This is a genomic window from Vibrio sp. Y2-5, from assembly GCF_014596725.1.
In the GTDB taxonomy this organism is placed as follows: Bacteria; Pseudomonadota; Gammaproteobacteria; order Enterobacterales; family Vibrionaceae; genus Vibrio.
On record NZ_JACVEG010000002.1, the window covers coordinates 402,721 to 460,391 of the forward strand.

53 protein-coding genes and 1 pseudogene (2 of these 54 only partly in view) are annotated in these 57,671 nt (G+C 44.3%); 34 read left to right on the top strand and 20 right to left on the bottom strand.

Going from position 1 to position 57,671, the window contains the following annotated elements:
* Positions 1-573, top strand: the 3' end of a protein-coding gene (locus HUO09_RS06880) for a PhoX family phosphatase (RefSeq protein WP_188233449.1). 1,302 nt of this gene lie to the left of the window's left edge; the window shows 573 of its 1,875 coding nt (coding positions 1,303-1,875); its start codon lies off the left edge, out of view; the stop codon is at positions 571-573.
* 90 nt (positions 574-663) lie between these two features.
* Here HUO09_RS06880 and HUO09_RS06885 read toward each other — a convergent pair whose 3' ends face one another.
* The gene (locus HUO09_RS06885) at positions 664-1,368 is read right to left on the bottom strand and encodes a DUF445 domain-containing protein (protein WP_102953258.1); all 705 of its coding nucleotides are present in this window, start codon (positions 1,366-1,368) and stop codon (positions 664-666) included.
* Positions 1,369-1,533: 165 nt separating this feature from the next.
* Positions 1,534-3,387 carry an ABC transporter ATP-binding protein gene (locus HUO09_RS06890; RefSeq protein ID WP_188233450.1) on the bottom strand — a complete coding sequence of 618 codons (1,854 nt, stop codon included), beginning with the start codon at positions 3,385-3,387 and terminating at the stop codon, positions 1,534-1,536.
* 429 nt (positions 3,388-3,816) lie between these two features.
* Between HUO09_RS06890 and HUO09_RS06895 the strand changes: the two are divergent.
* A pseudogene (locus tag HUO09_RS06895) lies at positions 3,817-4,008 on the top strand (arginine deiminase-related protein); the annotation flags it as partial.
* Positions 4,009-4,021: 13 nt separating this feature from the next.
* Here HUO09_RS06895 and HUO09_RS06900 read toward each other — a convergent pair.
* Positions 4,022-5,140, bottom strand: a complete 1,119-nt coding sequence (locus tag HUO09_RS06900) for an HD-GYP domain-containing protein (RefSeq protein WP_167412120.1) — start codon at positions 5,138-5,140, stop codon at positions 4,022-4,024.
* A 193-nt stretch (positions 5,141-5,333) separates the two neighbouring features.
* On the opposite strand from HUO09_RS06900, the gene HUO09_RS06905 reads away from it, so the two are divergent.
* The 3 genes from HUO09_RS06905 (at position 5,334) to HUO09_RS06915 (ending at position 7,473) form a co-directional block, all read left to right on the top strand.
* Positions 5,334-5,915: a histidine phosphatase family protein gene (locus tag HUO09_RS06905; protein ID WP_188233451.1), complete on the top strand. Its 582-nt coding sequence runs from the start codon at positions 5,334-5,336 to the stop codon at positions 5,913-5,915.
* 32 nt (positions 5,916-5,947) lie between these two features.
* Positions 5,948-6,406 carry a GNAT family N-acetyltransferase gene (locus HUO09_RS06910; RefSeq protein ID WP_167412122.1) on the top strand — a complete coding sequence of 153 codons (459 nt, stop codon included), beginning with the start codon at positions 5,948-5,950 and terminating at the stop codon, positions 6,404-6,406.
* Positions 6,407-6,672: 266 nt separating this feature from the next.
* Positions 6,673-7,473 (top strand): hypothetical protein, encoded by an 801-nt coding sequence (locus HUO09_RS06915; RefSeq protein ID WP_188233452.1) that lies wholly within the window; start codon positions 6,673-6,675, stop codon positions 7,471-7,473.
* A 123-nt stretch (positions 7,474-7,596) separates the two neighbouring features.
* Here the strand turns inward: HUO09_RS06915 and glgX are convergent, their stop codons facing one another.
* Positions 7,597-9,573 (bottom strand): glycogen debranching protein GlgX, encoded by a 1,977-nt coding sequence (gene glgX / locus HUO09_RS06920; protein WP_188233453.1) that lies wholly within the window; start codon positions 9,571-9,573, stop codon positions 7,597-7,599.
* Positions 9,574-10,015: 442 nt separating this feature from the next.
* On the opposite strand from glgX, the gene HUO09_RS06925 reads away from it, so the two are divergent.
* On the top strand, positions 10,016-11,350 hold the full coding sequence (locus HUO09_RS06925) for a carbohydrate porin (protein ID WP_188233454.1): 1,335 nt from the start codon (positions 10,016-10,018) through the stop codon (positions 11,348-11,350).
* Positions 11,351-11,414: 64 nt separating this feature from the next.
* The gene (locus HUO09_RS06930) at positions 11,415-12,257 is read left to right on the top strand and encodes a MalM family protein (protein ID WP_188233455.1); all 843 of its coding nucleotides are present in this window, start codon (positions 11,415-11,417) and stop codon (positions 12,255-12,257) included.
* A 75-nt stretch (positions 12,258-12,332) separates the two neighbouring features.
* Here HUO09_RS06930 and HUO09_RS06935 read toward each other — a convergent pair whose 3' ends face one another.
* Positions 12,333-13,970, bottom strand: coding sequence for an alpha-glucosidase (locus HUO09_RS06935; RefSeq protein WP_188233456.1), 1,638 nt, complete (start codon positions 13,968-13,970; stop codon positions 12,333-12,335).
* Between the two features lie 198 nt (positions 13,971-14,168).
* Between HUO09_RS06935 and HUO09_RS06940 the strand changes: the two genes are divergently transcribed.
* Positions 14,169-15,071 carry a LysR family transcriptional regulator gene (locus HUO09_RS06940; RefSeq protein WP_188233457.1) on the top strand — a complete coding sequence of 301 codons (903 nt, stop codon included), beginning with the start codon at positions 14,169-14,171 and terminating at the stop codon, positions 15,069-15,071.
* A 67-nt stretch (positions 15,072-15,138) separates the two neighbouring features.
* Here the strand turns inward: HUO09_RS06940 and HUO09_RS06945 are convergent, their stop codons facing one another.
* Both HUO09_RS06945 and HUO09_RS06950 read right to left on the bottom strand, forming a co-directional pair.
* Positions 15,139-16,215, bottom strand: a complete 1,077-nt coding sequence (locus HUO09_RS06945; protein WP_188233458.1) for a hypothetical protein — start codon at positions 16,213-16,215, stop codon at positions 15,139-15,141.
* Positions 16,216-16,608: 393 nt separating this feature from the next.
* On the bottom strand, positions 16,609-17,031 hold the full coding sequence (locus tag HUO09_RS06950) for an Hsp20/alpha crystallin family protein (protein ID WP_042479459.1): 423 nt from the start codon (positions 17,029-17,031) through the stop codon (positions 16,609-16,611).
* Positions 17,032-17,306: 275 nt separating this feature from the next.
* Here HUO09_RS06950 and HUO09_RS06955 point away from each other — a divergent pair, with 275 nt between their 5' ends.
* Positions 17,307-17,567, top strand: coding sequence for a hypothetical protein (locus tag HUO09_RS06955; RefSeq protein WP_167412154.1), 261 nt, complete (start codon positions 17,307-17,309; stop codon positions 17,565-17,567).
* Between the two features lie 52 nt (positions 17,568-17,619).
* Here HUO09_RS06955 and HUO09_RS06960 read toward each other — a convergent pair whose 3' ends face one another.
* Complete coding sequence (locus tag HUO09_RS06960) at positions 17,620-19,686, bottom strand: alpha-amylase (RefSeq protein WP_188233459.1); 2,067 nt, start codon at positions 19,684-19,686, stop codon at positions 17,620-17,622.
* A gap of 205 nt (positions 19,687-19,891) precedes the next feature.
* On the opposite strand from HUO09_RS06960, the gene HUO09_RS06965 reads away from it, so the two are divergent.
* Entirely contained in the window at positions 19,892-20,425 is a 534-nt protein-coding gene (locus tag HUO09_RS06965; RefSeq protein WP_188233460.1) for a hypothetical protein, read from the top strand.
* Here HUO09_RS06965 and HUO09_RS06970 read toward each other — a convergent pair.
* Entirely contained in the window at positions 20,409-20,822 is a 414-nt protein-coding gene (locus HUO09_RS06970) for an XRE family transcriptional regulator (protein WP_188233461.1), read from the bottom strand. The genes HUO09_RS06965 and HUO09_RS06970 overlap by 17 nt on opposite strands.
* A gap of 94 nt (positions 20,823-20,916) precedes the next feature.
* Here HUO09_RS06970 and HUO09_RS06975 point away from each other — a divergent pair, with 94 nt between their 5' ends.
* The 11 genes from HUO09_RS06975 to HUO09_RS07025 all read left to right on the top strand — a co-directional run bounded on the left by HUO09_RS06975 (position 20,917) and on the right by HUO09_RS07025 (position 30,441).
* Positions 20,917-21,825 (top strand): aldo/keto reductase family oxidoreductase, encoded by a 909-nt coding sequence (locus HUO09_RS06975; protein ID WP_167412133.1) that lies wholly within the window; start codon positions 20,917-20,919, stop codon positions 21,823-21,825.
* A 428-nt stretch (positions 21,826-22,253) separates the two neighbouring features.
* Positions 22,254-23,189, top strand: coding sequence for a Fe-S cluster assembly protein NifU (nifU, locus tag HUO09_RS06980; protein ID WP_188233462.1), 936 nt, complete (start codon positions 22,254-22,256; stop codon positions 23,187-23,189).
* A complete protein-coding gene (gene nifS, locus HUO09_RS06985; RefSeq protein WP_188233463.1) occupies positions 23,182-24,399 on the top strand; it encodes a cysteine desulfurase NifS in 1,218 nt (405 codons plus the stop codon). The genes nifU and nifS overlap by 8 nt, the downstream gene beginning before the upstream one ends.
* 73 nt (positions 24,400-24,472) lie before the next feature.
* Complete coding sequence (nifV, locus tag HUO09_RS06990) at positions 24,473-25,624, top strand: homocitrate synthase (protein WP_167412136.1); 1,152 nt, start codon at positions 24,473-24,475, stop codon at positions 25,622-25,624.
* A gap of 10 nt (positions 25,625-25,634) precedes the next feature.
* Complete coding sequence (locus HUO09_RS06995; RefSeq protein ID WP_167412137.1) at positions 25,635-25,928, top strand: nitrogenase-stabilizing/protective protein NifW; 294 nt, start codon at positions 25,635-25,637, stop codon at positions 25,926-25,928.
* 10 nt (positions 25,929-25,938) lie between these two features.
* Entirely contained in the window at positions 25,939-26,400 is a 462-nt protein-coding gene (locus HUO09_RS07000) for a nitrogen fixation protein NifZ (RefSeq protein WP_223159338.1), read from the top strand.
* 14 nt (positions 26,401-26,414) lie between these two features.
* Positions 26,415-27,260, top strand: coding sequence for a peptidylprolyl isomerase (locus HUO09_RS07005; protein ID WP_188233464.1), 846 nt, complete (start codon positions 26,415-26,417; stop codon positions 27,258-27,260).
* Positions 27,261-27,294: 34 nt separating this feature from the next.
* Entirely contained in the window at positions 27,295-28,059 is a 765-nt protein-coding gene (gene modA, locus HUO09_RS07010) for a molybdate ABC transporter substrate-binding protein (RefSeq protein WP_188233465.1), read from the top strand.
* A gap of 37 nt (positions 28,060-28,096) precedes the next feature.
* Positions 28,097-28,774, top strand: coding sequence for a molybdate ABC transporter permease subunit (gene modB, locus HUO09_RS07015; protein ID WP_188233466.1), 678 nt, complete (start codon positions 28,097-28,099; stop codon positions 28,772-28,774).
* 6 nt (positions 28,775-28,780) lie between these two features.
* Positions 28,781-29,860: a molybdenum ABC transporter ATP-binding protein gene (gene modC / locus HUO09_RS07020; protein WP_188233467.1), complete on the top strand. Its 1,080-nt coding sequence runs from the start codon at positions 28,781-28,783 to the stop codon at positions 29,858-29,860.
* Between the two features lie 74 nt (positions 29,861-29,934).
* The gene (locus HUO09_RS07025; RefSeq protein ID WP_188233468.1) at positions 29,935-30,441 is read left to right on the top strand and encodes a GNAT family N-acetyltransferase; all 507 of its coding nucleotides are present in this window, start codon (positions 29,935-29,937) and stop codon (positions 30,439-30,441) included.
* Between the two features lie 21 nt (positions 30,442-30,462).
* Here HUO09_RS07025 and HUO09_RS07030 read toward each other — a convergent pair whose 3' ends face one another.
* Positions 30,463-31,371 (bottom strand): DMT family transporter, encoded by a 909-nt coding sequence (locus tag HUO09_RS07030; protein WP_188233469.1) that lies wholly within the window; start codon positions 31,369-31,371, stop codon positions 30,463-30,465.
* Between the two features lie 97 nt (positions 31,372-31,468).
* Between HUO09_RS07030 and HUO09_RS07035 the strand changes: the two genes are divergently transcribed.
* Positions 31,469-32,380, top strand: a complete 912-nt coding sequence (locus HUO09_RS07035; protein ID WP_188233470.1) for a LysR family transcriptional regulator — start codon at positions 31,469-31,471, stop codon at positions 32,378-32,380.
* 74 nt (positions 32,381-32,454) lie between these two features.
* The gene (gene cyaB, locus HUO09_RS07040; protein WP_188233471.1) at positions 32,455-33,018 is read left to right on the top strand and encodes a class IV adenylate cyclase; all 564 of its coding nucleotides are present in this window, start codon (positions 32,455-32,457) and stop codon (positions 33,016-33,018) included.
* A gap of 3 nt (positions 33,019-33,021) precedes the next feature.
* Here cyaB and HUO09_RS07045 read toward each other — a convergent pair whose 3' ends face one another.
* Complete coding sequence (locus HUO09_RS07045) at positions 33,022-33,870, bottom strand: MurR/RpiR family transcriptional regulator (protein ID WP_167412148.1); 849 nt, start codon at positions 33,868-33,870, stop codon at positions 33,022-33,024.
* A 238-nt stretch (positions 33,871-34,108) separates the two neighbouring features.
* On the opposite strand from HUO09_RS07045, the gene murQ reads away from it, so the two are divergent.
* Complete coding sequence (gene murQ, locus HUO09_RS07050; protein ID WP_188233472.1) at positions 34,109-35,011, top strand: N-acetylmuramic acid 6-phosphate etherase; 903 nt, start codon at positions 34,109-34,111, stop codon at positions 35,009-35,011.
* Between the two features lie 27 nt (positions 35,012-35,038).
* Positions 35,039-36,484: a PTS N-acetylmuramic acid transporter subunit IIBC gene (murP, locus tag HUO09_RS07055; protein WP_167412150.1), complete on the top strand. Its 1,446-nt coding sequence runs from the start codon at positions 35,039-35,041 to the stop codon at positions 36,482-36,484.
* 174 nt (positions 36,485-36,658) lie between these two features.
* Here the strand turns inward: murP and HUO09_RS07060 are convergent, their stop codons facing one another.
* The 6 genes from HUO09_RS07060 to deoD all read right to left on the bottom strand — a co-directional run bounded on the left by HUO09_RS07060 (position 36,659) and on the right by deoD (position 43,986).
* Positions 36,659-37,789: an HlyD family secretion protein gene (locus tag HUO09_RS07060; RefSeq protein WP_167412151.1), complete on the bottom strand. Its 1,131-nt coding sequence runs from the start codon at positions 37,787-37,789 to the stop codon at positions 36,659-36,661.
* Positions 37,789-38,169, bottom strand: coding sequence for a DUF3302 domain-containing protein (locus HUO09_RS07065; protein WP_167412152.1), 381 nt, complete (start codon positions 38,167-38,169; stop codon positions 37,789-37,791). The genes HUO09_RS07060 and HUO09_RS07065 overlap by 1 nt, the downstream gene beginning before the upstream one ends.
* Positions 38,170-38,516: 347 nt before the next feature.
* Entirely contained in the window at positions 38,517-40,094 is a 1,578-nt protein-coding gene (locus HUO09_RS07070; protein WP_188233473.1) for a GGDEF domain-containing protein, read from the bottom strand.
* Between the two features lie 3 nt (positions 40,095-40,097).
* Complete coding sequence (locus tag HUO09_RS07075; protein WP_188233783.1) at positions 40,098-41,561, bottom strand: hypothetical protein; 1,464 nt, start codon at positions 41,559-41,561, stop codon at positions 40,098-40,100.
* Between the two features lie 176 nt (positions 41,562-41,737).
* Entirely contained in the window at positions 41,738-43,207 is a 1,470-nt protein-coding gene (locus HUO09_RS07080; protein WP_188233474.1) for an IS1 family transposase, read from the bottom strand.
* Between the two features lie 68 nt (positions 43,208-43,275).
* Positions 43,276-43,986 carry a purine-nucleoside phosphorylase gene (gene deoD, locus HUO09_RS07085; RefSeq protein ID WP_042479622.1) on the bottom strand — a complete coding sequence of 237 codons (711 nt, stop codon included), beginning with the start codon at positions 43,984-43,986 and terminating at the stop codon, positions 43,276-43,278.
* A 329-nt stretch (positions 43,987-44,315) separates the two neighbouring features.
* Here deoD and HUO09_RS07090 point away from each other — a divergent pair, with 329 nt between their 5' ends.
* Genes HUO09_RS07090 through HUO09_RS07105 form a run of 4 tightly spaced genes read left to right on the top strand, consistent with a single transcriptional unit; the run spans position 44,316 to position 48,393 of the window.
* Complete coding sequence (locus HUO09_RS07090) at positions 44,316-45,269, top strand: DUF523 and DUF1722 domain-containing protein (RefSeq protein WP_167413717.1); 954 nt, start codon at positions 44,316-44,318, stop codon at positions 45,267-45,269.
* Complete coding sequence (locus tag HUO09_RS07095; protein WP_188233475.1) at positions 45,259-46,062, top strand: MerR family transcriptional regulator; 804 nt, start codon at positions 45,259-45,261, stop codon at positions 46,060-46,062. The genes HUO09_RS07090 and HUO09_RS07095 overlap by 11 nt, the downstream gene beginning before the upstream one ends.
* Entirely contained in the window at positions 46,062-47,489 is a 1,428-nt protein-coding gene (gene phrB, locus HUO09_RS07100) for a deoxyribodipyrimidine photo-lyase (protein ID WP_188233476.1), read from the top strand. The genes HUO09_RS07095 and phrB overlap by 1 nt, the downstream gene beginning before the upstream one ends.
* Entirely contained in the window at positions 47,479-48,393 is a 915-nt protein-coding gene (locus HUO09_RS07105) for a L,D-transpeptidase family protein (protein WP_188233477.1), read from the top strand. The genes phrB and HUO09_RS07105 overlap by 11 nt, the downstream gene beginning before the upstream one ends.
* Positions 48,394-48,488: 95 nt before the next feature.
* On the opposite strand, the gene pyrC is transcribed toward HUO09_RS07105, so the two are convergent.
* Positions 48,489-49,517, bottom strand: coding sequence for a dihydroorotase (gene pyrC, locus HUO09_RS07110; RefSeq protein WP_188233478.1), 1,029 nt, complete (start codon positions 49,515-49,517; stop codon positions 48,489-48,491).
* A 279-nt stretch (positions 49,518-49,796) separates the two neighbouring features.
* Here pyrC and HUO09_RS07115 point away from each other — a divergent pair, with 279 nt between their 5' ends.
* Positions 49,797-51,617: a hybrid-cluster NAD(P)-dependent oxidoreductase gene (locus tag HUO09_RS07115; RefSeq protein WP_188233479.1), complete on the top strand. Its 1,821-nt coding sequence runs from the start codon at positions 49,797-49,799 to the stop codon at positions 51,615-51,617.
* Positions 51,618-51,680: 63 nt separating this feature from the next.
* Here HUO09_RS07115 and HUO09_RS07120 read toward each other — a convergent pair whose 3' ends face one another.
* Positions 51,681-52,289 carry an AraC family transcriptional regulator gene (locus HUO09_RS07120; protein WP_188233480.1) on the bottom strand — a complete coding sequence of 203 codons (609 nt, stop codon included), beginning with the start codon at positions 52,287-52,289 and terminating at the stop codon, positions 51,681-51,683.
* A 245-nt stretch (positions 52,290-52,534) separates the two neighbouring features.
* Between HUO09_RS07120 and HUO09_RS07125 the strand changes: the two genes are divergently transcribed.
* Positions 52,535-53,638 carry a 1-acyl-sn-glycerol-3-phosphate acyltransferase gene (locus HUO09_RS07125; RefSeq protein ID WP_167410196.1) on the top strand — a complete coding sequence of 368 codons (1,104 nt, stop codon included), beginning with the start codon at positions 52,535-52,537 and terminating at the stop codon, positions 53,636-53,638.
* Between the two features lie 79 nt (positions 53,639-53,717).
* Here HUO09_RS07125 and HUO09_RS07130 read toward each other — a convergent pair whose 3' ends face one another.
* A complete protein-coding gene (locus HUO09_RS07130; RefSeq protein ID WP_188233481.1) occupies positions 53,718-54,875 on the bottom strand; it encodes an iron-containing alcohol dehydrogenase in 1,158 nt (385 codons plus the stop codon).
* A gap of 425 nt (positions 54,876-55,300) precedes the next feature.
* Between HUO09_RS07130 and HUO09_RS07135 the strand changes: the two genes are divergently transcribed.
* The 3 genes from HUO09_RS07135 to HUO09_RS07145 form a co-directional block, all read left to right on the top strand.
* Positions 55,301-55,513 (top strand): cold-shock protein, encoded by a 213-nt coding sequence (locus HUO09_RS07135; protein WP_042479407.1) that lies wholly within the window; start codon positions 55,301-55,303, stop codon positions 55,511-55,513.
* Positions 55,514-55,908: 395 nt separating this feature from the next.
* The gene (locus HUO09_RS07140) at positions 55,909-56,058 is read left to right on the top strand and encodes a hypothetical protein (RefSeq protein WP_167410199.1); all 150 of its coding nucleotides are present in this window, start codon (positions 55,909-55,911) and stop codon (positions 56,056-56,058) included.
* Positions 56,059-56,343: 285 nt separating this feature from the next.
* Positions 56,344-57,671: the 5' portion of an MATE family efflux transporter gene (locus HUO09_RS07145; protein ID WP_167410200.1), read on the top strand. 97 nt of this gene lie beyond the right edge of the window; 1,328 of the gene's 1,425 nt are visible here — the first part of the coding sequence; the start codon lies at positions 56,344-56,346; the stop codon falls past the right edge of the window.

Below are 57,671 nucleotides of genomic sequence, written 5' to 3' on the forward strand. Positions count from 1 at the left end.
TACGTATTCTGTACTCTGACCAACAACAAAAACCGTGGTAAAGAAGGTCAGCCAGTGGGTGGTCCTAACCCGCGTGAGAAAAACAACTACGGTCAGATTGTTCGTTGGATACCTGTAAAAGGCGATCACACTGCCGAGATGTTTGCATGGGACCTCTACCTGATTGCGGGTAACCCGACAGTAAATAAAGGCAACTTGTACGCTGGTAGCGAAAATATCAACGCAAACAATATGTTCAACAGCCCAGATGGTATTGGTTTTGATAAAGCAGGTCGTTTGTGGATTCAAACAGATGGCAACTACTCAAACAAAGGTGAGTTTGCAGGGCAGGGTAATAACCAGATGTTGTGTGGTGACCCAATTACAGGTGAAATTCACCGCTTCTTAACCGGACCTGTGGCTTGTGAAATCACCGGTTTAACGTTCTCTCCGGATCAAAAAACCATGTTTATTGGTATTCAGCATCCAGGTGAAGAGCTACAAGCGTCGAATTTCCCGGCAGGTGGCTCATCCAAGCCTCGTTCAACCATCATGATGATTACTCGTGAAGATGGCGGAATTGTCGGCGCTTAAAGCGTAGTGAATGTACGAAGTTATAAAAAATCCCAAGAAGCTGAGCTTGCTTGGGATTTTTCTTTTATAGGTTTCGGTTATTTAGCTAGGTTATGCAATAAAGGTAGAAACAAGGCCAATCACACCACCAAAGATACCGCCCCAAACAACCAGCCAACCTAGGTGTTCCTTAATCATTTTCTGCACCATTTCTTTGACTAGCTGTGGCGTTAATTCACTCAAGCGTTGATCAATAATGCCTTCAATGTTGGTTTTGATTTCATCTAACATTGCTGGTGATTCTAGCTGCTCTTTTAGGGCATTTTTTACCGATTCACTCTGGCTGATTTCAACCATAGATTCTTGCATCTTCTCAACAAATGGCTGCTTCATTGGCTGAAGCGCTTCGGTACCGCCAAACATTGCCAGCATGCCACCAAATTGAGAGTTCGCGATAACATCCACTAATTTGTCAAAACTTGGATTGAAGTCGACTTTGGCGATAATTGGCGTTAAGTCGAGGGGTTGTTTGCCACTGAGCTCTTGATTGAGGAAGCGGTCAATATTGGTGTCGGTAAAAAACTGTTCCATCATCAGGGTCTTAATCGCATTTTTAAATGCTTCAAATCGCGCTGGAATAACACCTGAGCCGTATAACCCCGGAACTTTCTCAAACAACATGTGGATAGCAAGCCAGTTGGTAATTGCGCCTGAAAAAGCGAACAGACCCGCGTAGAGAGCAAACTGATTCTGAGTGGTATAACCCACGGCCAACAGTACGAGAGAGATAAGGTTGGTGATAAGACTTTTATTCATGATTGATGAAATTCATTTGGTTGAAACACAAGTTGGCGGAATTTTATGAGAAATTCGCCACAGTGAAAAGAGAAGAGCCAACCTTTATAGGATGACTCCCGTATGGTTGGCTCTATATCTTTAGTTGTTTTTCGCTATTTTGGTTTGCTTATCCAAGCGGTTTATTCAGGCAACGTTCTCTTCTTCAAGTTCATCACAACCGATAAAACCGCCAGTCTGATGAGCCCAAAGATGGGCGTAGATGCCGTCTTGCTCGATAAGTTCATGGTGCGTACCTTGCTCAATGATCTTTCCGCCATCTAAAACGATGAGCCTGTCCATTGCGGCTATCGTCGATAGGCGGTGGGCAATCGCAATCACCGTTTTACCGTGCATCAGCTCAAGCAAACTCTCCTGAATGGCAGCTTCCACTTCCGAATCCAGTGCAGAGGTCGCTTCATCCAACACCAACAGTGGCGCATCTTTGAGTAATACTCGTGAAATAGCGATACGTTGACGTTGACCACCAGAGAGTTTTACACCGCGCTCGCCCACTTGAGCATCGTAACCGCTGTTGCCATGTGGGTCGGTCAGGTCAGTAATAAACTCATGAGCATGCGCTTGTTTGGTCGCTTTGAGCAGGTCATCTTCGGTTGCATCTGGTCTGCTGTACAAGATGTTGTCGCGAATTGAACGGTGAAGCAATGACGTATCTTGAGTCACCATACCAATGGCGCTACGCAGTGAATCCTGAGTGACTTTAGAAATATTCTGCCCATCAATTTTAATCTCGCCACTCTCCACATCATGGAAGCGCAGTAGCAGATTGACTAAAGTCGATTTACCCGCGCCAGAACGTCCTACTAAACCGACTTTTTCGCCTGCTTTGATGTGCAGGTTCAGATGGTCAATCACGCCTTTGTTTTCACCGTAGTGGAAGCTAACATCGTTAAATTCAATTGCACCTTGAGTGACCACCAGATCTTTGGCGTCTTTGTCATCTTGGATATCAATTGGCTTAGAGAGCATTTGCATGCCATCAACCACAGTACCCATGTTTTCAAACAGACCGCCAACTTCCCACATGATCCATTTCGACATACCGTTAATGCGCAGTGCCAGTGCAATCGCAATCGCAATTGAACCAACAGAAATCGCACTTTGCATCCACAAGTAGATAGACATAGCGGAAATCACGAACACCAGAATGTAGTTGGCAAGCTCAACACAAACGTTGAAGCCAGTGACTAAACGCATTTGTCGATACACGGTATCAAGGAAACTGCCCATGCCTTCTTCTGCGTATTCGGTCTCGCGTTTGCTGTGCGAAAACAGCTTCACTGTTGCAATGTTGGTATAGCTGTCGACAATGCGCCCCGTCATTTGTGAGCGAGCATCGGCTTGCTCTGAAGAGACGGTTTTAAGCTGTGGTACAAAATGAAGTTGAATAGAGATGTACGCAACCAGCCAAATCAGCATTGGCAACATTAAACGCCAATCGGCTTGAGCCAGCATGACAACCATCGCGGTAAAGTAAACGGCGACGTAGACAAACACATCCAGCGTTTTCATCACGGTTTCGCGGATCGCCAGTGAGGTTTGCATCACCTTGGTTGCTATACGGCCGGAAAACTCATCCTGATAAAAAGATAAGCTCTGCTTTAGCAGGTAGCGGTGCGCCAGCCAACGTATTGACATCGGGTAGTTGCCCAGCATGGTTTGGTGTATTACCAGCGAATAGAAGCCAATCAATATAGGCATCACAACCAAGACAAGCACGGACAACCCCATCAGCGTGTCTTTGTTGTCCGCCAAAAACGTTTCTGGGTTACTACTTGATAACCAATCGACTAACTGCCCCATAAAGCCAAACAGTGAGACTTCAATTATGGCGATGGTGGTACTCATTAACGCCAATAAAATCAGCGGTTTTTCAAAGCCTTTTGTGTAGTGCAGGCAGAATGCTAAGAGTGTATTAGGCGGCCTGTCTGGCTCCTTTTGAGGAAAAGCTTCCGTGAAGCTTTCAAATTTCTTATACATTGAAGATCCTTATTGTTATTCGTTCACCACATCACAGATAGGCAGAAGTCGCTGAGATGCGAAAGCGGGAAATTTTCTGGTTACAGACTGTATCGGTAACGGAAATATGCAATCGAATGCTTTGAGTTCGGCAGTATATCTCTAAATCGAGGTGATTCAGAGTACAAATATCCGTCAGTATAAAACGCTGCGGCTCAATCGGTAATCATTCTTTAAATGGAATACCTTCTACACTTGTTGCATAAAAAGTGCATACATTCCACTTAGTTAAAAAGTGGTCAGTAATATTTACTGTTGTTAATTGGAATGGCAGTAAATGAGAAGGTTTACTCGCATCTGTTAGCTAAAATTCAGTGAAAGTTATTATAACAAACTGTTTACAGTCCAAAACATTGCTGAACAAATGGATGTGCTTAAACCATGCTACAAGCGCAAAATGCGTATCTAGAAAGCACTGGCGTTATGGTTATCGATCCTATCAACCGTACCATTTATGCCGCATTATCCCAGCGTTGTGACCGTGAAGTTATGGAATATTATGCTCAACGTATTGGTTACGAACGTGCTCTTTCGTTGCATGTTAGGGGAAGTGTTTCTGCCAGACCGCAGTCATACCCTCTAGATTAGACATTCGCTAGTCGTCTCTATATTGGGTAACGATATCGGTAGCTTGGTCTATGTTTTCGATCAGAGCGTTAACGCATACAGGATCAAGCTTGCCAATTTCTACCATTGCTTGCAGTTCTTTGATCGAATCTTCAATCGACATAGGCTCTTTGTAAGGGCGTTTGCTGGTTAGTGCATCGAATATGTCTGCTACGGTGACAATTCGCGCTTCTATTGGAATTTCATCGCCCACCAAACCTTTCGGATAACCTGTGCCATTTAGGTACTCATGGTGACCTGCCACAATGTTGAGCATTAATTGTGAATCGCTGAGATGGGAGAGTTGATAGTCATCCAGAACCTTAGAGATGATTTTTATCCCTTTATCGACATGACCTTTCATAATCTCAAACTCTTCTGCAGTCAGTTTTCCTGGTTTGAGTAGTATTTTGTCGGGAATACCTATCTTGCCAATATCGTGTAATGGACTAAACAAATAGAGATGTTCGATAAACTCATCGGTGAACTGAAATTGATCGGCGATCGATTTGGCTATCATGCGTGACAGTAGCGCCATTCGATTAAGATGCATACCGGTTTCGAAATCCCGCAGGTGAGCGAAGTCTCTCGCTGCCTGAGCTGTGGCTAACAGTGCCTGAACCGTTGATATTTCACTGACGATAGTTAGAGTAATGAGTTTGGTTAGCAGTACCAGATCTCTTTGGACTTGCTCGTCAAAGTAACCTTCTACTTCGCTGTCGATGAAGATGAAACCAATGAAATGGTTGTCTGTCATCATTGGTATGGTGAAAGAGGAGCGATATTTCTGTTCAAGAAGCCAATCAGAATGGGCGGTTCCCGTCCCAATCTCATCTTCGATCTTGTCGATAACTCGGCACAAACCGCTCTCTCTAAGCTTCTGCAACTGATAGCTTTTGCTCAGCGGAAACTCATAACGACTAATGGCATGCCCGGAGTTAGTACTGTTAATAAAGGTTTTTAATAGATCGGTTTGCGGGTCATAAAGGGCGCAGGCAATGCGACACACGCCCGGTGAGTGCTCTAGTATCCGGTCATGTAGATCTTTAAGCCTGTCCGTCAACGAGTTTTCTATGTTGTTTAATGGGTTGTGTAATACGCTTGCCATTTCAAAGCCCAACCTTAATTGTTAGATAAAGTAATTATAAGTGGCATTACCTGAAGCGTTTTTAATTCTCAAATATTGGCTTTGTTTCGTGAGTCGGAGCACAAACTGTTGTCAGTTTCTAAAAAAGCTACATTGGTTTCATATCTGTTTATAATGGCGCATTGCTTTTTAAGATTGAAACAAAGGTCTCTCAATGACTAAAACTTTTTATATGATGCGTCACGGTGAGACGCTGTTTAACGTGAGAAGAAAAATCCAAGGCTGGTGTGACTCACCGCTGACCGAAAAGGGTATTCGTCAGGCTGAACTCGCCGCCAAATTTTTTGACAATATTCAACTCGACCGCCTTTATAGTTCATCTACCGAGCGTGCTAGCGATACCGCTGAAATTGTGACCCGCAACAGAATGCTGTTAACTCGCCTGAAAGGCTTGAAAGAGATGAACTTCGGCACTTACGAAGGTGAGAGTGAAGATCTGCATCCAAGTTACGAAGCCCGTGAAACACATTACTTGCAGTTTGGTGGTGAGTCTCGTCAGCAATTGAAAGATCGTGTGCTGAAAACCTGTATTGAAATCATGGAGCAAGACGGCAACAACACGGTTCTGGCGGTTTCACATTCAGGTGCATGTAAACACTTTCTGTCGCTTTGGCACGACTTAGACGAAGTGCTAAAAGGCCCGATCCCGAACTGCTGCGTGCTTAAATATGAGTATGAGAACAAAACCTTTAAGTTGGTTGAGATATTCGATATAACCCAAAACTTCAAGGAATAGTATTCAATCAAATATAAGACGGACAATAAGATATGGACATCATTATAGATAACTTGGAAGGCGGAGAAGTCATTGGACTGTTGGAAGAACATTTAGCGGATATGTACGCAACTTCTCCTCCTGAGAGCGTGCACGCCCTCGATGTTAATGCGCTGAAATCTCCTGAGGTCACTTTCTTTAGTGGCTGGCGAGATGGGCAGTTAATGGGCTGTGTGGCAATTAAACAATTGGATGAATCACACGCTGAACTTAAGTCGATGCGCACCTCTCGTCATGCAAGAAAATCAGGTGTAGCGACTATGCTGCTGCAACATGCTTTGAACGTTTCAACGGAACGTGGCTATCAACGCGTGAGTTTGGAAACCGGTTCGGAAGAGTACTTCCTTGCGGCACGAAACTTATATGAGAAGTTTGGTTTTAATTACTGCGATCCGTTTGCGGACTACAAACCAGATCCGAATAGTAAGTTCATGACAGTTGAGCTCAATTAGGCTTTAAAATCAAAAAGGTAAGATGACACGGTCGTTGTCATGGTTGATCCAATGCAGACTGAACGATTTCTCCAAGAGTAGACGTTATCGAACCAATAAAATAAATCTACACTGATCACGAAATCACCAAAAAGGTGCGGTTGGTCACATTTTTGTGCGTGTTTGTGTGGATAACATTAATGTAAATATATTGATATCAATAAGTTAACAGTTGGCACCGCTTATGCAATTCCTTTCTATAGATAGGTATGCAGGAGATCAGTGTCATGGAAATGATTGGTAATAACTTTATTCTTGGTTTAGTCGGTGAAGTTTCTTCATTAGTTTCAAAAGGTTCACGCCGTAGTTTGTTAAAGCGTCAGGCTTCAGTCTCCAAGTTACTGGATATGATTGATTTGGTCAGGCAGCATCGCTCGCTCACCCACCAGTTTCTTTTTAATCATCAACAAGAGGTTGTCGAGAAAATTGCGGCTCTAGATGAGGAGATGACTAAATCGATAACCAAGTTGGTCAACGATAGTTACGTAGGCAATTCTATCGAAAGAATCGCACTGAGAAACAAGCTATTCCAACTCATCAGTAGCTACAAAAATCGTTCTATTTCGAACAATCTAGTGGTACATGGCAAAGTGATACGCCAACTGATTTTTCAGGTCGATAGCCAAGTCCTTATCTCTCTGGATAAAGCGGATAAACTGGAACTTGCGGGTGACTATAACGATCAGTGGCAGGCGGTGATGTCTGGTATTGAAGCGTTAACTCAGTACCGTTTAAGTATCATGGCAATGAACATGAACTTAAAACCTGCTCTGCTGGTTAAACATGCAAATGTTCTGTATTCCAAACTGGTGAAAGTGAGTGACGTGTACTCGGATTACCATCCAGATTTGAATGAGTGTATGGAACAGTTGGAGAGATATTTAACTGAACATAAACATACAGAAGAGTATCAAGCAAAGTTGTTTGACCTGAGTTCAGAAATTTCAGCTACCTTAGTGGATGTTTATGAAGCAATTATTGAGAAAACCTTCGCCAAAGCTATAAGCGGTGGGTATTTCGCTGAATAATTAGCAAGATAAAAACGGGAGAGCTTTTGGCTCTCCCGTTCTGTTTTTTTGCGATAGTTAATATTTACGATCACATGCTGTGAAATTGCTATTGGATCATTAACATCGATGGATCTGAAGCATCTAGGATTTGCATTTCTTCTTCGGTTGGAAATGAAGAATCGCCATTGAATATGGCAGTTGCAGTATTTCTCCTTCGGCATGGCCTGGCTGAATATGGGACAAATTGGTGTCACAGATAATTTTCCAGTCTTGACCACGATCATTAGGCAGTTTAAACCTTGCCGGAGCATTCGTTTGGTTGATCAGATACAGCATCTCTTGCTCATCTTCGCCAATCCCCATGTGTAGAGCAACCGCACTGACTCTGTTCCAGTCGTCATGTTCCATCAGTTCACCGTCTACTCGTCGCCAGAAGATACGGTTAAAGTTACGTTCGTCTCCACTGAAGGCTCGAATAAATGGAACCATATAGGTTTTACGTGCAGCAACCATTTGAGCGAGCCACTCTTTGAAGATGCCTTTGCGTTCTGAATCTACCCAATTTATCCAACTGATTTCGTTATCCTGGCAATACGCATTGTTATTGCCCTTCTGAGTATGGGAGAGCACATCTGCGGTGAGAATATGGGGTATACCAAACGCAAACAACAGACTTGCCATGAAATTACGCTTTTGGCGCTCACGGGTTGCCTGAATCACAAGGTTATCCGTTTCGCCTTCTTCACCATAGTTATCAGAGCGGTTGTCACCGTGGCCATCGCGGTTCTGTTCACCGTTAGCTTCATTGTGTTTGTGCTTGTATGACACTAAATCCTGAAGCGTATAGCCATCGTGATAAGTAATGTAGTTGACGGTCAGCTTATACGGCCAGTTAGCGGCACTGTAGAGATCCCGTGAGCCCATTAGGCGAGTTGCAAACTCTTTCAGATATCCTTGGTCTCCACGCCAGAAGCTACGGGTAATGTCGCGCAGTTTGTCGTTGGTTTCGTTCCAGCCAAAAGGAAAATTGCCCACTTGGTAGCCGTTAGGACCAATATCCCAAGGTTCGGCAATCAACTTCACTTCTCGGAGAATAGGATCTTGAGCTACCGCTTTGAAGAACGCAGCATCTCTACTGAAATCATCGCCTCTACGACCTAGTGTAGCCGCTAAATCAAAACGAAAACCATCGACTTTGTACTCGCTTACCCAATAACGAAGAGTATCCATTACAAGGTTTAACGAAGGCTGATAAGAGAGGTCAACGGTGTTGCCACATCCAGTGAAATTGGCGTAGTGAGGTCCGTGTCTCAGGTAATAATTGGGGTCTAGCGCTTTGAGATTGAATATTGGACCATCTTGTCCACCTTCCGCAGTGTGGTTGTACACCACATCGAGAATGACTTGGATACCTTGCCTATGCAGTTCACGTACGACGGTTTTGAATTCGGTTACCGCGTCTTTAACGGCGTAACGAGGGTCAGGAGCCATAAACACATAAGGGTTGTAACCCCAATAGTTCACTTTCCCCATATGCAACAAATGAGGCTCGTGCATGCATGCTGCTATCGGAAGCAGTTGCAAGGTATTGATGTGTTGCTCACGATAAAACTTCAACATAGGCTCACTGATTAAGCCTAAATAGGTTCCACGAACTGTTCTATCCACATTCGGGTGAAGTTGTGTTAGTCCTTTAACATGCGTTTCAAACAGCACCATTTCATCGCGTGTAATCTTTGGTTGCTGCGAATCCTGCCAGTCGAACTCATCGCTAATGACGATACATTTCGCTAACTCAAAACTGTCTTCTTCAGAAAATGGAGGCGTATAAGTAAGCGGAGCATCTAACGCTTTGGCATAGGGATCGGATATGTACAATAAACTGTTGTCGTCTTCATGCGAGATAAATCCATACCGTTGTCCCGCTTTAATGCCCGCCATGTAGGTGTGTTTTATTCCAGCATATTCACCTTCTAAAGGGTGTGTTTCGTAACTGCCATCAGAATTGAACAAAGCAAGCACCAAATCATCGTTGGCAGGCGCATAGATCGAAAAGTTGCATCCATTTGGGTCAAGAGTTGCACCTAAAGGATACGGACGAGAAGCAGTAGTAGTCATCGAAGTTACGTTCTTATAGTTAGAGTTAAGTTACCCACTTAATTAAGTAAAAAGCTTTGTGACTATTAGGTCAAGCGCCGCTTAATAAAATATATTTTGTAATTTCATTACATTTTTATGAACAATTTATCGCCAAATAGTGATCTAATGCATTTTGTATTCCAAAAACCTGTAAGATTTCGATCACTGCTCCCCCTAAATTGCGTGATCAAAGTTTTAAAAACACCATACCTTAAAAAAACTCCACCCTAATCATCCCCCTCAAATTAATTGGGGGTGGAGGAAGTCATCCCTATACGACTTGATTAACCTGAATAGCGTTGAAACAACTGGGGACTTGTCCCGTCTTACCTCTTTTTATTTTGGCCGGATTTCTGCCTTTTCGGCTCCAAGTAGAAAGAGAACTAAGGAACTAAAAATAAAATCCTATTTGGAGTTAAAAATGAAAAAAGTAAGTGTAATTGCTGCCGCAGTGGCAACAGCTCTTTTCGCTGGCCAAGCTCTAGCTGAAAACGAAGTAGCACTAGATGTAACTTCTGGTGAAGGTGCAATGAACGTAGAGGTTAAAAACCCAACAGAAGTTATTGCAGATGGTTGGGAAGTTCACGGTTACGCTTCTATGAACTTTCGTATGGTTGATGGTGAAACTGTAGACACTGAGTTTGGTAAGCCAGACTACAAAACTGCAGGTACTCACGGTAAGAGCACCAACCAAGTAGAATTCTCAATCAAGAAGCATACTGAACACCAAAATGGCGTTTGGTCTAACTTCAACGTACGCTCTGAGTACGGCAACGGTAACTCTTATGCTTACACCTCTTCCGGTAGTCAAAAACAAAACGACGAAGCACAATTTGAAGTTAAAGAGACGTTTGTTGAAATCGGTGGTTTTGACTTCCTAGGTCAAGATACGTCTATCTGGGGTGGTCAACGCTTCCTAAACCGTGCTGCAGGCCTACTCTCTGGTGAGTTTTGGAAACAATCTTCAGGTGTTGGTGCTGGTGTTCAATCTAAACTAGCGGGTAACACTGCGGGTTTCGCAATCGTTGTAGCAGACCCAGACGCGGGCAATGCGACTCATGACGCAGAACGCACAACACTGACTTCTTATGACTTCTACTACTACGGCGTAGATGCAGGTATCGGTAGCCTAGACTTTGACTTCAAATACATGGAGCAAGCGAATAAGGATAGCAACGCAGAAGATGGTTTCGGTGCTGCAATTACCTTGAACTCTAGCTACTATGGCCTAGATGGTTGGACTCAAACTGCTATCGCATACGGTAAAGGTGTTGCCCAAAACCGTGGTGTGAACTTCGGTGGCTGGTCTGGTGGTGACGAGAACCAAGAATCTATTTTCTTCACTTCTTATGGTGTACTTAACATCTCTGAAAATTGGCAAATGGGTTCTGAAATGACGTACTTCGCTGCGTTAGATGAACTATTTACTGCGAAAGACCTAAAACGTTATATTGTTGCTGTTCGTCCTTCTTACAAAGTGAACGACAACCTACGTCTAGAAATGACAGGTTCTTACGCACATGAAGAAGGTGCTGACGGTTACTGGGGTCGTACTGGCGATGCAGTAGAAAGCGATATTCTAAACCTAGAAGTTGCAGCTGCGTTTACAGTGAATGCTGACTACTTTGGTCGTCCACAAATTAAGCCTTACGTAAGCTACATTTCTGCTGATGATGAAGCGAGTGCTTCACAAATCGGTATCAAAGATGGTAAGAGTGAAACTGTTATCGGTGTTCACACTGAAATCTGGTTCTAACCTGATACCATTAGCGAAGGCAGCCTAGGCTGCCTTTTTGCGCAATCACTAGAGAGATAAAATAATGACAAGAACAAAAACCTTACTTGCTGTTTCCTTAGGTGCTCTACTTACTGGTTGTGCGACTCAGTCCCAGACTCAATTGCACATCGATCCCCCGACGAATACTGAAATTTGCTGTTCAAGCTATGCGCAGTTCCCTTTTGCACAGCTTGGTGACAACGAGAACATTAAATTTGATATCGATCTGGCTTCTCCTGTGGGTAGTTTCCCATCTGGAAACAGTCATTTTGCAGCTTTTCGCTTTAGTGACCGCTCGCAAGAGATCTTGCTGACGCTGTCTAGCCAGTTTGTGAATGATTCAGTATTTGCTCCAGAAGTCATATTGCTGAACGAAGCATTTCAACCTGTAGCTCAATATTCATTAGAAGAATTCCAGACTAAAGCGGCAGATGCTTTTAGTCGTACTCAATACGTTACTCGCTTTAGAGCTGATGCGGTGAAAACGCCATACATGATCGTTTACACCTCTGCTGAGACTTTAGGGCAACGAATTACCGTTGACCATCCAGCAAAGGTCAGAGCTAAAGAATTCGGCGAAGCTATGCCAATGGTTGTGGACCCAACCTACACTTATCAACTTGGTGGAACACTAGGGCTAGAGGTGGAAACACTGAAACTTCGTCCTTTTAAAGCGAACTCAAAAACGGCGGTAGCTGAACCAGTAAAAGCGAAAGCTGCTGTGATTGAAGCTCAGCCAGAGACAAAAACGTTCTACCTCAACGCAATTCAAAAGGCGGTGGCGGACAATGACATTAATAAAGCTCTAAGCCTACTTGATGAAGCCAAAGCTCTGGGTATTGAAGATGCTCAGGAAGTGTTTGTGAAAGCGGTGAATGCCAAATAATTCAATATATGGATTCGATTTGAAAACAAAGGAGCAGTGATGCTCCTTTGTCTGTTTTATCCCTGCAGTTTTATTCTATCGTTGCAGTTTGACGGCAAACGACTCAAACGGAAGCAGTGTTAGTTCACCATTGAGGTTATCTCTTGACGGGTAGTTAGCAATCAGGTGTTCAACGCTGTCTAGCCCGGCAACTTCTGATAGTGAGAGGGTTTGAGGCTCGTTACTGAAGTTATTTACCACCAGAATTCTATCGTCTTCATCTTCACGTAAATAGGCAAACACGGCCTCATGAGATTCGCATACAGGCGTGAAGTGACCATAGACAATCACAGGCATGGTTTTTCGTAGTTGAATCAACTTTTGGTAGTGATAGAAAATGGAGTCGCTGTCTGCGAGTGCTTGTTCAACATTGATGTCCACATAGTTTGGGTTCACTTTGAGCCAAGGCTTAACCGTGCTGAACCCTGCATATTCTTGATCATTCCACTGCATCGGAGTGCGGGCATTGTCGCGGCTGTTTTCATGCAGCGCCGTCATCATCTCTTCATGGGATACACCCGCTTCAGTACGAACTTTGTAGAAGTTCAGAGTCTCAATATCTTGGTACTCATCCAGTGAATGGAACTCTACATTGGTCATACCCAGTTCTTCGCCCTGATAGATGTAAGGCGTTCCTTTTAAGAAATGCAGGGCTGTTGCCAGCATTTTGGCAGATTCAACCCGATACTCGCCATCATCGCCGTATTTGGAAACGACGCGGGGCAAATCGTGATTGTTCCAAAACAGTGAGTTCCAGCCTTGGTTTTCTAGTTCGACTTGCCACTTGGTTAAAACCTGTTTGAACTCGCTGAGTTTTAACGGAATCGGCTGCCATTTGTCGCCATCTTTCCAGGTCAACGTGATGTGTTCAAACTGAAACACCATCGATAACTCATTGCGTTCTGGCGCGCTGTAGAGTTTTGCTATTTCCGGAGTTGCCCCCCAAGTTTCACCTACGGTGAGAAGATCTTTATCGCCAAAAGTTGCTCGATTCATTTGTTGTAATAGGGAGTGCAAACGTGGGCCATTGCCCGTGATTTTTTTGTCGATCTCTTTGCCGATAAGGTCAATAACATCAAGACGGAAACCACCAATACCTTGTTCTATCCACCAGTTCATCATGTCGTGAACCGCTTGCTGAACTTTAGGATTTTCCCAGTTTAGGTCTGGCTGGCGTTTAGAAAATAGATGGAAGTAATATTGCTCTGTAGTGGCGTCCCACTCCCACGCACCACCACCAAAAATGGAACCCAAATCGTTTGGCGGCGAACCATCAGCATTGGCATCGCGCCATATATAGAAATCACGATATGGGCTGCTTTTTGATGATTTCGCTGAAATAAACCAAGGATGTTCATCTGAGGTGTGGTTGACGACCAAATCCATGACTACTTTGATATTTCGCTTGTTTGCTTCATCAAGTAGACATTTCATATCTTCCATAGTACCGAACTCAGCAGCGATAGCCTGATAGTCTGAAATGTCATACCCGTTGTCATCCATAGGTGACTGATAAACGGGCGATAGCCAGAGCACGTTAACACCTAATTTTTTAAGATAATCGAGTTTGCTGATGATGCCCGGCAGGTCGCCAATACCATCGTGGTTAGAGTCGCAAAAGCTGCGAGGATAAATCTGATAAACAACGGCATCATGCCACCACTGTTTTTGCATATTACTTTCTCCCAAATTCCAACAAGACTCTAAGCAATATAGTGAGATAGAGGGAAAAAGAACAATTGATTAGATTTACTATGATATAGAATTTGGCTATATCATGTTGAGTTGATACTGGTTTGCGGTTTTAATGGTCTTCAACAGTGAAAAATCCATTTCCCAAAGTGTGATATCAATAATTATTGGTGGTTGGCTATGCATAAAAACTATCGTTATTTCCTGATGGTTGCTCATTTAGGCAGTATCAAACAGGCTGCGGAGCAACTGCATATTAGTCAGCCTTCATTGACTTCTGCGATGCAAAAGTTAGAAAGTGATATTGGTGTTTCTTTGTTTCATCGCCGTTCAAAAGGGATGGATCTGACGGAATATGGCAAAATGCTTAAAGAGCATGTTCAGCAGCAGCAGGAAGAGCATAATCAGTTATTGCATCGACTGCATGACATGCATCAGCGAGAAGCCGGTAAGTTGAAGCTGGGCACAGGTGATACATGGTGGGAGTTGTTTGTTCGAGATGCTGTTAACCAGCAACTAAAGCAAGCGCCAAAATCCTCTATAGAACTCGAATTCGGCAATAATTTGTCTCTCATGCACCATTTAGTGCAAGGGGAAATCGACCTGTTTGTTGGACATGAAATTCATCATTTGCATGAAAGGTGTCGGGTACAGTTTGTCCCTTTGCTGCAAGATCACGAAGCCGTTTATGTACGAGGCGATCATCCGCTTCTTGAACGTAAAGTACAGTCATTATCAGAGGTTGACGCGCAGTATCCTCTCATTCGTGTCACGCCGGATCATGCACGACACAGCGTAGTGCTTGCGGATCATATGAAATCACAGATGGGCATATCGTCACAAAGGGATGTTGGGCGCACGACTTACAACGTGGATTCATTTTCAGCCAGCCTGGATATATTGTGCAGCAGTGATGCCATTATGCCTTACAGCAGTGAGCTGTCACAGTGGATGACACTGAAAGGGTTTGAGACTCTTTTCATTGATGAAGACAAGCTCGGTAACGTTGGTATCTACCACAAATTAGGTTGTGATGATGAAAAGGTGTTATCCATGATAGAAAGGATTCGGGAAAGAGTTTGATAGGGTATCTGATATAGAAAAAGGAGCGAAATCGCTCCTTTGTTCGTTGTAGGCGTTACCAGACTTGTCAGCTGAACGTTTTCACGCGTTGCCACTCTTGTTTCAAAATAACTTGAGTAATGGCGACGATTTCATCGTTCAGTTTTGAAGGTGACTTCTTCGCTTCAATCGCCACCATGGTCTTGTCTAGCAAGCTTGAAAGCGTTTGAGAATGCTCTTCATTGGGATTAATCAGCAAGTGAATTTTGGCATACAGTTTTTCGGTGTCTTGTACGGCTTTGTTATAGGTACACGACCACTGATAGAGCTCTTTCATTGCAAATTGCGGATCTTTCATATCAGTAAGAATGTCCTCAAATCCATCTTTGATTTTGTGCAAATCCCAGATGGCGTTCGTTGCTGATACGAAATCAGCGATGTCGCTTCTTAACGAATGAATCCATTGTTGTCTGCTCTCTGCTACGATTTTTGCTTTTTCAAACTCAACATCAATGGTTGGGTTGATTGTTGGCATTACTGGACGTGACGATTCTTTTGCCAAAGCGGTGGCGTTTTTGATCGCTTTACGGTTAGAAATCAGCACTATGATTGAGGTTAGAATGAAAGCAGCGATCAATATCCAGTCTGTATTAAAAGGCGTTTCTGCTGCTGAAACAGAAGGCTTAGCAGTGGACACGACGGTAGTAGCAACTTGTTTTTGGGGGTCAGTGTCCACTGTGTTTTGCTGCTGAGGTGTCGTAATCACCAGCAGTTCAGCCTCTTGGGCAGGCTGAGTTTTGACTTCCGAGTCGGTTAAGTTATCACTTTGCAATATGGCAGCGGTCATCGTTTCTTTTTGTTTGACTTCGGAGTCAAGTGAATCGATGTTAGTGGTTTTCGTTGCCACAGCTTCCTCAGGATTCACTTTTTTCTCTGTTGTTTGCACCTTTGAAACAGCCTTAGGCTGTTCAATCTCTGTTGTGGTTGAAACCGTGGGTGACGTAGTCGCCGGCTCGATGATAATTAACTCTTCGGAAGCGGTGTTCTCTGTTGGTTGATTCCCCTTTTCTTCCGTCGCTTTGATTTCATCTTGTGTTGCAGCGGGCTCAGAGCCATCAACTGGTTGAACGGTGGACACTAAGGTGTCTGTATGCAAAGTGCTCATGGCTTTTTTTACCTCAAAATTCTCGATGTCACCTTTGCGTTATTGGATCTCTGTGTTCAATTGTCCCTAGTTTCAGATCAGTACCAACTTCCAGAGAGGCACTTAAAAGAGCCGCGTCCGTGAAGTAGCAAACGTGATAGACATAGCGTTATAGGGGAGCCATTTTGCCGAAATATTTCTCAGATGAATGCAGCCATTTGCATTCATGTTTCATCAGAAAATGCTGAAAAATAGTGAAATGCTGCTTTTAACGGATTCGGTTGGGCGTTGAACAACGTATTTACGTTGGCTTTGCTTAACCAGTCAGTAAATAGGAAATGAAGAAAAGGGGCATTTCGCCCCTTTTGGATTTTAGTTGTACACATCAATGAGCTATTAATTAGCAATATTCAACTAACTGATAGTGATGCGGTGGTCTTCCACTTGTTGCGTTTCTAGCTTAGGAACAACCACAACCAACACGCCATCCTCAAATTCTGCGTAAATGTCTTTTGGATTTACGTTTTCGCTTAAAGAAAAACTGCGTACCATCTTTCCTTCATAACGTTCTTTGTGGATGACTTTGTTCTGATCTGTATTTTCTTCGGTTTTACTGGTGGAGGCTTCAATTGTTAGCGCACCATTTTTATAGGTAATGATCACATCATCTTTAGCAACTCCCGGCAAATCGGCAATGATTTCAAATGCGGTTTCTTTTTCAATCACATCAACGCGAGGTGAAAAAGCCTCCGCATCAAATCGAGTACGAATTGATGGGAATGCATGATCAAATACGCGATAGAAATCAGACCATGAATCACGAGGAATTAAGCTCATCATAACCTCCCATTTTCTATCTTTTACTACCTTAATAATTGTAGTTCTTGTGGTGTCGGGTGAAGGGGAAATTGAACTTTGATTGATCAAAATCAAGCTCAATTCAAGCGGAAAAAATACGAATTCAAGCCGGCACGGCATCTCGAAATCTTGTCATTAAATAGCCTTATTTCTGTAACCCATTTTTCATGTTAGCTGCGTAGGTTATGCCGGTCTTAAAAATAGTGTTCATTGGTGAATGCCGGAGAACTAAGTGGTTAATTGAGCGGGAAATGATGGCAAGAGTGACTCACGATTTTGATGTGTTGATTATTGAACTACTGCAACAGCAGGGCTTCATCAAAAAAGAAGCAGAAGCTTACTTAAAGAATGAAGTTTACCGTTTAGAGCCGGAACAAATTCAGAAAATAAAAAACTACGCCAAGCATTTTGGTTTATCAGCTAAAGAGAAATTGATTCAGGAAATACTGGATCTACGCAGGGAAACTTTGTTTAACAAACTGTCTAAGAAGTCAGAGAAAATAGAGTGCTTCTAAAATACATAGTGATTGACTCAGCTAAAGGTTTCAGAAGGCACTCTGTTAGTGTTTACTTACCGACAAACGCAACGATAACTTTGTCTTCTCCTAGGGTGCGAGAAAATACGTAAGGGCTATCTTGTTTCGAAGACGCTTGTTTTATCACTTGGTGTTTGCCCGCACCGATGGCTGGGTGACGCTGCCTGAATTGTCCAACGGTTTGCCAGTGTTTCAATAACCCTTGGCGCTCGGCATCCAGTTTCCACACCATATCTGAGCGGGTTCCTTGATGGAAATCATCCGCGTAAGGGCCTAAGTCTCTCGCGACTTCATCCCCGTAGTAAACCTGAACCGCGCCGGGATTTAATAACAGAGCGTTAGCGGCGTTGCGTTGCATTTCAAATGATTTGAAACGGCTAAAAAACAGCTCGGTATCGTGTGAAGACATATAGCTTACAGCATTGAAATCCGCTTCTTGTTGCAGCGTTTTCGCGTTCGCCTGATAGACACTCTCCATTTGGCTAAAACAGGTTGCGCCTTTGTCCATTTTCTTTTGCACATCAAAGTTGATCAGCGCATCGAAACCATCATCGAAATACGGGCTGCGATAAGCACCATGCCCCCACACTTCGCCCATCATCCAAAAGGGTTCGCCTTTCTTACCGTGTTCTTTGCGCCACTGGTTAAGATTATCGCTGGCGGCTTGTTTCAGACGTTTCCAAACATTACCTTCAACGTGTTTCACTGTATCTACACGGTAACCATCAATACCAAAGCGCTTGACCCAGTCGCTCTGCCATTCAATTAGATAGTCAGAAACGGTGAAGTTGTCTTGTGCCTTCACTCTTGTTCCGGCGTTTTCCAGCAGCCATTTAGGTGGTTTAACGAATTCAGTAGACTCAGTGCGAAAATCTGGCAGGCCAGCCAGTGTCATGGTGATATCGCCTGAGCCCGGTTTAGGATAGCCCGGCAATCCTGCGCGAACCCAGTCGCCTCCCCACCAGTCTTTCCAGTTGTTGCTGTTGTAATCAATGAACTGGTGGAAGCTATGCCAATTCTCACCAGCAGAACTTGATGGTGCCCAATCGGCCCATTTCGCTGGCAGCGCTGAACCGTCTACGACGTTGATTTTATCGACTTGTAAATCAGCCAGTGTCGCGTAACCAGAGTGGTTAATAACCGCATCGAGCAGAATTTTTATGCCGCGTTTATGAGCTTCTTCAACCAGTGTTTTTAAGTCTTCATCGACACCAAAGTTTTCATCGATTTTGGTGAAATCGCGAGTCCAGTAACCGTGGTAGCCATAGAACGGGAACGAGCCGCTTTCTCCACCACCCACAAATCCGTGGATTTGTTCCACAATCGGAGAGAGCCAAATGGCGTCTGTACCCAAGCTTTTGATGTAGTCCAGCTTTTCAATTACACCTTTGAGATCACCACCGTGGAAGGTGCCGACTTCATCTTTGCCATCTTTCTTTCGCCCATAACTGTTGTCGTTACGGGGATCGCCGTTGTTAAAACGGTCGACCATGACGAAATAGATATTGGCATTACGGTAGTTGAATGGCTGAGGTTTGGTTTCAACTGGCTCTAGTAAAATTAAGCCACCGCTGTTCGCTTGCGGGGTTAGTGACACGGCACCTTGTTTTACCGTCACTACTTTGCCACTGAAAGCATCTCTTAATTGTGCTCCGTTTGCGAAAGTACCACCGACCTTGATGGTGACTTCGCCGCCAGAGTATTTCTCACAGGTAACATTCGGAAGAGGACGCTTAAACTCACTCTTGGCCGATTTCTTTGCCTGACGAACAAACGTTAGCGTTTGTGCTTTGTCGTCATAGCTAAATGCGTAATCGCCAGTGAAGCGAATTTTAAGTGGCAGCGTGGTCGCTCCTGCACAGTTCAGGGTTACAGGAGTATTGAATTTGATGCTTGACGTTTTACCCGCCTGACAGTTTCCCTCCAAACCCGTCACCGTTAGTGTGTAGCTATCTTTGGTTAATGGAATCACTAACGGGTTTTGGCTGTCTAATGGGAAGTCACGGCTATTGGTTGTCGTGGCTATGGTCAGGTTTGGTGCCGCGAAAGCACTTGGAATAATGGCACATAAGGCAAGGGTTACAGTTTTTAGTTTCATCGTCACGTCCATATGGGATCTTATAGTCCCTCTAGGTAAACAGATTTTAGGATAAATCGATTAAAGACTAAGCACATCCTTCCTTGGCCTACGCCTTAAGAGCTTGAAGTAGTTCACAAAAGAGAATTTGGGGGCGTAGTTTACTTGGCTCTTGTAGAAAGTGTTGAAAAGGCTAACACTAATGGCAGCAAAGAGGGGTTCACTTATGTGGAAATGGCTAGTCATCCTATTTTGGAGTGGGGGAGCTTTGGCTGCGCACCCAAACTTTCTATTGCCATTTATCAGTGGCGATCAGCGGTGGCCAACGCAACTCGAACTCCGTCAAACCGGAGCATGGTTGGAGTGCAGTGAAGATATTTTTGTCACTTCTTGGTGTGGCGATGAGTTTAATTATTACACCTTAAAAGTGTGGCCAGAAGCCACCGGAGAGCAAGAAGGAGAAATCCAAACCTTTACTTTGCATAGTTCCTATTCGACCAATGATTGGAGTCTGTTCCAATTGAATCTGCGTAAAGATGGTTTTCAACTGCAAAGCATCCAACTTGGAGAGGAGCTGTTTTCAATCCGTGACCGTTTGAAGACTGCGTCGACTCGTGAGGTTGATAAGGCCTTGGTATTGTTTATTAATCGCCACGCCCAATCTTTTCCTAAAATTCTAGATTGGCAAAAAGGTAACGTTCTGGCACAGCTTGTCACGGACGGAAAAAACGTTGATGTCCAGTTTACTCGTTCGGAGTAATCGCTGAAGGCTGGCGCTGCAGAAAATTTGCCATTGAGGTTTCGTCTAAATAACCATCGGCCTTTTTATGCGCTCGTAAATACTGATAGCCAGCAATTATCTGTCGCTGTTGATCGCGCTTCTCTTGGTTCAGGCTTTCTCCTGTAACAAATTGATATGCAAGACAATAAGCTTCCATATCAACCACTTCTGCTTTTCGGTAGAGATACCCACAGCCAGTCGCTAACCATTCCAGCGAACAGTTAGCGCGAATGGCGATCTGATTTGCTTTTGCTAAGCTAGGCTCACTGCCTTTTAGATATTTTCGGATCAGACCTTCCGACAGATCAACGCGCCGTGCAAAACCGCTGATGCTTTCTTCGCCAATTAATTCTTGTAAACGTGTAGAAAAAGTCACAACTTCGTACTCCAGTTCGAACTTCTATAGTTTATCGGTTGAGGCGATGGTTAAACAAGCTTAGGATGAGCCGGTCGGATTAAGGAGTAATATTATGGTTGCAAAAGTGACAATCGCCCCGCAAGGACCAGACTTTTCAGAACTGGTTCAAGGGTATTGGCGTTTGGCCGATTGGGGAATGACTCCTCAAGAGCGCCTGACGTTTATCAAGCAGCACCTAGAGTTAGGTATCACGACTGTTGATCATGCGGACATTTACGGTAACTACGAGTGTGAAGCTTTGTTTGGTGAAGCTTTGGCGTTAGAACCATCCCTACGTGACCAAATGCAGATCATAACTAAGTGTGATATCCAGCTTTGCAGTGATAAGCACCCAGAACGCAAAATTAATCACTATGACACCAGTTCTGCACACATCTACCAATCGGTGAATAACTCGCTGGAACGTTTGGGTGTGAACGAGATTGACGTATTGTTGATCCACCGTTTAGATGTCTTGCTTGATGCGGATGAAGTGGCAGAAGCGTTTGCTGAGCTGCACAAAGTTGGTAAGGTGAAACACTTCGGCGTTTCAAATTTCACACCGTCTCAGTTCTCACTGCTTCAATCTCGTCTGGGTAAACCACTGGTGACCAATCAGGTAGAGATTAACCCGCTTAACTTTAATGTTGCCGATGACGGTACATTAGACCAACTTCAAATGCTGCGTACCCGCCCTATGGCATGGTCATGTCTAGGTGGTGGCGAGATCTTTAAAGGTCAATCAGAGCAAGCTGTTCGTGTACGTAACGTGCTAGAAGAACTGCGTGAAGAGATAGGTGCTGAAAGCATCGACCAAGTGATCTACGCTTGGGTTCGTCGTCTACCTTCTAAGCCACTTGCAATTGTTGGCTCAGGTAAGATTGAACGCGTTCAATCGGCGGTGGCTGCACTGGACTTAGAACTGACTCGTGAGCAATGGTACCGAGTTTGGGTTGCTTCTAAAGGTCACGGTGTGCCATAGAAAGTACTTGAATCAGTCTTTTTGAATAGAAACCGCTCCCTGTCATGAATGTGACAGGGAGTTTTTTATAACCATTATCTGAGTCATACCGCTCCAGCCTTTCACTCTTGCTGGATTCATCCCTATTAATTGGCCAGTCAGTTCACGCACCTGTCTCATTTGTCTTTTGTCGCACTTTGTCTGTTTCGATTGTTCGGAAGCCGACAAACCAAGCGACAAATTGTCGTGTTATCTCTGGTTGTTTTGTGACCTCCTTCAAATTCTTATAGTAAATCAACCTGTTAGCGAGGTCTGTAGTCTGGATTGGTAATTGCACTGGATTAGCCAATGAAGACGTTATGAAAAAGTTGATGTTGTAACAATACGGTTTCAGTAAAGCGCCAAACCAACGCAATGGAAGCGGGTGTCGGAAAAACGAAGGAGCGGTTATGTGGGATTATTCAGAGAAAGTTAAAGAACACTTCTTTAACCCAAGAAATGCCAAGTTGGTAGCAGAGGCTAACGCACGGGGCGATGTGGGTTCGCTTAGCTGCGGAGACGCTCTAAGTTTGACTCTTAAAGTCGATCCAGAAACAAACATTATTCAGGATGCAGGTTTTCAAACTTTTGGTTGCGGCAGCGCAATCGCCTCTTCTTCTGCATTAACTGAGATGATCATTGGCAAATCCATTGATGATGCGTTGGCGATCACCAATAAAGATATCGCTGATTTTCTTGATGGTTTACCGCCAGAAAAAATGCACTGCTCGGTCATGGGTATGGAAGCTCTGCATGCGGCAGTGGCGAATTACCGAGGTGAAACGCTCGAAGACGATCACGAAGAAGGGGAACTGATTTGTAAGTGTTTCGCGATAGATGACCTAATGATCAAACGTGTGGTGGCTGCCAATAATCTCACCACTCTTGAAGAAGTCGTCAATTACACCAAAGCAGGTGGTGCTTGTACTTCATGCCACGAAAAGATCGAATGGGTATTGGAAGAGTGTTTGGCAGAGAGAGCAAAAGCACCTGCTTCGTCCCAAAATATGGGTGTAAAGCCTGCCATAACAGCGGTTGAAGCAAACAAAGAGTCTGAAAGTGATGCGTCAGTAAGCCCTGAAATCATTGCGCTGATTGAAAAAATTATTGAAGAAGTCCGCCCAGCCGTGCAAGCGGATGGTGGGGATATCAGCTTAGTCGATGTGGAAGATTATGTTGTGTTTGTTTCACTAACAGGTGCGTGTACCGGATGCGGATTGTCGGGGCTCACTCTGGCTAATGTTGAACACAAGATCAACCGAGCGTTGGGTGAGTCTTATACGGTTTTTCCGGTACAAGAAGCCCCACAAATGGCAACCAAGAAAGAGGGAACTTACGATGTCTAATATTCAACCGATGATCTATTTAGATAACAATGCAACGACGCGCATTGACCCACGAGTCTTGGACGTAATGATCCCTTATCTTGATGAATTTTATGGCAACCCTTCATCCATTCATCGCTTAGGCGCTCGTGTTGGTCAGGCTCTAGAAATAGCCAGAGAGCAGGTGCAACAGCTACTTGGCGCGAAGCATTCAAGCGAAGTGATTTTTACCTCTTGTGCGACAGAAGCAACCACTACGGCTATTTTGTCTGCATTGGAAGCCAATCCGGAACGACGTGAGATTGTGACTTCTGTGGTTGAACATCCCGCCACTTTGCAACTTTGTCAAAACCTTGAACGCAAAGGCTACAAAGTGCATTGGATTGAGGTAGACGGTAAAGGCAAAATTGACTTAGAAGCCTATGCGCAATCTCTAAGCGAAAACGTTGCGATTGTATCGATGATGTGGGCAAACAATGAAACAGGCACTCTGTTCCCTGTTGAGTCGATGGCGATGATGGCAAAAAGTGTTGGCGCACAAATGCATGTTGACGCGGTACAGGTGGCAGGTAAACGTATGATCAACGTGCATGAAACGGAAATTGATATGTTGTCGATTTCCGGTCACAAGTTCCATGCTCCAAAAGGGATTGGTGCTTTGTATCTGCGTCGTGGTACGCGTTTCCGTCCATTACTGCGTGGCGGTCATCAGGAGCGTGGTCGCAGAGCGGGCACTGAAAATGCAGCCTCTGCCATCGCTATGGGTAAAGCGGCGGAGCTGGCTTATCAAGCTATTGATACCGAGCTTCACCGAATCAAACTGCTGCGTGATCGTTTAGAGCAAGGTTTGCTTGCTCGAATTCCCAATACCTTTGTCACTGGCAATCCTAAACAACGTGTTGCCAATACCACCAATATTGCGGTGGAGTTTATTGAAGGTGAAGCCCTTTTGTTAATGATGAACCAAGTGGGTATTGCAGCGTCGTCGGGTTCGGCTTGTACATCCGGTTCATTAGAACCTTCACACGTGATGAAAGCGATGAAGATTCCATTCACTGCGGCACATGGCACTTTGCGTTTCTCATTATCTCGTTTTACCAAAGATGAAGACATCGATTATGTGCTTGAGCAACTTCCACCGATTGTGCATCGTCTGCGTCAAATGTCCCCCTATTGGGATAACGCCACCAATGCAGGTAACGTTGAAGAGTTTGCTCCAACGTACGCCTAGCAAAGGTGTGTGGTGATTAGGGAAGGACTCCCAGCAGTGAGTAAATATTTGAGAGCAAAGGAATGGTGCGAGTATGGTTACAGGGATAGCAGAACCCATTCATAGGTCAGTCATTATCAATGACACCACACTTCGAGACGGTGAACAGGGACCGGGAGTGGCGTTCACCATTGAAGAGAAAATGCACATTGCTATGTTGCTCGAAATGGCAGGTGTGCCTGAATTGGAAGTGGGTATTCCCGCGATGGGCGCAGAAGAACAATATGTGATTAGTTCGGTTTGTCATTCGCTCAGCACTGCACGGACTATGGGTTGGTGTCGTATGTTAGAGCACGACGTTCACTGCGCTTCCGGTCTTGGTTTAGACTGGGTTGATCTTTCTATTCCAGTCTCCATTCAACAGATTCGAAACAAACTCAATCTCACTCCCAAAGCTCTGTTTGAGCGTTGTGAAAGGGTGATTCACCAAGCATTAAATGCGGGTTTGAAAGTCTGTGTCGGAATGGAGGATGCTTCTCGTGCCGACATCAATATGCTCTATCGGGTTGCAGAAGTAGCGGAGCGTTGTGGTGCCGCACGAGTTCGTTTTGCAGACACCAACGGCATCCTCGATCCGTTTTCGACTTACCAAGTTATCAGCCAACTGCATGCTCATACTGACTTGGACATTGAGATGCACGCACACAATGACCTTGGGTTAGCAACCGCGAACTCTTTAGCGGCTATTCGTGCAGGAGCGGCATCCGTCAATACTACGGTTAATGGGCTAGGAGAGCGTGCGGGTAATGCCGCGTTAGAAGAAATCTCCGTCGCGCTCACTGTGTTACAACAGTCGCCTACCAACATCGACTTGCGCCAGCTACCGACCATTTGCAGTTACGTACATCTGGCTTCTGGGAGACCTCAAACTGCGCAAAAAGCGATCACTGGCGATGTGGTGTTCACCCATGAGTCGGGTATTCACGTTGATGGATTGTTGAAAGACATTAATAACTATCAAGGTTTCTCGCCTTCACTGATTGGGCGTGAGCATCAACTCGTATTGGGCAAACATTCCGGTGTCAGTGCGATTATGCGTATTTATCGCGATATGGGGATAGTGCTGACTCAGTCGCAGTGCGAGCAGATAAAGCAGCAGCTTCGAGTTTGGTCTGAACAACGTAAAAGCGTTCCGACCACTGACGATCTGCTCGAGTTTGCCATTCATCACCAGCAAATCGCGTAGGGCTAAAGGTATGTATTTAGAGTTAGAGAGCGATTTTACTGAACAGCTGGCGTTGCTCGAAACCGCAGAAGATTTTCTCGACTACTTCGTTGTGGATTACGACCCTGAGCTGGTGGAGAAAAAACATATACCACTACTGCGTTTGTTTCAGAAGTTATTGTCTTGCAAACCCAATGCCGATTACGCCACTTATCAGAGAACGCTTCGCTCGGCTTACAAACAAATAAGCTTAGGGCATGAGCCTATGATCTCGGCTGGTGGTTGCGCTAGTTGTGCCTCTGATTGTAGTGAATCTGGTGAGTAGGAGTGAACGAATGGACATGGATTACGGCTTCGACACGGTACGCTTTGCACCTGGCAGCGAGGTCAGGATTGTTCGCAATATCCGCAATGACGGCAGCTTTCAGGACTTTGCTAAAGGGGATTTGTTAGTTGAAGCTGGAACTATCGGTATTGTGCGTAGTTACGGATATTTTTTACAAACACAGGTGATCTATCAGGTATTTATCCCAACGCAAAACCGAGTGATCGGGGTACGAGATAGCGAAGTCATCGATGCTGAATTGGATTGGGTTCCTTGCTTATTTCGCTCAATGGATAAAGCCAGATTAACCTGCAGTTTACGAATGTTCGGTGAGCCTTTAGCTAACAAGGGAGATGTGATTGAGGTTCACCGAGTCTATCGAGACTTAGACGATGGCACTGTGAGCTTTGAAGTGAAATTTGGGGCTCACTTCGTCAAACTCGATTCAACACGACTGGAGCCTGTCGCGTGATCAGGGAGGAAAGCATGGAAGCTTATCAACGCAATTATTTAACCGCCAAAATCGCCACAGACATGTACAAACTCAACCCTGAATGGCTTTCAAGTATGCAGAGAGTCAAGGTGGATGAACAGGTTGAACGTTTGTTTCGGGTACAAAAGGCCATCTTGGGTAGCAGCGAAGCAAACTTCGTTGCGGTATCGGCACAAGAAATCCAAACCGCTTTTGACAAGTTGGCAGAAGGATATCAATCCCAAAGTGATTTCAAAGCTGCAATGCAGGGGCAGCATTTGACGGAAGGCCAATTGAAGCAGGTGCTGAGTGAAGAACTGAAATGCGAAAAAGTGCTGGAGCTTATTTCGCAAGATATCCCTGAGCTTGATCAAGCCACTGCGCTTAAATACTTCAACGCACATCAACAGGAGTTTTCTCGCAGTGATATTTGGGAATTGAGCCAAATCCTGATCACAGTGAATAACGAGTTTTCAGAAAACCACCGTGATGAAGCGTGGCGTCGTATTCATGATGTAAAAAAACAGTGTGAATTTACCGCGTTCGGTACTCTGGCGATGAAATATTCTGAATGCCCCAGTGCGATGTCGAATGGTTACTTAGGGTGGTGTGAAGAAACCAAGCTATATCCGCAAATCGCAGCCTGTCTGTCTGAGATCAAACAGGGTGAAATGAGCGAAGTGATTGAAACTGAACTGGGTTTTCACTTAGTGCGGGTGCATCAACATAAGGGCGCACGTACCGCAACGTTTGAAGAAGCTTATCCGTTTTTGCAAAGAAAGCATGAGCAACGTGCGCGCCAGTTTTTGCAAAAACAGTGGCTCAGCCAGCTGTTACATACTGCCCCATTGTGTCGTTGATCCTACTTTTGGGATATTTAGGTGAGGATAAAAAATGAAGGGATTTCATCTCGTGACCGTGCGTGTTTCGCTGTATTTAATAGGTTTGATTGGCTTGATGATGAGTTCTATGACTGTTCAAGCCGAAGATGGCACGTTAGCGGTTGCTAATAACTTCTACGGTCCAATTCAAATGCTGGTGGATGACTTTGCGAAAGTGTCTGGTTATCAACTGAGTGTCAGCACGGGTTCCTCGGGGCAACTATATGCGCAAATCATCAATGGCGCACCGTTTGATTTGTTTTTTGCAGCCGACACAGCCCGACCAGAAAAGTTAGTCAATCAAGGGTTGGGGTTTGAGCAGTTTGTTTATGCGAGAGGCGTATTGGTGCTCTGGTCAAAAGAGGCTAACTATGACGTGAAAGAGCATATGTTGTTGGGTGATTACAACCACTTCGCTATTGCCGACCCTAAGTTAGCACCTTATGGTTTGGCCGCTCAGCAAGCGCTAAGCAAAATGGGGTTATGGGAGAGTATGACGCCGAAAATCGTGATGGGTAAAGGTTTGAATCCTACCTATCAATTTCTCTCTACTGGCAACGCGCAATTAGGCATGGTGGCGAAATCTCAAGTGTTTAAAAACGGTCAGTATATTGGTGGTTCAGTGTGGGAAGTTCCAGTCTCGGACTATGAGGCGATTGAACAGGCAGCGGTAACGCTCAAATCCGGTATTGATAAAGCGGCTATTGACGCGTTTCTGGAGTATTACTCAAGTGAGCGGGCACAGAAAATTGTCTCTAGTTTTGGTTACTTGCAGTAGCCAGAAGATTTGGCGTTGAAGCTAGAGGAAGCGCGCTATGTTAGTTATTGATACCCTTGTCATCACAACCACACTAAAACTGGCTTTTGTAGTGATGGTGACACTGCTGTTGATTGGCGTACCGATTGCGTGGTGGCTTTGTCATTCAACTTCGCGAGTGAAAGGGGTTGTAGAAGCGGTATTACTGCTTCCCTTAGTTTTGCCCCCAACGGTTCTGGGCTTTTACTTATTGTTGCTGCTTGGTCCCATTGGTTGGGTAGGTAGAACGTTGAATCAGCTTGGCGTAGCTCAACTGCCTTTTACGTTCACAGGCATTGCTATCGCCTGTACCTTGCATTCGTTTCCTTTTGTTATTCAGCCGCTCAAGAATTCTTTTCTCGCCATTGGGCGAAGACCGATGGAAGTGGCCGCAACGCTTCGCGCTTCACCTCTTGATACCTTTTTTAATGTTACCTTGCCCCTTGCTTGGCCAGGCGTATTTTCCGCCGCGATCATGGGGTTTTGCCATACTCTGGGTGAATTTGGCGTGGTGCTGATGATAGGCGGAAATATTCCCGGACAGACTCGCGTTATGTCGGTTGAAATATATAACAATGTTGAGGCATTGGAATATCTCAATGCGCATATCCTATCTGGTGGTTTGGTCGCTTTTTCCTTTGTGGCTCTGCTGATGATTCATTGGTTAAATCAAAAGCATCAGCAAAGGCTGGGGTAGCGGCTTATGGCGTACATCAATGCTGAGTTAAGTATTCGTTATGCGGATTTCAGTTTAGACGCCAATCTGATATTACCAGCACGCGGCATTACTGTTTTTTTTGGTCATTCGGGATGCGGAAAAACAACCTGTTTAAGAGCCATTGCGGGTCTGGAAAAACTGGAACAGGGGAAAGTCTCTGTAGCCGGCGAGGAGTGGCAAAACAGCGATACCCAGCAATTTGTTTCCACTCATAAACGTGATTTAGGTTATGTGTTTCAAGAGCCTGGGTTGTTTCCTCATTTAACTGTTGAGGCCAACTTGCTGTTTGGGGCTAAACGCATTTCCGCAAATAAGCAGCACGTAAACTTTGATGAAGTTACTGAATTATTAGGTATTACGTCATTACTGAAACGTTACCCCGCTCAGTTATCTGGGGGGGAAAAGCAACGTGTCGCAATTGGGCGGGCGCTTTTGACAAGCCCCAAGTTATTGTTGATGGATGAACCGCTTTCAGCTTTGGATCAAGCACGAAAGCAGGAGTTTTTGCCTTACCTTGAACGTCTGCATCGTGAGCTGGATTTACCCATTCTCTATGTCACACATTCGATGCAAGAATTGGCTCGATTGGCTGACCACATTGTGCTGTTTGATAACGGTTCGATAGTGGCAAGTGGCGACGCGCACAGCATCCTATCTGACCCGAAATTCGACGGATTATTTGGTGATGAAATTGGCAGTGTGTTTGATACCAAAGTTATTGCAATGTATGAAAATCGGATGACTGAGCTGGATTGTGACGGCTTAACCATCTGGGCTGTAGGATATATTGCGGAGCAGGGCGTAACCTATCGTTGCCGAATTTTGGCATCCGATGTAGGGCTTTCTTTGGAAGAACCTAAATTTTCCACTGTACTAAACCGTTTTTGCGCAACTATTTTAGACATTCAGACCACTCTCACAGAGGATGGTCAGGCGCTGGTGGTGTTAGAGCTTGAAAATCATCAACGACTGCTGTCCAAAATTACCCTTAAATCACTGTATGAACTTAACCTAAGCCAAGGTTTAAAAGTCTGGGCGTTAGTGAAATCGGTCGCGCTTTCTTGATGTCTGTTCAGCTTGCATTTTGTTTGGACTCTAATAGTGTAGGGTTGATATGGAATACAGACTAAGAACGCAAAATGGAAACAGAACAGCTACATGACCTAAACGCCAAACTGATTGAATTTGTGCCCCAGCACTATCCATTACTGATTGATTGGATTGATTCGGACGAGCTAAATTACCTGTGGGGTGGACCTCAGTTCGAATACCCGTTAACTATTGAACAACTTGAAATGCATTATGGGCAAGCTGCACCATCACCGTTTTTATTTGTAGTGAATGACGAGATAGTGGGCTTTATTGAGCTTTTTAAAGTGTCGGCTTGTGAACAAAGGTTATGCCGAGTTTTTATACACCCGACATGCCGAGGGAAAGGTTATGCGACCACAATGCTTGAGTTGGTCATCGCCAAAGCCAAAATGGCAGAGGAGCCGCAATCACTCTTTTTAGCGGTTTTCGCTCACAATCAGTCTGCTATCTCTTGCTACGAAAAGCTTGGCTTTAAGCCTTATGAAACGATCAGTGGCTTGCGTTTTTTCAAAGGAAAAAACTGGGATCTGATCAGAATGTCCCAGCGTGTATAGCGAGAGAGACAGCTTTACGCTTTATACCTTATTGGGTTTGTTGACGGATGCTGCCAATACTGAAAACAGCAAAATAGCTGCGCCTATCCATTGGATATTGGTTAGAGTTTCGTTTAACCACATCATCGAGAAGAGTGCGCCAAACAGTGGTTCACTGCCCATCAGCAATGAGGCTTTTGTCGGCGATATCTTCCTCACCGCATAGTTTTGCGCGTAGAACGCAAACAGAGTACAAAACAAAACCAAAAACGCAGTGACAAGCCAAAATTCATTAGTCGTCGGGATTTGAGACAACGGTTCTTGCGCTATCAAGCTTCCAACCAAATAAGCACTTACCGCCACTGCGAATGCTTGTATGCAAGTTAATGTGGTATTGGTTATCTGCTTTTTATCAGTAAGTTTCTTGGTCATGGTCACCATTAAAGCCCTCAAAGCGGCGGCAGTGAGAATGCAGAGATCGCCACTATTGAGTGATATACCCAAATCTTGATGGTATGTAAGAAGAAGTACACCAACGGTACTGATCACCGATAACAACAGTAGGCTTTGGCTCGGTTTGTTTTTGCTCAGCAGGCTATCGACCAAGGCCGTAAATATCACATTTAAACTGATAAGAAAGGCAGCATTCGACGCAGTTGTTTGGGAAACGCCGTACACTTCGAAGAAGAAAATCAGCGCCAAGATAACACCTGTCGGTAGCGCAACGTTCCAGTCCCTGTTCTTGCCTTGCTTAAAATCTTTTAAAGCTAATGGAAGCAATAAAAAACCAGTAAGCCCGAATCGGATAGCAATAAACATTGAGATACTGGTATAGGCGATGGCAGTTTTGGTTAAGCCATAACTGGTTCCCCAAACGATAGCAACCATCAGTAGCAAAAGCTCCGGCAGGGTGACCAACGATATTCTCGTTTTAATGGCTATGCTAGACATGTTTTCTTCCTTCTAAAATCGTTCTAATTTGACTCAATCACTATCCACTAGTACGTTATTTGGAACAATATGGAGATATGCAAAGGATTTTTGCGTTATGGACACGAATAAGCTTATTACCTTGTTGCCAGAGATGGCGATTTTTGTCGTAGTGATTGAAGAGGGAAGCTTTTCAAAAGCCGCAGAAAGGCTAGGCGTGGCACCATCTTCGGTGAGTCGTTCTATTGCTAAATTGGAGAGTTCTCTCAACAAAAAGCTGCTTGAACGCACGACTCGCAATATGCGTTTAAGTACTTCAGGAGAGCAGATTCACAGTTTGTGTGTCGACATGCTCAAATCTGCGCGCTTAGCAACCGATGCTGCCTATTCCTCACAGGATGACGTCTCTGGAGAAATTCGAATCGCGGCTCCAAGGGCCTTTTCCAGCCAAGTTCTTTCGCCCATCATTTTGGATTTTCTTCAGCAATACCCGAAAGTAACGGTGCACTTTATTGTCGAAGACCATTTCATTGACCCTGTCGGGCATGAAGTGGATATGATCATCCACATTACAGAAAAGCCTGTAGAAGGCTTGGTTGCTAAAGTGTTAGGTTCAAACCGTTTGGTTTTGTGTGCTAGTACAGAGTATTTAAACGAATATGGTTACCCGTCTGAACCGGAAGAGTTGGTAGATTATCAATGTATTCGTTTGGGTGAGTCCGTCTTTGACCGTAAGTGGGAGTTTCGTAAAGACCAAGAAATCCGCAGTGTGACGGTAGATGGTCGATTGGCGGTCAATCATACCCATATTCGTAAAGATGCAGTACTTCGAGGAATGGGGATTTCGATATTTCCTCAGTTCTCAATCGCTAAACTAGTTCAGTCTGGGGCAGTGGTAGAACTGTTTCCTGAGTGGGAAATACTCAGTCGCTATCAAGGACAAATTGTGGCGCAATACCCACAGTCCCGATTCATTCCAAATCAGTTAAAAGTGTTGGTTGATTATCTTCAGCACAGGCTAAGTACCTAAAAAGCCTATAGCTGTGTACTTTACCGCCTAGGTTAAGTGCTAGAATGGTTTCTTTTATCAAAGATGTATTTCTAATGAGTAGTGAACACTTTAAAGGTAAATACGAAGTTGAGTTGAAGTTCAGAATTGCGTCGAAAATGGGGTTTCTTGAAACGCTCAAGTACCTTCCTCATGAAGTCATGCTTGAAGACAACAGCGAGAGAGACTGGTATTTCGATACGCCTGACAATACGCTCCAAGCCCAGAACAAAAGCTTATGTATTCGTACTATGGAGCCGTCAGGTATCAAGTTATGGATAGTCAAAGGCCCTGAAGCAGACCGATGTGAAGCGACCAATATAACCGATGCCGACAACGCGAAGAGCATGCTACAAAATCTAGGTTATCGTGTCAGCTTGAAGGCGATGAAGACGCGCAGCATTTACTTTGTGGGCGATTTTCACATTACTGTCGATTCATTGGACGGTATTGGTGACTTCGCTGAATTTGCCATCATGACGGATGATAAAAGCAAGCTCGAAACCTACCGTGGTGAACTGCTGAACTTAGCCAGTCAGTTTGGGCTTACCGAAAGCGACTTGGAGTTCAAGTCTTACAAGCAAATGTTTGTAGCTAAGTCTGTAAACCCTTCGACATAGCGATCAAAGAATCTGACGAATATCAGAAGAAATATTGCTGATTAACTCTCTGGCGCTGTCATCACGTAGTTGCACCAGATAGATAAACAGCAGGTCAGTAATCACGTTTTGGGCGCTTCTCGATGCAATAGCAGAGCTTCGGTTCTCCACCTCATCTGCAATGGTATCAAAGGTGATATCTGCTATCTGACGTAGGCGACTTTTATTCGGTGAGCTCAGCGCTATTACTGTCGCGCCTTGTTCTTTAGCTGCTTCTGCTGCGACCAATATTTCTTTGCGCTCCCCAGAAAAAGAGATAGCTATCTGCACATCTTTTTCAGTCAGGGTTCGAGCAACCGCAATTTGAACATGGCTGTCTTGTTCGGTTATCGCTGTGATCCCCAATTTTAAAAGCTTATAGCCGAGATCTTTCGCCGTCAGTGCCGATCCACCAATACCGACAATTTGAACGGTGCGAGCATCACTCAGCCACTGTACTGCCTGATTACAAGCATCAAAAGAGAGGGCATTTGTGGTTTGAAACATCGCATCGGTTTTGGCTTTGATCAGCTTCTGAGCAATCACTGCAAGAGGGTCATCGGCAAATATTCCGCTGTGCAGTGGTGTTGATGAGATTGCCTGCTTACGACCAATGTCTTCAGATAGTGCTAGCTTAAATTCACTGTATCCTTTGAAACCTAAGCGCTGAGTGAATTTAACGATCGTTGATTGGCTCACTTGTGCTTCTTGAGCCAGTTCTTGGCTTGTCATATATGCAGCTTTTGCGGCATTTTCAACAATCCAATCTGCAACCTGACGACCACTTTGAGAAAGCTGACTGCGTTTAGCGATGATTTTATTGCTTACGGACATAACATAAACTCAATTATTTTGAATAAATTATTCCAAGTCAGAAATAATACTGCTTGATGATATCTTTATGTTTTTATGTAAATATTTTCTGCAACAATAACAATTAAGCATTGTTCTGACAGCCATTATTCCACAGTTTCAGAGGCTAAAGAATAACCTTAACTGTGATTTTTGTCACCTTAAAGGAATATTTTATTCCATAGAATCGCCGTCAGATAAACCTAGTGAGTAATACTGAATGAAAATTGATTTAAGTCGTTTGACCACTGAAAGCCGTAATCCAGCAAGCGCCGAGATTGATACCCTTTCAACCACAGAAATGTTGAAAGTGATCAACCAAGAAGACCAAAAAGTTGCGTTGGCAGTAGAAGCTGTGCTTCCTCAGATTGCTCAAGCTGTAGATGCGATTGCAGCAGCATTTGCCCAAGGCGGCAGACTGATCTACATGGGCGCGGGCACTTCAGGACGCTTGGGTATTTTGGATGCCAGTGAATGCCCTCCCACTTATGGCACGTCTCCAGATATGGTCGTCGGTCTGATTGCTGGCGGTCATCAAGCGATTCTGAAAGCGGTAGAAAACGCAGAAGACAACCGAGATTTGGCACAAAGTGATTTAAAAGCGCTGAACTTAACCAATAAAGATGTGGTGGTTGGTATCGCTGCAAGTGGGCGTACGCCTTATGTATTGGGTGGTTTAGAGTACGCGACACAAGTTGGAGCCACCACGGTATCTGTGGCGTGTAACCCTGTGTGTGCAATGGCAGACGCGGCGCAAATTGCAATTCTTCCGATTGTTGGTGCGGAAGTGGTGACAGGTTCGTCTCGCATGAAGGCGGGCACAGCGCAAAAGCTGGTACTGAATATGCTGACAACGGGCGCGATGATTCGCAGCGGTAAAGTGTTTGGCAACCTTATGGTGGATGTTGAAGCCACCAACGCCAAACTCATTCAACGCCAAACCAACATTGTGGTGGAAGCGACAGGCGCATCGAGTGAAGAAGCAGAACTAGCACTCAACGAATGTGGTCGTCACTGTAAAACCGCCATTCTAATGATTCTTTCAGGGCTGGATGCCGAACAGGCAGCCGCCAAACTTCAGCAGCACAAGGGTTTTATTCGCGCTGCACTTAACGATAAATAATCTTCTCTGCTAATTAAGGACTCTTTTATGGCAAAGATTACCGAAACAATGATATCGCAGATCCTCTCTGCGGTGGGTGGCAGCAGTAATGTCAGCAAATGCGGCAACTGTATGACCCGTCTTCGTTTGACTCTGGCAAATAATTCTGTTGCTGAGCAAGCTGCGATTAAACAAATTCCGGGCGTACTTGGTGTGGTGGAAAGTGATGAGCAGTTCCAAATCATCCTTGGCCCTGGGAAAGCACAACAAGCGGCTGATTTAATGAATCAGTTGATCGACAGTTTAACTGGTGGCGATGAGGCTCCGGCCAACCAAGACCTTTCCTCTATCGCCGCAGAGCAGAAGAAACAAGTTAAAAGTAAACAAACCAGTTCAGTGCAACGTTTTCTCAGCAAATTTGCGACTATTTTTACTCCACTGATCCCCGGCTTCATTGCGGCTGGTTTGCTACTAGGTTTTGCGACTCTACTTGAGCAAATCTTCGTTATAGGGCAAGAGCCTAGCCTGTTTATGGTCGACTTGATTGCCTATATGAAGGTGTTTGGTAAAGGTCTGTTTGCTTTCCTAAGTATTCTTATTGGCTACAACGCTCAACAAGCATTCGGTGGTTCAGGCGTGAATGGTGCCATTCTCGCTTCACTATTTGTGCTCGGTTATAACCCAGAAGCGACTTCTGGCATTTACTCGGGAATGAGTGAATTCTTCGGCTACACCATCGACCCACGCGGCAATATCATCGGTGTTCTTCTTGCTGCGATTATTGGTGCGCAGGTTGAACGCAGAGTTCGTCGTTATATGCCTGATGATTTGGATATGATCCTAACTTCTGTGGTGACTCTGCTTATCATGGGTGTGGTGACTTATGTGGTGATCATGCCAATTGGTGGTGAGCTATTTAAAGGAATGTCTTGGTTGTTCCTTAACCTTAATGACAACCCACTTGGCGCTGCAATCTTGGCGGGTCTGTTCCTGATATCAGTTGTGTTTGGTATTCACCAAGGCTTTGTTCCTGTCTATTTCGCACTGATGGAAGCACAAGGTTTTAACTCTCTGTTCCCAATTCTAGCAATGGCGGGTGGCGGTCAGGTTGGTGCAGCACTGGCTCTTTATGTCAAAGCGAAGAAAGAAGCGGTACTACGCACTCAGATTAAAGGCGCCATTATTCCGGGTATCTTGGGTATCGGTGAACCATTGATTTACGGTGTGACACTGCCTCGAGTGAAACCATTTGTCACCGCATGTATTGGTGGTGCGGCTGGTGGCTTCTTCATTGGTTTGGTCTCTTATTTAGGATTACCTGTTGGTTTAAACACTGTATTTGGTCCATCCGGTATTGTCGCGATTCCTCTGATGACCTCTCATCACGGCATATTCACAGGCATGATGGTGTTCGTAACTGGTTTGGTTATCTCTTACATTGTCGGCTTCCTGAGCACTTACTTCTTCGGTAGCAAAGACATCGATTTAAGCTGATTCATTCACCCCTATAGGAATGAAATGGCGACGCCTTTGAGAAATCAGAGGCGTTTTTTTAATTAACCATCATCAACCGACGGTTTTACACTGTAAACGTGGTTAATAGTTACGATAAAAAAGAAGCGGCCGAAGCCGCTTCTATCTATTTGAATGTCCCGCTTGAGCGGAGAATTAATGGTCTAGGTATAGGTAGTTTTGCCAGCTCTTCATGCGGATAAGCACTTTACGCATGATAGACACATGCTCAAAGCTATCGGAATACACCGCGATTTCGGCGCTTGAACCTAGTGGTAGATGGTATTCACTCATATCATCAGTGAGTCTCAGTTTAACCATCACTCGGCCTTGGGTATTGATTGACTGAGTACCTAACAGAGAACCTCTCGCCTGTACTTGGCCTTCAGCAATTGCTGGGATGATATCAACCACTTCGCCTTTGAACACTTTACCCGGAATCGATCTAAATACGAATTCAGCTTCGAAACCCGATTTCAAACGCTGCATGGAGTTTTGACGGAAAGCTCCATAGAAATAAACATCTTCTGAGTGCACGAACGTCATTACTGGAGCTAAAGGTAGCGGTACAGCCATCATACCCGGACGTAGCGCCAGTTGAGTAACAAAGCCATCAGTAGGAGCGGTTACAACAGTTTGCTCTAAGTTGAATTGTGCTTGGACCAGTTCTGCTTGAACACGAGCAACGGTTGTGTTTTCACCGTTAATCTCAGACTCATACGCTAGGCGAGCAGACTCCTGACTGGCTTGAGCCGCTTCTAGAGCTGCTTGAGCACCTTTGTAGGCCTGCTTGGTTGTATCAACTTGTTGTGCGGTAAATGCACCACGTTTAAAGCCTTTTTCATAGCGTTGATACTCTCTTTTCGCTTTGTCGCGAGCCGCTTCTGCTTCAGTGGTATTTGATACCGCTTCTTTATAAACCGACTCTAACTGCAGGACTTGTTGTTGTGCTTCTGCAACCGCAGCTTCTTTACGTATTACTTCAGCTTGGAACGGAGTAGGGTCAATTTTGAACAATACATCGCCTCTCTTGAGAGGCTGGTTTGGAATCACGTCAACTTCAATAACCTTGCCGCGAACACCCGATACGATAGGTGTTGTGCTATAGGCTTGACCACCGATAGCAGTAAATGGGTGGTTATAGTTCATAAGAAGAATCAGAGTACCAATAAGTACCACGCCACCTAATACGGCCGTTGGCACTGACCACTTGTTCAGAGGAATTTTGAATACTTTAAAAATGGCAATACAAATAGCGGTGTAAGTCAGAATAAGTAACAAATCCATTATTTTTGCTCCTCTTCTTTAGATGTCTCAGAAGCTTCTGGAGCTTGGCTTTGACTTAGTTTTGCGATTTCACTTTTTAGCATGGCTACTTGTTGGGTCAATTCGTCGACACGCACATGGATATCATGCGTTTCTTCTTGAAGCTTATGGAATCCCCAGCCGCGATCTTCACGCCATAGTGTTGCCCAAATCCATAAGAACGGCCACAAAATGTGAAGAGTAAACAGGCTAACCCAGCCTGCCACGTGAATGGCATCTTGGTGAGGGTGATTGCGCTCTTTGGCGATTTCGTACGGAATGTCATGGATGACGATGATGCCGTAGAAAATCACCAAACTCACAAATACCAACATACCTAGGGCAAAATAATCTAAAAACATAGAGTGGTCCTATATAAATTGAATACTTATAGTCGTGAATAACAAACTTCTTACCACGTAAAATCACAGCCAAATGAATAATGCACAGTTGGTGACTCAGAAAAGTCACATAGCTATGAGAAAACCGTGGATGAGCACTGTTTTCGCCTATTAAAGCGTAGTACGTTTTTCTTTTATGCCGTAGCAAGTATTCTACTTGCGAATTAACTCAGTTGCATACTTCTATTTGCATCTAAGTTACTGCTAACTATCTGTTGAGTGTGAAATTATTCGAATTTAGGTGATATATCGATATAAAACATAGTCACATTACGCTAAGAATAAAGATTCTTAGCTAATTTGAAAAACTACTCTGAACAGACTTGGTTTCGCCCATTCGCTTTTGCTCGATACAAGGCTTTATCTGCACGATAGAAGGTTCTTTGTGTGTTTTCACCTTCTTTGCTTAATGTAATTCCAATGCTAACAGTTAATCCTCGTTCACCTAAGATATCCTGCCAGTGGTATTTGAAGATGCGTTCACGGAACTCTTCGGCAGCGGCCTGTGCTTGCTCTAAAGTCATGTTTTCAAGAATGACCAAGAACTCTTCACCGCCATAGCGAACACATGAAGCATGCGGGAAACTAAAGTGCTCTGCCAATTCACTTGAGACACTGACTATTGCTTTGTCACCGACAAGATGACTAAGTTCATCATTGATGGATTTAAAGTGGTCGATATCCACCACCAAGAAAGCAAACGGAGTTTCGTTGTGGAGAAGCTCTTTGAGCTTTCCGTCCAGCCAACGGCGGTTATGCAGTTTAGTGAGAGGATCGGTGAAGACGTCTTGTTGCAGACGCGCAACCGTATTTTTGTGTTGTTCTGTGGTCTCTTTCAGCTCTTGGTTCTCAAGTTCTGACACGATCAATTTTAATTGGAGTTCAAATCGTGATAAACGGCGCAATTGCGTTGCCCCTAATTCAGCGATTGGAATTTTTTGTATTAGATCTGACTCAATATTAAACGCTTCACGCTCATAACGTAACGCTTCTTTATAGAGACCTTGACGTTCGAATATGCGACTGAAGGTTTTATATAAACCTTTTTCTAGCACCGGAGAAGGGAACCGTTTCAGACGCTTTTCTGTGGCAAATAACAGCATATTGGACAGTTCGGGTTTGCCCAATTCTAGAAAACATTTTGCGCGCTCAACCCGAACCATATTGGCAAGCCAGTATGAATGAATATTGCCCGGAGAAAACTGGACCATCGACAAAGTGCGGAGTGCTTGCTCTATCTCACCTTGGTGACGATATATCTTGGCTTCGTACAAGATGGTTTGCCCGGCAAGAATTTTGTCGCTGACAAGAATACTGAGCTCTTCACACTCTTTAACCAGTTCATCGGCTTCACCAAATCGACCGAGGTTCACATAGCAGGCAAGCATGTAAAGTTTGTATCGTAGCCTCAGAGAGCGACTACTGATAGCGTGATCAAGGCTATCGATTTTGAGGTAGTAACTCATTGCCCTGCGGTGATCACCATAAGCGTCACACAAATTGCCCATACCCAGAATCGCAAGTACATAGTCGTCGATGTAACGGTACTCGACGGCCAACCCCGAAGAAGAAATGTGTTCTTGCAGCGCTTCGGCGTAATCGCCATTTTCAATCAGAAGCTCCGCAAGACTGTTTTTAACCGACAGAATAAGTTCTGCGTTCTCGGAATCTAACAAGTTGAGTGCAGATCTTAGCTCACTGATACTGTTTTCGATTTGGCGCATTTCAGCATGGAACTCTGCGCTAACAATAAAACAGATCGCTTTTTCTTCATTGGTGGAAGCAATCGTTCTACGAACTTTATTCCAGAAGACAATGGCCTCTTGGCCGTTTACCGATGTCGCGTCTAGCCCAGCTTCTTGAACTTTATTGAGTAGTGCTTCCATTAACTATTCCTCCCAGCTCATGCTTTCAAGCAGTTCGAGGGTAAATGGGAAGCTGACGATAGTATGAAGAGTCGCATCAGGAAGAGGCCCATGCAATTTTCTGCGCTCCCAAGGATAAATTTCAATCATCTTTTCTAGTACTTCAAACATATGTTGTGCTGCTTCACCACGTTCGTTGACCAGGAGTCCCAGATAATTGGTGCTTAACCTTGAAAGGAGATCTTTAGAACTACAAAGTGCATGAACGAGTTCAGTACAGACATCCAAAAACAGAGGATTGATATGGTGGATAGAAATAACAGAGTAGGAGGAGTTCATCAAATCAACTTTGTGCAGCACCATCTGTTCCCACCAGTAATTCTCTGGAACGACATTCGACAGATGTTTCTCTGTGTGGAAATCATGTTGGTTTCGAATTCGATTGAGGAGTTTTATCGCTCGCTGATCGAGTTGTCGTTTTGATGTTCGGGCTTTATCTGAGCCAAGTCTCATCGTCTGCTCATGCAGCATTTGTAACGAGTACTTACGATACTTTTTAAATGCTTCCAGAGCTGTTTGGTCATCGCCGCTCTCTTCTGCAACGAGAGATTGTTGATAGCAAATTTGCGACAGCAGCTCACCATTATCGAAGTTACGTGCGGTTTCTTCTGCAGAGATAAGCAACTGTGCAGCTTGAGCTAAATTTTTTCTCAGTAACTCGATTCTTGCCCGGCTGATGTAAGAGTGGGCTTTCATCCAAGATAAGTTATGAGCGACGGCTAACTTGTGTGCCTTTTGTGTTGCTAACTGAGCATCTTCGATGCGTTCTAGCCCTAAAAGGGCTAATCCTCGGAAATCCCAAACTTCTGCCTGCCATGTTTTATCATGATGGCCAATAAGAGCTTCGTCAGCACCATCAAGAACAGTGAGCATATCGACGTATTGCTCAAGCAAGTACAGATCCCATGCCCATAAGATGCGGGCTTTTCCTTCCAACCATGAAATATCGACGTTATGTGCCACTTTGGCTGCAAGCTGGTGGGTTGCACACGCTTGATCATATTGCTTTGTAATACGCCAAATATTGCCTATTCCAATCAGGCTTTCTATCAACACTTCAATTTCGTCGACCAATGCCGATTGCTCTAAAGCGTTAATCCAAAATTGTTGGGCAGTATAGTATTTGGCCTGTCCCCAGTATTGGAGGGCGTGAATATGGAGGATCTCAGGAAGAAACTCATCAGTGTCGAGGCTATTTTGATATTGATATGCTTCTTTGATGTACTTTAAGCCTCGGCGGTAGTCCATTTCACACCAGGCGCAGCGAGACATAATAATCAGAGCTAGGATAATGCCATCGTGAAACATGGATTGTTTGGCTTGAGTAAGGGCATTTTCTGCGACAGCCAATACTTCCGCAGGCTCAGACTCGATGCGGAGTTTAAGCTGTTTAAGGTCTGATAATAAAAGGTATTGGCTTTGATCCAAATCCATTACTTCCTAGCTGTACGACTCACATGACATCTTTCAATGTGTTGCCACTTGTGCGTGATGAGTCGTTTGAGTATCGATGCCATTTAGCACTAATTACGCGGCAGAACGGAAATGTTTATGATTTTGCTCATGTATAAATTTGTGCTTCCTCACACTCCGCGGCTAATCACTTAGGACAAAAGCTCTTTTAAGGTCAAAGGTTTCTGAGTTAATCCTAGGTTTTGTGCGGCAGTATTTCCATGTTTATCTTGATAGCATAGATTGTGCCAAGCTCGGTAAATATCAAGTAACGGCTGAAGACCGCCCGGACGTAATTTGCGTCTTGGTTCGTTGATGAAAGACTCAAACAGTAATTGAAAACGTTGTTGATAAAACTCAGTCTGTTTTATCGAAGCCTTTTGCAACCAAGCTTCTGGTTGTGGATTGGCACCAGCAAGGTAGCAGATACCTTTAGAGCCATTATCTTGATGTGCAATTGCCCATCGATCTCTCCACCACCCCATAAGAACGATATCAACTTTGTCAAAAGATTGCGTGTCTTGCCAGTTTGCATCCTCTTCTACATACATTAAGTCAACGTTTTGACGGCGAATTCTCGATAGGCAAACGCTTAAAGCTGCCGAGCGAAGAATTGGATCCTGAGGCATGAATATCGATACGTGTTTGTTTATATCGCACATGTCCAACACATGTAGGTAATGTGCGTATGAGGTGTAAGGTGGGCGAATCAAAGCCCCTTTTGACGGGTAGTTAAAAGTGGAAAGATTCCCCATTGGGTCTTCAACATTACCGCGAGCTAGTATGGTTTGATATTGCTGGTCAATACGCTCTCTCAAAATAGGTGATGGCTCTGGTTGCGGTGAATTCGCTTCCGAAGAGTGCTCTCGTGAAACGAAACGGGCAGGATACTCATACGGGTTGTGATCTAGCGATCCTACCGGCTCTTCTTTTGCCGAATAGTTGACATGTTGGCACAGTATATAGCCTGTGTTCGCATCTCCTGTCGCAATCCAGAGTACGCCATTATTACTTTTAGGTTGTAATGACATGTAGTGAGAGGAGAACTGAAAACTGCTGGCGTGGTTAACCCAACGCGCATCGATCATTGCGAGTTTTCTGCGACAGCGACTGGCGATATGTTCAATATGATCATAAAAGGTTTTCGGGTTGATGCTCAGTTTGCGGCAGATTTCTCTAACCGAATAACCCATGAAAAGTAACCCGAACAAGGATTCTTGGAACAAGAGTTTTTTGTTCGCACCAGACCATTTATCAACAAAAGTAGAGTGACAAGATTTGCAGCGATATCGCTGACGATCGCCACTGTAGCCGAAGGCATGATAGAGATGTTTGTGTGTATGGACAGAAAGCCCAGAGTTTTCGCAGTCAAGATTACGACAGGCAGGCAAGCCGTCGCTGTGAAGCTGACGTAACCGAACCAGTTCGTTGAGAACTTCTTTATTGTTAAGTAAGGGGGGGAAAGCACCGCACTCACGACAAACCATCGTTGGACGCTTAGGATTTGCGCGCTGCAAAACATACCGTTCTGCATCACTCAAACCAAAGTTGTCACACGCCAATGTTTTACAAAAGTTGAGCTGCAAGCCATCAGCGTCCGCAGGTAATTGGTCGGTCGACACGATCTCCCCCTCGGTAATTTTTGGGATTGCCAAGCGCGCTACTTGGCAACCCTAGAGTAAATTTCGAATTACATGGTAATTGCAGTTTCAAGCGCCACTTGCATCATTTCATGGAAAGATTTTTGACGTTCTTCCGCACTGAGTTTTTCACCACGTAGAATGTGATCAGAAACGGTTAGGATGGTCAGAGCGCGAGCGCCCAGATCCGCTGCTACACCGTAGATACCTGCTGCTTCCATATCAACACCTAGGATGCCCAGTTTTTTCATCTTCTCGAAAATTTCTGGCTCAGGAGTGTAGAACAGGTCTGCAGAGAAAATGTTACCTACTTTAACCGATACGTTTTGAGCTCGAGCTTGAGCAACCGCTGCTTCTAGTAGATCGAAATCAGCAATGGCCGCGAAGTCATGGTTACTAAAGCGGATACGGTTAACTTTAGAGTCAGTAGATGCGCCCATACCGATAACAACGTCCATCAGTTTAACGTCGTCACGTACAGCACCACAGCTACCGACACGAATTACGTTTTTCACACCGTATTCAGCAATCAATTCGTGAACGTAGATACAGCATGACGGAATACCCATACCGTGACCCATAACAGAAACTTTTTTGCCTTTATAGGTACCGGTGTAACCGAACATATTACGTACGTCACACACTTGTTTCACATCTTCAAGGTAAGTATCCGCGATAAATTTTGCACGAAGCGGGTCACCAGGCATCAGTACTGTTTCAGCGAAATCACCAGGTTGTGCGTTAATGTGTGGGGTTGCCATAATTGTTCTCCAAAAATGTTCAGCCAATTAAACAGTATTGTATGTCAAATTACTAATTCTGTTGACTGAGGATTTGTCTGTTGAGGCAATGTTAGTGAGTAATAACTGGGTTTCTTGCGATTTTGGTCACAAAAAAAGCGAGCGTGGTGCATTGATTGATGGTTGATAACCAAAAATGTTGAAACTGATAGAGCAATCGATACAGGAAAACGTTGGCTTTATTTGTACGAATTTTAAAATTGTATAACTAGTTTCAAATGTGCTATAAATTATACAAAGTTTTCTTTTGTATAATTGTTAATGTTCATTTGAGAAGTAGAGGGTGCGATATGGCTGATTCACCGATTTTGTTGGGCATTAGTGCTTGTGTTCTTGGACAGAACGTTCGTTTTGATTCCGGTCATAAAGCCAGTCAATTTGTTAACAAAGAACTCGCGCCTTATTTCGAATTTGTTCCCGTGTGCCCTGAAGTAGGGATGGGGTTGCCTGTGCCGCGCCCACCAATACGCTTAATCTCCAATGAAGAACGTATTTCTCTGGTTGAAACCAAAGATCCAACCAAAGACCATACTGCGGGTTTGCTGCAATATTCTGAGCAGAAAATAAACCAACTGATGGATATGCATTTGTGCGGTTACATTGTCTGTGCGAAGTCGCCTTCTTGTGGCATGGAAAAAGTTAAAGTGTACAAAGCCCACGAAGCGGAAAAGAGTGGCGTTGGGCTTTATACACAAGTGTTGATGGAAAAAATGCCTTGGCTTCCAGTAGAAGAAGACGGAAGGCTCAATGATGCGGTATTAAAGGAAAACTTTATTACGCGTGTTTATTGTCTGCATGATTTCTATCAGACTCTGGGCAAAGAACCTACAGCCGGTAAAGTCGTGTCATTCCACTCTCGCTATAAGCTTACGTTGATGGCTCATCACCCGATGTCTTATCGTGAGTTGGGAAGGTTAGTGGCAAATGTGGCAAACTACGCACCCGAAGAATTTATTGAGTCATACCGTTTGGGTTTGATGCAAGCTTTGAAAATCAGAGCCAGCAGAAAGAATCACACTAATGTGTTGATGCATCTTCAGGGCTATTTTAAACGCTCGCTCGATAAGTCTCAGAAAAAAGAACTCTCAGAAGTGATTCATGACTACAGAAAGGGTATGTTGCCGCTGCTCGCACCCATTACCCTGATTAAGCATTATTTGACGTTATATCCAGATTCATACCTGATGCAGCAGCGCTATCTGGACCCATATCCACAGGAGTTAAAGTTACGCTATGGCTTATGAACAAAAGCTATACGCTATTCGCGAAGTAGCAGAATTAACCGGAGTTAAGCCTGTAACACTAAGGGCTTGGCAACGCAGATACAATTTGGTTCAGCCGCAAAGAACGGAAAAAGGCCATCGTTTATTTAACCAAGAAAATATCGATAGCATTAAAGAGATTCAAGGATGGCTGGCGAAAGGTGTATCCATAGGCAAAGTCAGTGAGTTACTGAAAGGTGGCGTTGTTACTGATGATTTACAGGCGGAGAGTCATGTACAACTTGAAGAGTGTGAGCAATTACTTACAGCACTCTCTCAACTTAACCGAGGTAAGTCCGAAAACATCATCGCTACGGTGATGAAAGAGTATCCATTGGACATCGTTGAGAGCCAGTTTGCGTTTCCGGTGATTGATGCCTTAGAGCGAGTGAAAGGCCCTTTGCGCTCTCTACAAAAAGGTCTGTTTCAATCTCTGATGATCAGTAAGCTTTCATCGATTCTGGAAGCAGAAAATAAAGCGGCTCATAAGGGTAAATGCTTATGTGTCAGTTATGATCCGGTTGGCAGTTTGCTCGCTTGGCTTTGGGCGGTTACATGGTCTGAGAAGGGCTACAATGTGACGTTTCTTGATGGTGTCGATGATGTCTCAGGGTTGGTGGGTAGTGAAGCCGTAGAAGCATACAGTGCACTGGCATTGTTCTCACATAAATCACTGGCAGACGCTCAGATGACTGCGATTGGTAAGTTGCGTAAGCAATTTAACGATCAGTGCTATCTGTCTGATGTGCTGCAAACACTCAATGGACTGGATTAGTGAAACTTGTTTGGTTACGTCGAGATTTAAGAGCCGTTGATAATACGGCCCTTAATTGTGCAATTGCGAGCGGGGACCCTGTCACCGCTGTCTTTATCGCCACACCTGAGCAATGGCATCAACACCATATGGCTCCTCGCCAGGCAGATCTTATCTATCGTCGTCTAAGTGCGCTTCAACAAGAGCTTAAAGCGCTTAATATTCCTTTGCTATATAAGGAAGTGAGTGATTTTGAGCAATCGGCAAACAGCATTGTTGAGATAGCGAAGCTGTGTGAAGCGAGCGAAGTCTTCGTCAATCAAGATTACGAAGTGAATGAGCAGGCGCGAGATAAACAAGCTCAATCCGCATTAGCGCAACAAGGTATAGGATGGCAGTCGTATCACGACAAATGCATCATTCCAGCTGGAAGCTTGCTCAATAAACAAGGCCAATATTTCAAAGTTTTCACACCTTTTAAAAAAGCGTGGCTCTCTGTTGCTGGCGTACCCATCATTTCTGCTACTCAAAGGGCTGTAAAAGTTACGTTAGCGAAAGCAGTGCAACCTTTGGTTTGGAACCAACAGCAGTTATTCAGCTATCCAAGAGAAAACAGTTCTGGCTGGGAAGCCGATTTTGAACCGATTCGAGCTCAATTGAGATCATTCTGCCAAGAGCGTATGGACAGTTACCATGAACAACGAGATTTCCCTGCCATAGCGGGCACCAGCAGTTTGTCTCCTTATTTAGCAATAGGTGCGTTGTCGGCAAGGCAATGTATGGCAAGGCTTTACGCTAAATCTAAAATGGACTTTTTGTCTCAAGGCGCTCAAACATGGCTGAGTGAACTGATTTGGCGCGAGTTTTATCAGCACTTACTTACTTTTGAGCCTAAGTTGTGCAAAGGAAAAGACTTCCTGTTCTGGGGACGTTATGTGAAATGGTGGCAGGAGCATGACCATTTTGAACGTTGGTGTCGGGGAGAAACGGGCTACCCCATTGTGGATGCGGCAATGAGACAGTTGAATCAAACGGGGTGGATGCATAACCGCTTACGAATGATAGTTGCAAGCTTTCTGACCAAAGACCTGCATATCGACTGGCGTTGGGGCGAACGCTATTTTATGAGCAAGCTTATTGATGGTGACTACGCCGCAAACAATGGCGGCTGGCAGTGGTGTGCATCAACGGGGTGTGATGGTCAGCCGTATTTTCGAATCTTCAATCCTATTACTCAAAGTGAGAAATTTGACAGCAGCGGAGCATTCATTCGTCACTGGATTCCGGAGTTGAGTTCGGTACCCGACAAATATATTCACGCCCCGTGGTTGTGGGCGGGTGTAAACTCGGTGTTATATCCTTCGCCAATAGTTGATCATAAAGCGGAAAGAGAAGTAACCTTAGACATGTATAAGCAGGCAAGGGATAAAGAGATACATGTTGCGTAAGTTATTGGTCATTGGTTGCATAGTGGCGTCCAGTTTTATGACAAAGGTGTTAGCAGCCACTTATGACTTTCCGATGGAAGGAAGCAGCATGGTGGGAAATGCCCAATACCATGTGGTTGAAAAAGGCGAGACCTTAGCGCAAATCGCCAAGCAGTATGACATTGGTTTTCTAGGCTTGATGGCTGCGAATAAAGGTGTTGACCCTTTCCTTCCGCAAGAAGGTTATGTACTTACGATACCGTCGCAAATCATTTTGCCTATGGTGCCTTATGAAGGCATTGTGGTGAATCTTGCTGAGCTGCGTCTTTACTACTTCAAACCTGAAGAGAAAAAGGTACATATTTTCCCAGTAGGTATCGGTCGAATCGGTCGTGATACGCCTGAGATGGAAACCAAGATCAGCCAGAAACGACCAAATCCAACGTGGACGCCTCCGGACTCTATTCGAAAAGAGTATCTGCAAAAAGGCGTAGAACTGCCAAAAGTTGTCCCTTCAGGTCCAGAGAACCCATTAGGTGAATACGCTCTTCGCCTTGCATTTGGTGATGGTGACTACCTGATCCATGGTACCAATAAAGATTTTGGCATTGGTTTACGTGTGAGCTCTGGTTGTATTCGTATGGAACCGAAAGACATCGAGTGGTTGTTTCACCAAGTTGAGCGGGGCGAAAAAGTTCGCATCATTGACGAACCAGTCAAAGTGGCATTGGAACCAGACAGAAGCGTTTTTGTTGAAGCGCATGAACCACTGACTCGCAGCGACGGCAGCAAGAAAGATCTCGTTTTGCCAGTAGAGCTAAAATGGTGGCTGGATGAGTTTGATAAGTCAGAAGTGAAAGCAAAAGCGGTGATACTGGCACAAAATGGCGTTCCCGTTGAAGTGGTTGCGCCAGAATTTGATTAAACTGAGTTCCGTTTAATTAGTGAATTTTGAATACGAAAAAGCCGCCTGACGAGGCGGCTTTTTGATCTGCGTAGAACCAGTATGTGGACGCCGTGTTAAGCGACTTGCCACTGAATAGCTTCACCTGCGCGAATTGGAACCACGGTTTCACCGCCAAAAGGCATGCTTGCAGGAACTTCCCAAGACGCTTTAGTTAGAGTCACTGTGTCTGTGTTGCGTGGAACACCGTAGAAGTCTGGGCCATTATGGCTCGCGAATGCTTCAAGATTCTCAAGCTTGCCTTCTTGCTCGAACACTTCTGCATAAAGTTCCAGTGCAGCGTGAGCCGTGTATGAACCCGCACAACCACAAGCGGCTTCTTTCTTGCCTTTCGCGTGAGGTGCTGAGTCTGTTCCAAGGAAAAACTTCTTATTGCCAGACGTTGCTGCCGCAACGAGCGCATGTTGGTGTGTTGCTCGTTTTAAAATTGGCAGACAGAACAGGTGAGGGCGAATACCGCCAACCAACATGTGGTTGCGGTTAAACAGCAAGTGGTGAGCGGTAATGGTTGCTGCCACGTTGTCTGAAGCGTTTTTTACAAAGTTAACCGCTTCTGTGGTTGTAATGTGTTCTAAAACGATTTTAAGGTTCGGGAAATCATTCACGATTGGCGCAAGAACCGTTTCTAAGAAGGTCTTTTCACGGTCAAAAATGTCGACTTCGTGAGTGGTCACTTCGCCGTGAACCAGCAGCAACATGCCTTCTTCTTGCATTGCTTGCAGAACTGGGTAAATGTTTTTCGCGTTAGTCACGCCTGAGTCAGAGTTCGTCGTTGCACCTGCTGGGTAAAGTTTTGCTGCAACAACGGCGCCAGACGCTTTCGCTTGGCGAATATCTTCTGCTGAGGTGTTATCGGTTAAGTACAAAGACATCAAAGGTTGGAAGGTCGAGCTTGGATTCTGCGCCATGATGCGATCACGGTAAGCAAGCGCCATTTCAGTATTGGTTACTGGTGGGACGGTGTTTGGCATAATAAGCGCGCGTCCGTTGTAACGGCTGATGTCACGTACAGTATCTGCGAGAACTTCGCCATCGCGAAGGTGAACGTGCCAGTCGTCGGGACGAGTGATCGTAAGTGTTGTCATGAATAGCTCCCACCATGAAGTCATTGGAATGATTGGAGCCTAAAAAGAAAATTTGCGTCACGCAAACGCTTCCGTTTAGGCGACAGGATGATAGAGTAAATGGCTTCTCATTTCATCTTTTAATTTGTCTGTTCTGTTAGTCTGGAACAATTTTTCGTGGCTAATTGATTGAAACAATAGCGTATTTGTGTCATTCATAGCCCTGTTCTCTTTTCACTGAAAGCAATACGTCTCGGTGGCTCGGGAATCTATTTTTAACCATACGTAAGGATGTGTGTCATGTCGTCAGCGGTGCTTTCTCAAATCAATGTGTATCCAGTGAAATCGGTGGGTGGACTTTCTTTATCTACTGCATGGGTTGAGAAACAAGGGTTGATGTTTGACCGACGATTTATGTTGGCACTCGCTGACGGCAGTATGGTGACAGCCCGTAAATACCCGCAAATGGTCAAAATTCGATCTACCCTAACGCCAGATGGCCTGATTTTTAGCGCGCAGGGAAAATCGCCACTTACCATTCGTTATGCTGATTTTAAAATGCAGGAATCACCAGCAACAGTTTGGGATGACAGCTTTATTGCGTACACCACAACAGATGAAGCTGACGACTGGTTCAGTGAGATTATGGGGCAGCGTGTTGAGCTGTTGTTCACTGGTCAACAGTCCAATCGTGTACGTGAGAAGTTCGGTCATAACGTCAGCTTTGCGGATGGTTATCCGCTACTGATTATTAGCCAAGGTTCGCTGGATGAGCTAAACCGTCGCAGCCCTGAACGTCACTGCATGGATCAATTTAGAACCAACCTTGTTGTTTCTGGCACCGAACCTTTTGCGGAAGATAGTTGGAAGCGCATCCGTATTGGTGAGGTGGAATTTGAGGCTCTGAAGCCTTGTGAACGTTGTATTATGACGACGGTGGATATCAAAAAAGGCCAATACCGCCCAACCAAAGAACCACTGCGTACTCTTTCCCAGTTTCGTGCCAACGAGCGCGGAGGCGTATTCTTCGGTCAAAATCTTGTTGCCAGAAATGAAGGCATGATTCATGCGGGAGATAAGATTGAAGTTATTGAATACAAAGAGAAAGAGCACTACCCAGATTTAGGTCAGAGCCACTACCTGATGACGTGTGTAGAGCGTGAAGAAATCGCCCGCGATTTTGTGACTTTCTGGCTGGAGCCACAACATGGCGTGTTGCCAAATTACCAGCCCGGTCAGCATTTACCGATTGAAATTGTCGTCGATGGTGAAAATGTTGGTCGTTTTTACACTATGTCATCAAGTCCGTCTCGTCCGGGACGGCTGGCGATTTCTGTTAAGCGTGTCGATGGCGGCCGTGTCTCTAACTGGTTGCTTGATAACCTTCAGGTTGGGGATACATTAACTACCCAAACACCCGATGGCAGCTTTCATTTATCCTCTGAGCATCACAATCAGCCGTTGTTACTGCTTTCTGCGGGAAGTGGCGTGACGCCTATGCTGTCTATGCTACGTTATCTGGCAGATAACAAGCAGATGCGTGATGTAGTGTTCTATCATCAATGTCGCTCTGTTGAAGACATTCCATGTCGTGAAGAGCTAGAGCAATTAGAGCTTGCCCATCCTGAACTGAAAGTGTTTATTTCGCTCTCTCAACCACCGGTTGACTGGTTTGGTTTGAAAGGTCGTTTGTCCCTGTCACACATCAAGCAAGTGAAAGATGTCGCTACACGCCAAGTGTTTGTGTGTGGTCCAGATGGATTTATGCAAAAAGCCAAGAATTTGCTACTTAAGCAAGGTGTGGCTGAAAATGCTTACCACCAAGAAGCGTTTGGCGTCGCGCAGCAAACCGTCAGAGAATTTAAAACCTTGCAGTTAAGTGTTAACGGCAATCTGTTTGAAGGAAATAACCAAAGCACCCTGTTAGAGCAAGCTGAAGCGGCGGGTTTTCCTATTGCCAACAGTTGCCGCGCTGGATTTTGCGGTGCGTGTAAGGTGAAGGTTGAATCGGGTAAAGTCCATCAGCCTGATGTTCCAGCATTGCAAGAACATGAACGTAATATGGGTATGGCTTTAGCTTGTTGCTGTGTACCAGAAACGGATATTGAAGTGGTGAACTAGGCGCTATTCACCGCCCTATAAAAAACAGCCAACTATTATTAGCTGGCTGTTTTTTATTTTCTTTTAAAGTGATTTGCCAAGCACTAATTGGCACATTTGTTCAAACTGTGCGGTATTGCCTGAAAACAGTTCATCAATCACCAGCTGTGTTTTTATTCCAGACAGTTTGCGCTTCATGGCTTCTCTTACGAGTAAAGCAACATGATGTTCTTTGTTAATGGCTCCCTGCTGATTCGGCTGCCAGCGAGCAAACTGTTGGCTTAAGCTATTTTCTACAAGCTTTGGCTCAAGTTTTTTGACTTCATCTTTGAGTACTTGTAACAAATGCGGGTACACTTCGTCACCTGCATTTGTCGACTGTATGCGGCTTAGCAGTGCCGAACTCAATTCTGTTAGTGTGATGAATCCAGATTGATGAGGGAATTCATCTCGTAGACGAACTGAAAAATCAACCCGAGTGATGTGAGTATTTGGCAAAAAGGTGAGGGAGCATAAGCATTCGATAGGGATCCAAATCGCTTGTCCTGCTTCAATGGCGTACTCTTGTTTGCCCAATTTGAATAGAGCAAGACCATTGTTAACCTTGACTAAACTATGCTTTGTTGCGCGCTTACGCGGTGTGACTTCCAGATATGGAAATAAGCAGGTTTCAGATTGAATAGCGTAGTTCATACAAGGCCTCATAAAATTAAGGGCGCTAAGATTAACGTTTATCCACTCAAAAGCCAAATATCGAGTTGTGGATCACTTAGCCGCGGCCTAACCGCGATGCCTATCAGTTAGGAAATAGAAGGAATACAGACAGAAACTTATTTTTGATTTTCTGGTCTGACCTTACAATTTATGTGCTTATGATAGCTGCGAGCTCTTGCGAGTGCGCGTAGAATAGGCCAGTTTTTTATTTGATGTACGAGAATATGACTTCAACCACCGACCCGTATCAAGAGATTCGTCCCTATAATGACGATGAAATTCCTGCAGCCATCGAACGTTTAATTAATGATGAAGAATTTATCACAGCGATTCTCGATCATCGTTTTGAGCGTCAACCTTCATGGCTAAAAACGATGATGGGCCCATTCGTAAAAGCTTACCTTAAGTTTAAGTGGGCAAAGCTGACTTCGGTTGATGCCATTCAGCTAGAAGTAAAAAAGTATTTAGAAAAAACGTTGGAACACACCACCAAGGGTGTGACTTACAGTGGCTTGAACAAACTAGATAAGAATACAGCTTACCTGTTTGTGTCTAATCACCGTGATATCGCGATGGATCCTGCGTTGGTTAACTACGGTTTGTATGAGTCAGGGCACCGTACAGTTCGTATCGCTATTGGCGATAACTTGCTGAAGAAGCCTTGTGCAACAGAACTGATGCGATTGAACAAAAGCTTTATCGTTAAGCGTTCGGCGAAAGCGCCACGTGAAATGATGAAAGCTCTGGGTACTTTGTCTGGTTATATTAAGCACTCTTTGGATACAGGGCATTCAATTTGGATTGCTCAAAAAGAAGGTCGTGCGAAAGACGGTAACGACTTTACCGATCCTGCGATCCTTAAAATGTTTAACGTCGAAGGCCGCAAACAGAAAGTTGAGTTTTCTGAGTACATTAAGTCGCTAAGAATTGTGCCTGTTTCAATTTCCTATGAGAACGACCCTTGTGATATTGCCAAAGCTCGCGAGCTTTATGAAAAAGCGACCCATGGTAAATACGAAAAAGGCGAATTTGAAGACATCGAAAGTATCATTCAGGGCATCATCGGTGACAAAGGCCGAGTTCATGTCGCTTTTGGTGAGGTGATCACTGAGACTTACGAAACGCCGGAAGAGCTTGCACAAGAAATTGACCGTCAAATCCACGCTAACTACAAGTTGTACCCAATTAACTTGTTAGCGGCTGGACGTGAAGATGCAGACATTACACCTGCGGTAAAAGCGAAATTGGAGCAAAAACTGTCTCAGCTTCCACTGAATGCACATCAGTATCTGCTTGATAGCTACGCAAACCCAGTGCGTAATCAATAACGTTCAGAGATTAGAGATGTAAAAAGAGAAGCTTTAAAGCTTCTCTTTTTTTACTTAATCTTCATGTAGTTAAAGATTGTTACAGCGCGAGTTTAAGGATCTCTACTACATCATCAGGGGTTATGTCACCGTGTTCCCCAAGGGCTAGCATGCCGTGTTCGATGAGTTTTTGCTTCACAGCGAGAATGGCTGTTTCATCCAGTTCGTATGCTGAAAGAGTGGTTGGGTTGCCCATCATAGTGAAGAACTCTTCGGTCTTCTGAATCGCAAGTTCGATTTGCTCATCTTCACTGCCTGAAGTGATGTTCAGAACTCGGTTTGCGTACTGGAGCAGTTTGCCTTTCTTCTGTTCTTTTTTGTAACGCCATAGTGAAGGCATGACAATCGCCAGTGTTTGCGCGTGGTCTAAACCGTATAAAGCTGTCAGCTCATGACCAATAGCGTGAGTAGCCCAATCTGAAGGGACACCATTTTTCAATGTGCCGTTGAGAGCCATTGTCGCTGTCCACATCAGGTTCGCACGCACGTCATAATCGTTTGGCTTTTCTAGAGCGACAGGCCCATCTTCCTGAATGTTCAGCAGTAGGCTTTCAGCAAAGCGGTCAGACACTTTCGCGTTCACAGGGTAAGTCATGTACTGTTCCATAATGTGAACGAAACTATCCACAGCACCATTTGCGATTTGACGAGCAGGAAGCGAGTAAGTCGTTTCTGGGTCAAGAATCGAGAATACAGGGAGAACAAAATCAGAGCCGAAGGAAAGCTTATCTTGAGTAGCTGCACGAGTAATCACACTATTGCGATTCATCTCTGAACCTGTTGCCGGAAGAGTGAGTACGCAACCCAATGGCAGTGCTTCCTTCACACAATTTCCGCCGCTAGTGATGATGTCCCAGTAGTCACCGTCATAACAAGCGCCAGCAGCAATCAACTTACTTCCATCAATCACGGATCCACCACCCACAGCAAGAATGAAGTCTATCTTTTCTTGCTTAGCAAGTTCGACTGCTTTAATCAGTGTTTCATAATGAGGATTTGGCTCAATGCCGCTGAATTCAAATACAGTGAAGTCTTTCAATGCATCAATAACTTGGTCATAAACGCCATTTTTTTTAATGCTACCGCCACCGTAGGTGATCAGAATACGGCTGTTGGGTGCAATTTCTTGCTTAAGAGTCGCAATTTGACCTTTGCCGAAGTGGACTCTGGTTGGGTTGAAGTAAGTAAAATTATTCATTTTTATCACTCATAGAACGTTTTAGTTGAAGCTATTTTACGGCTAGCCAAAGTGTGTGTGGAGTCAATTATACTCATTGAAACAAGTTTATAGGATATTTTAGTCAGAATTTTATTGATGATTTTTAGAGGGGCGATAAGCAACGAAACTGAGTAGTAGCAAGGGGTGGGAGATAATTATCAAGAGGAATATATGGTTGGCGAAATAAACATATTAAAAATATATGAAAATATATCTGTCTATTTAGAGCACAAGGTGTATAGTAGCTGCAGCTCTTAAGCATGAGCTATTAATGAAACATTAAGTACAAGTCTCTTCTCAGTTCTCTTGCGATTTTCTCGTCATATTCCTGCGATAACTTTTCTTCATATTCCATAAAGTAGTTTTTGTTTACGACTTTTAATTAATTTTATCGAGGTATATATATGTCTAACCAAACAACTGGTTCTGTAAAGTGGTTCAACGAAACTAAAGGCTTCGGCTTTATCACTCCTGATAACGGCGGTGCTGATGTATTCGTTCACTTTAACGCTATCGCTGCTGAAGGCTTTAAAACGTTAAACGAAGGTCAAAAAGTTAGCTTCGTAATTGAGAAAGGCAACAAAGGCCCTCAAGCTGCTAACGTATCACCACTATAAGTTTTAAAGTAGGAGGTGTCGCCATCACCTCCTATTTCTTTCCCCAGCTCCCTTCCCTAAATTTTCCACTATCTAAAGTATTTTATGACTAGAAGAACAAGTCGCCAGCTTTACTGGTACTATAGTAAGCGTGATAAGAAATCCGCTAAGGATGCATATCCGTTTGTTTAAAATAGATTTTCACTTGCACCAAGAAAATGTACAGTGGTCTGCAAACATTCATCAGCTAAATAGCGATGTGTTAAAAAGACACACTTTAATTAAGCTTCAAACATTCGAAGATGATCTTCACTTCTCATTTTGTGAAACAACAAATGAAGGTGAAATATTTTCTAGCCAAGGGCACCAATTAGGAACATTTTTAGTTCACTAATTATTGAAGAGCAAGAAGAAGCATGAAAAAAAGCAAACAAACTAAGACGAAAGCTAAGAAAAAAATTCAAGAAGAATCAATTGTTGATAAAAAACCATCGTTAAATGAAACAAGAAGAAAAATTGAAGATATTTTGTTAGAAAGAGAACAACAGAAACTGTTCAATCTTTAAATTTGCACATTATTACTGCTTCTTTAATTTGCCGCGTAAGTAGGAAGGAATTCTATTGCTAAAATATTTTTTATTTTAGTGTGGATATTCCCGTTATTCCTAAAAAATATTCACTCCTCCGTTATCATTTTCACCCTATCTAGTACCAAATACCCTTAATTTTCAATTCCTAGCAAAGCTAAAAAGTTTGCATTCTTTTCGTTAATCTGTCTTTCTAACTTAAATGTCGGGCTATGATCAGTGTGGCATGTGTTGAAAAAATATATTAAAGAAAAAGGTGTGAGCATGGCAAAAACACAACAGTTAATTGAAGGCCCTATTAATAAAGCGCTTTTGTCTCTCGCAATTCCTATTGTTTTTGGTCAGCTATTACAATCAGCTTATCAACTGACGGATGCCTTCTGGGTAGGGCGTTTGGGTGCCAACGAAGTGGCTGCTGTTTCAGTAAGCATGCCAGTAACTTTCCTCGTTATTGCGTTGGGAGCTGGGCTTGCTATGGCAGGGGCGACTCTGACTGCTCAGTACATGGGCGCAAGACAGTATGACAAGGTAAACCATGTTGCAGGGCAAACTATGCTGATGGTGTTTATTACCTCAGTTGTTTTGGGTTTTCTTGGCTATTTGCTTTCACCTTATTTTTTGAAGTTGCTTGGCGTAGAAGATGCGGTATATACCAATGCTCTTAGCTTTATGCGTATCTCTTTTGTTAGCGTAATTTTTGTCTTTGTCTACAACATGTTTCAAGCATTGATGAGAGGCACTGGGCAAGTTAAAGTCCCGCTTTATATCGTGCTTGGCACGGTGTTGCTTAACTTCGTGCTCGATCCATTATTCATCTTTGGTATGGGAAATTTTGCTGGTCTAGGCGTTTCAGGAGCAGCACTTGCTACACTTGTCACTCAAGCTCTTGCGGCATTCACTGGTTTTTATATTCTTTCCAAAGGCAAACATGGTATTCATTTAAGGTGGCAAGATTTATCGCCTGACTGGACTTACATCAAACGTGCGTTCTTTTTGGGAGCTCCGGGTTCAGTTGAACTTTCAGCACGGGCGCTGGGTTTGATTACCATGTCATTTCTGGTCGCGAGTTTCGGAACCGTAACGATAGCGTCTTACGGTGTAGGTTCGAACATTCTTCAATTGATTACCATCCCTGCGATGGGGTTAGCGATGGCTGTTTCTACTCTTGTTGGACAGAATTTAGGTGCCAACCGTGTTGATCGTGCGGCTAAAATTACCGTAATTGGCTCGATATGGAGTTTTGTCATGTTGACGGTTATCGGTGTGTTTGCTTATTTATTAGCACCAAACGTAGTGAAGTTTTTCATTCCCGACAATCCTCAAGTTGTTGAGCAAGGTGCAGAATTCCTAAAAGTGATGTGTTTATCTTGGGGGTTTATTGGCGTCCAGCTTTCGATAATGTCGGCGTTTCGAGCCTCCGGAAATATGACCAACAGTATGATCCTATCACTACTCACTCAGTGGGTGTTCCAATTCCCTCTGGCCTATATTCTGTCTAAACATACCTACTTAGCTGAGAAAGGCATTTGGTGGTCATTTGCTGTGACTAACATACTGGTGGCGCTAGTCGCTGTGGCTTGGTATGCACGTGG

What these genes read in the sequence shown, in the direction of transcription:
- modA (WP_188233465.1), top strand. Translation starts at nt 27,295, where the DNA reads ATGAAGGGATTTCATCTCGTGACCGTGCGTGTTTCGCTGTATTTAATA.
- HUO09_RS07035 (WP_188233470.1), top strand. Translation starts at nt 31,469, where the DNA reads ATGGACACGAATAAGCTTATTACCTTGTTGCCAGAGATGGCGATTTTT.
- murQ (WP_188233472.1), top strand. Translation starts at nt 34,109, where the DNA reads ATGAAAATTGATTTAAGTCGTTTGACCACTGAAAGCCGTAATCCAGCA.
- HUO09_RS06965 (WP_188233460.1), top strand. Translation starts at nt 19,892, where the DNA reads ATGTGGAAATGGCTAGTCATCCTATTTTGGAGTGGGGGAGCTTTGGCT.
- HUO09_RS07120 (WP_188233480.1), bottom strand. Translation starts at nt 52,289, where the DNA reads ATGAACTACGCTATTCAATCTGAAACCTGCTTATTTCCATATCTGGAA.
- HUO09_RS06905 (WP_188233451.1), top strand. Translation starts at nt 5,334, where the DNA reads ATGACTAAAACTTTTTATATGATGCGTCACGGTGAGACGCTGTTTAAC.
- HUO09_RS06890 (WP_188233450.1), bottom strand. Translation starts at nt 3,387, where the DNA reads ATGTATAAGAAATTTGAAAGCTTCACGGAAGCTTTTCCTCAAAAGGAG.
- HUO09_RS06940 (WP_188233457.1), top strand. Translation starts at nt 14,169, where the DNA reads ATGCATAAAAACTATCGTTATTTCCTGATGGTTGCTCATTTAGGCAGT.
- HUO09_RS06950 (WP_042479459.1), bottom strand. Translation starts at nt 17,031, where the DNA reads ATGAGCTTAATTCCTCGTGATTCATGGTCTGATTTCTATCGCGTATTT.
- nifS (WP_188233463.1), top strand. Translation starts at nt 23,182, where the DNA reads ATGTCTAATATTCAACCGATGATCTATTTAGATAACAATGCAACGACG.
- HUO09_RS07030 (WP_188233469.1), bottom strand. Translation starts at nt 31,371, where the DNA reads ATGTCTAGCATAGCCATTAAAACGAGAATATCGTTGGTCACCCTGCCG.
- HUO09_RS07095 (WP_188233475.1), top strand. Translation starts at nt 45,259, where the DNA reads ATGGCTTATGAACAAAAGCTATACGCTATTCGCGAAGTAGCAGAATTA.
- HUO09_RS07105 (WP_188233477.1), top strand. Translation starts at nt 47,479, where the DNA reads ATGTTGCGTAAGTTATTGGTCATTGGTTGCATAGTGGCGTCCAGTTTT.
- deoD (WP_042479622.1), bottom strand. Translation starts at nt 43,986, where the DNA reads ATGGCAACCCCACACATTAACGCACAACCTGGTGATTTCGCTGAAACA.
- HUO09_RS07135 (WP_042479407.1), top strand. Translation starts at nt 55,301, where the DNA reads ATGTCTAACCAAACAACTGGTTCTGTAAAGTGGTTCAACGAAACTAAA.
- HUO09_RS07115 (WP_188233479.1), top strand. Translation starts at nt 49,797, where the DNA reads ATGTCGTCAGCGGTGCTTTCTCAAATCAATGTGTATCCAGTGAAATCG.
- HUO09_RS06995 (WP_167412137.1), top strand. Translation starts at nt 25,635, where the DNA reads ATGTATTTAGAGTTAGAGAGCGATTTTACTGAACAGCTGGCGTTGCTC.
- pyrC (WP_188233478.1), bottom strand. Translation starts at nt 49,517, where the DNA reads ATGACAACACTTACGATCACTCGTCCCGACGACTGGCACGTTCACCTT.
- HUO09_RS07065 (WP_167412152.1), bottom strand. Translation starts at nt 38,169, where the DNA reads ATGTTTTTAGATTATTTTGCCCTAGGTATGTTGGTATTTGTGAGTTTG.
- HUO09_RS06935 (WP_188233456.1), bottom strand. Translation starts at nt 13,970, where the DNA reads ATGCAAAAACAGTGGTGGCATGATGCCGTTGTTTATCAGATTTATCCT.
- nifV (WP_167412136.1), top strand. Translation starts at nt 24,473, where the DNA reads ATGGTTACAGGGATAGCAGAACCCATTCATAGGTCAGTCATTATCAAT.
- HUO09_RS06885 (WP_102953258.1), bottom strand. Translation starts at nt 1,368, where the DNA reads ATGAATAAAAGTCTTATCACCAACCTTATCTCTCTCGTACTGTTGGCC.
- modB (WP_188233466.1), top strand. Translation starts at nt 28,097, where the DNA reads ATGTTAGTTATTGATACCCTTGTCATCACAACCACACTAAAACTGGCT.
- HUO09_RS06930 (WP_188233455.1), top strand. Translation starts at nt 11,415, where the DNA reads ATGACAAGAACAAAAACCTTACTTGCTGTTTCCTTAGGTGCTCTACTT.
- HUO09_RS07000 (WP_223159338.1), top strand. Translation starts at nt 25,939, where the DNA reads ATGGACATGGATTACGGCTTCGACACGGTACGCTTTGCACCTGGCAGC.
- modC (WP_188233467.1), top strand. Translation starts at nt 28,781, where the DNA reads ATGGCGTACATCAATGCTGAGTTAAGTATTCGTTATGCGGATTTCAGT.
- HUO09_RS06945 (WP_188233458.1), bottom strand. Translation starts at nt 16,215, where the DNA reads ATGAGCACTTTGCATACAGACACCTTAGTGTCCACCGTTCAACCAGTT.
- HUO09_RS07025 (WP_188233468.1), top strand. Translation starts at nt 29,935, where the DNA reads ATGGAAACAGAACAGCTACATGACCTAAACGCCAAACTGATTGAATTT.
- HUO09_RS07140 (WP_167410199.1), top strand. Translation starts at nt 55,909, where the DNA reads ATGAAAAAAAGCAAACAAACTAAGACGAAAGCTAAGAAAAAAATTCAA.
- HUO09_RS07090 (WP_167413717.1), top strand. Translation starts at nt 44,316, where the DNA reads ATGGCTGATTCACCGATTTTGTTGGGCATTAGTGCTTGTGTTCTTGGA.
- HUO09_RS06900 (WP_167412120.1), bottom strand. Translation starts at nt 5,140, where the DNA reads ATGGCAAGCGTATTACACAACCCATTAAACAACATAGAAAACTCGTTG.
- murP (WP_167412150.1), top strand. Translation starts at nt 35,039, where the DNA reads ATGGCAAAGATTACCGAAACAATGATATCGCAGATCCTCTCTGCGGTG.
- HUO09_RS07060 (WP_167412151.1), bottom strand. Translation starts at nt 37,789, where the DNA reads ATGGATTTGTTACTTATTCTGACTTACACCGCTATTTGTATTGCCATT.
- cyaB (WP_188233471.1), top strand. Translation starts at nt 32,455, where the DNA reads ATGAGTAGTGAACACTTTAAAGGTAAATACGAAGTTGAGTTGAAGTTC.
- HUO09_RS06960 (WP_188233459.1), bottom strand. Translation starts at nt 19,686, where the DNA reads ATGAAACTAAAAACTGTAACCCTTGCCTTATGTGCCATTATTCCAAGT.
- HUO09_RS07125 (WP_167410196.1), top strand. Translation starts at nt 52,535, where the DNA reads ATGACTTCAACCACCGACCCGTATCAAGAGATTCGTCCCTATAATGAC.
- HUO09_RS07045 (WP_167412148.1), bottom strand. Translation starts at nt 33,870, where the DNA reads ATGTCCGTAAGCAATAAAATCATCGCTAAACGCAGTCAGCTTTCTCAA.
- nifU (WP_188233462.1), top strand. Translation starts at nt 22,254, where the DNA reads ATGTGGGATTATTCAGAGAAAGTTAAAGAACACTTCTTTAACCCAAGA.
- HUO09_RS07130 (WP_188233481.1), bottom strand. Translation starts at nt 54,875, where the DNA reads ATGAATAATTTTACTTACTTCAACCCAACCAGAGTCCACTTCGGCAAA.
- HUO09_RS06910 (WP_167412122.1), top strand. Translation starts at nt 5,948, where the DNA reads ATGGACATCATTATAGATAACTTGGAAGGCGGAGAAGTCATTGGACTG.
- HUO09_RS06975 (WP_167412133.1), top strand. Translation starts at nt 20,917, where the DNA reads ATGGTTGCAAAAGTGACAATCGCCCCGCAAGGACCAGACTTTTCAGAA.
- HUO09_RS06925 (WP_188233454.1), top strand. Translation starts at nt 10,016, where the DNA reads ATGAAAAAAGTAAGTGTAATTGCTGCCGCAGTGGCAACAGCTCTTTTC.
- HUO09_RS06915 (WP_188233452.1), top strand. Translation starts at nt 6,673, where the DNA reads ATGGAAATGATTGGTAATAACTTTATTCTTGGTTTAGTCGGTGAAGTT.
- glgX (WP_188233453.1), bottom strand. Translation starts at nt 9,573, where the DNA reads ATGACTACTACTGCTTCTCGTCCGTATCCTTTAGGTGCAACTCTTGAC.
- HUO09_RS06955 (WP_167412154.1), top strand. Translation starts at nt 17,307, where the DNA reads ATGGCAAGAGTGACTCACGATTTTGATGTGTTGATTATTGAACTACTG.
- HUO09_RS07005 (WP_188233464.1), top strand. Translation starts at nt 26,415, where the DNA reads ATGGAAGCTTATCAACGCAATTATTTAACCGCCAAAATCGCCACAGAC.
- HUO09_RS07070 (WP_188233473.1), bottom strand. Translation starts at nt 40,094, where the DNA reads ATGGAAGCACTACTCAATAAAGTTCAAGAAGCTGGGCTAGACGCGACA.